54 protein-coding genes and 2 tRNA genes (2 of these 56 only partly in view) are annotated in these 56,165 nt (G+C 66.4%); 34 read left to right on the forward strand and 22 right to left on the reverse strand.

What is annotated here, in order from left to right; translation table 11 throughout:
• A protein-coding gene (locus ACMGDH_RS16370; protein ID WP_436829046.1) for a protein-L-isoaspartate(D-aspartate) O-methyltransferase crosses the window boundary here: on the forward strand, positions 1-1,580 show its 3' portion. Its footprint begins 394 nt before the window's first position; only the last 1,580 of its 1,974 coding nucleotides appear in the window; its start codon lies beyond the left edge, outside the window; it ends in the stop codon at positions 1,578-1,580.
• A gap of 16 nt (positions 1,581-1,596) precedes the next feature.
• The gene (locus ACMGDH_RS16375; protein ID WP_436829047.1) at positions 1,597-1,998 is read left to right on the forward strand and encodes a PRC-barrel domain-containing protein; all 402 of its coding nucleotides are present in this window, start codon (positions 1,597-1,599) and stop codon (positions 1,996-1,998) included.
• Positions 1,999-2,001: 3 nt separating this feature from the next.
• Here ACMGDH_RS16375 and ACMGDH_RS16380 read toward each other — a convergent pair whose 3' ends face one another.
• From ACMGDH_RS16380 to ACMGDH_RS16420, 9 genes are all read right to left on the reverse strand, one after another.
• Positions 2,002-2,748, reverse strand: a complete 747-nt coding sequence (locus ACMGDH_RS16380; RefSeq protein WP_436829048.1) for a FadR/GntR family transcriptional regulator — start codon at positions 2,746-2,748, stop codon at positions 2,002-2,004.
• A 103-nt stretch (positions 2,749-2,851) separates the two neighbouring features.
• A complete protein-coding gene (locus tag ACMGDH_RS16385) occupies positions 2,852-5,698 on the reverse strand; it encodes a TonB-dependent receptor (RefSeq protein WP_436829049.1) in 2,847 nt (948 codons plus the stop codon).
• 132 nt (positions 5,699-5,830) lie between these two features.
• A complete protein-coding gene (locus ACMGDH_RS16390; RefSeq protein ID WP_436829050.1) occupies positions 5,831-6,691 on the reverse strand; it encodes a rhamnogalacturonan acetylesterase in 861 nt (286 codons plus the stop codon).
• The gene (locus ACMGDH_RS16395) at positions 6,688-7,428 is read right to left on the reverse strand and encodes an SDR family NAD(P)-dependent oxidoreductase (protein ID WP_436829051.1); all 741 of its coding nucleotides are present in this window, start codon (positions 7,426-7,428) and stop codon (positions 6,688-6,690) included. Before ACMGDH_RS16395 ends, ACMGDH_RS16390 begins: the two co-directional genes overlap by 4 nt.
• A 3-nt stretch (positions 7,429-7,431) precedes the next feature.
• Entirely contained in the window at positions 7,432-8,709 is a 1,278-nt protein-coding gene (locus ACMGDH_RS16400; RefSeq protein WP_436829052.1) for an MFS transporter, read from the reverse strand.
• Complete coding sequence (locus ACMGDH_RS16405; RefSeq protein ID WP_436829053.1) at positions 8,706-10,889, reverse strand: alginate lyase family protein; 2,184 nt, start codon at positions 10,887-10,889, stop codon at positions 8,706-8,708. The genes ACMGDH_RS16400 and ACMGDH_RS16405 overlap by 4 nt, the downstream gene beginning before the upstream one ends.
• Entirely contained in the window at positions 10,889-13,036 is a 2,148-nt protein-coding gene (locus tag ACMGDH_RS16410; protein WP_436829054.1) for a polysaccharide lyase 6 family protein, read from the reverse strand. The genes ACMGDH_RS16405 and ACMGDH_RS16410 overlap by 1 nt, the downstream gene beginning before the upstream one ends.
• A gap of 415 nt (positions 13,037-13,451) precedes the next feature.
• A tRNA-Gln gene (locus ACMGDH_RS16415) sits at positions 13,452-13,526 on the reverse strand.
• 23 nt (positions 13,527-13,549) lie between these two features.
• Positions 13,550-14,647, reverse strand: a complete 1,098-nt coding sequence (locus ACMGDH_RS16420) for a branched-chain amino acid aminotransferase (RefSeq protein ID WP_436829055.1) — start codon at positions 14,645-14,647, stop codon at positions 13,550-13,552.
• Positions 14,648-14,726: 79 nt separating this feature from the next.
• Here ACMGDH_RS16420 and ACMGDH_RS16425 point away from each other — a divergent pair, with 79 nt between their 5' ends.
• On the forward strand, positions 14,727-15,212 hold the full coding sequence (locus ACMGDH_RS16425) for a MarR family transcriptional regulator (RefSeq protein WP_436829056.1): 486 nt from the start codon (positions 14,727-14,729) through the stop codon (positions 15,210-15,212).
• Between the two features lie 209 nt (positions 15,213-15,421).
• On the opposite strand, the gene ACMGDH_RS16430 is transcribed toward ACMGDH_RS16425, so the two are convergent.
• The 5 genes from ACMGDH_RS16430 to ACMGDH_RS16450 form a co-directional block, all read right to left on the reverse strand.
• Positions 15,422-16,036 carry a hemerythrin domain-containing protein gene (locus ACMGDH_RS16430; protein ID WP_436829057.1) on the reverse strand — a complete coding sequence of 205 codons (615 nt, stop codon included), beginning with the start codon at positions 16,034-16,036 and terminating at the stop codon, positions 15,422-15,424.
• Between the two features lie 91 nt (positions 16,037-16,127).
• Entirely contained in the window at positions 16,128-16,922 is a 795-nt protein-coding gene (locus ACMGDH_RS16435; RefSeq protein WP_436829058.1) for a pyrroline-5-carboxylate reductase family protein, read from the reverse strand.
• On the reverse strand, positions 16,919-17,422 hold the full coding sequence (locus ACMGDH_RS16440) for a type III secretion system chaperone family protein (RefSeq protein WP_436829059.1): 504 nt from the start codon (positions 17,420-17,422) through the stop codon (positions 16,919-16,921). The genes ACMGDH_RS16435 and ACMGDH_RS16440 overlap by 4 nt, the downstream gene beginning before the upstream one ends.
• Positions 17,423-17,542: 120 nt before the next feature.
• Positions 17,543-17,833 (reverse strand): accessory factor UbiK family protein, encoded by a 291-nt coding sequence (locus ACMGDH_RS16445; protein WP_436829060.1) that lies wholly within the window; start codon positions 17,831-17,833, stop codon positions 17,543-17,545.
• A gap of 72 nt (positions 17,834-17,905) precedes the next feature.
• Positions 17,906-18,640 (reverse strand): TlyA family RNA methyltransferase, encoded by a 735-nt coding sequence (locus ACMGDH_RS16450; RefSeq protein ID WP_436829061.1) that lies wholly within the window; start codon positions 18,638-18,640, stop codon positions 17,906-17,908.
• A 126-nt stretch (positions 18,641-18,766) separates the two neighbouring features.
• Here ACMGDH_RS16450 and ACMGDH_RS16455 point away from each other — a divergent pair, with 126 nt between their 5' ends.
• The 13 genes from ACMGDH_RS16455 (at position 18,767) to ACMGDH_RS16515 (ending at position 28,064) form a co-directional block, all read left to right on the forward strand.
• Positions 18,767-19,444 (forward strand): RBBP9/YdeN family alpha/beta hydrolase, encoded by a 678-nt coding sequence (locus tag ACMGDH_RS16455; protein ID WP_436829062.1) that lies wholly within the window; start codon positions 18,767-18,769, stop codon positions 19,442-19,444.
• A 253-nt stretch (positions 19,445-19,697) separates the two neighbouring features.
• On the forward strand, positions 19,698-20,084 hold the full coding sequence (locus ACMGDH_RS16460) for a MerC domain-containing protein (protein ID WP_436829063.1): 387 nt from the start codon (positions 19,698-19,700) through the stop codon (positions 20,082-20,084).
• A 71-nt stretch (positions 20,085-20,155) separates the two neighbouring features.
• Positions 20,156-20,617: a Fur family transcriptional regulator gene (locus tag ACMGDH_RS16465; protein WP_436829064.1), complete on the forward strand. Its 462-nt coding sequence runs from the start codon at positions 20,156-20,158 to the stop codon at positions 20,615-20,617.
• 112 nt (positions 20,618-20,729) lie between these two features.
• Positions 20,730-22,658, forward strand: coding sequence for a 1-deoxy-D-xylulose-5-phosphate synthase (gene dxs, locus ACMGDH_RS16470; RefSeq protein ID WP_436829065.1), 1,929 nt, complete (start codon positions 20,730-20,732; stop codon positions 22,656-22,658).
• A gap of 58 nt (positions 22,659-22,716) precedes the next feature.
• Positions 22,717-22,968, forward strand: a complete 252-nt coding sequence (locus ACMGDH_RS16475; RefSeq protein ID WP_436829066.1) for an AbrB/MazE/SpoVT family DNA-binding domain-containing protein — start codon at positions 22,717-22,719, stop codon at positions 22,966-22,968.
• 6 nt (positions 22,969-22,974) lie between these two features.
• A complete protein-coding gene (locus ACMGDH_RS16480; protein WP_436829067.1) occupies positions 22,975-23,373 on the forward strand; it encodes a PIN domain-containing protein in 399 nt (132 codons plus the stop codon).
• Between the two features lie 32 nt (positions 23,374-23,405).
• Complete coding sequence (locus tag ACMGDH_RS16485; protein ID WP_436829068.1) at positions 23,406-24,437, forward strand: COX15/CtaA family protein; 1,032 nt, start codon at positions 23,406-23,408, stop codon at positions 24,435-24,437.
• The gene (gene cutA / locus ACMGDH_RS16490) at positions 24,434-24,748 is read left to right on the forward strand and encodes a divalent-cation tolerance protein CutA (protein WP_436829069.1); all 315 of its coding nucleotides are present in this window, start codon (positions 24,434-24,436) and stop codon (positions 24,746-24,748) included. The genes ACMGDH_RS16485 and cutA overlap by 4 nt, the downstream gene beginning before the upstream one ends.
• Positions 24,748-25,581, forward strand: coding sequence for a hypothetical protein (locus ACMGDH_RS16495; protein ID WP_436829070.1), 834 nt, complete (start codon positions 24,748-24,750; stop codon positions 25,579-25,581). Before cutA ends, ACMGDH_RS16495 begins: the two co-directional genes overlap by 1 nt.
• 130 nt (positions 25,582-25,711) lie before the next feature.
• Positions 25,712-26,191, forward strand: coding sequence for a 50S ribosomal protein L13 (gene rplM / locus ACMGDH_RS16500; RefSeq protein WP_436829071.1), 480 nt, complete (start codon positions 25,712-25,714; stop codon positions 26,189-26,191).
• The gene (gene rpsI, locus ACMGDH_RS16505; RefSeq protein ID WP_436829072.1) at positions 26,191-26,724 is read left to right on the forward strand and encodes a 30S ribosomal protein S9; all 534 of its coding nucleotides are present in this window, start codon (positions 26,191-26,193) and stop codon (positions 26,722-26,724) included. Before rplM ends, rpsI begins: the two co-directional genes overlap by 1 nt.
• Before the next feature lie 138 nt (positions 26,725-26,862).
• Positions 26,863-27,249: a bleomycin resistance protein gene (locus ACMGDH_RS16510; protein ID WP_436829073.1), complete on the forward strand. Its 387-nt coding sequence runs from the start codon at positions 26,863-26,865 to the stop codon at positions 27,247-27,249.
• 65 nt (positions 27,250-27,314) lie between these two features.
• Entirely contained in the window at positions 27,315-28,064 is a 750-nt protein-coding gene (locus ACMGDH_RS16515) for a class I SAM-dependent methyltransferase (protein ID WP_436829074.1), read from the forward strand.
• A gap of 16 nt (positions 28,065-28,080) precedes the next feature.
• Here the strand turns inward: ACMGDH_RS16515 and ACMGDH_RS16520 are convergent, their stop codons facing one another.
• Together ACMGDH_RS16520 and ACMGDH_RS16525 are read right to left on the reverse strand one after the other, a co-directional pair.
• Positions 28,081-28,827 (reverse strand): metallophosphoesterase family protein, encoded by a 747-nt coding sequence (locus tag ACMGDH_RS16520; RefSeq protein ID WP_436829075.1) that lies wholly within the window; start codon positions 28,825-28,827, stop codon positions 28,081-28,083.
• Positions 28,824-29,663 (reverse strand): diacylglycerol/lipid kinase family protein, encoded by an 840-nt coding sequence (locus ACMGDH_RS16525; RefSeq protein ID WP_436829076.1) that lies wholly within the window; start codon positions 29,661-29,663, stop codon positions 28,824-28,826. The genes ACMGDH_RS16520 and ACMGDH_RS16525 overlap by 4 nt, the downstream gene beginning before the upstream one ends.
• A gap of 172 nt (positions 29,664-29,835) precedes the next feature.
• On the opposite strand from ACMGDH_RS16525, the gene ACMGDH_RS16530 reads away from it, so the two are divergent.
• Genes ACMGDH_RS16530 through ACMGDH_RS16545 form a run of 4 tightly spaced genes read left to right on the forward strand, consistent with a single transcriptional unit; the run spans position 29,836 to position 35,571 of the window.
• Positions 29,836-31,365 (forward strand): MFS transporter, encoded by a 1,530-nt coding sequence (locus tag ACMGDH_RS16530; protein ID WP_436829077.1) that lies wholly within the window; start codon positions 29,836-29,838, stop codon positions 31,363-31,365.
• A gap of 15 nt (positions 31,366-31,380) precedes the next feature.
• Positions 31,381-33,618 carry a hypothetical protein gene (locus ACMGDH_RS16535; RefSeq protein ID WP_436829078.1) on the forward strand — a complete coding sequence of 746 codons (2,238 nt, stop codon included), beginning with the start codon at positions 31,381-31,383 and terminating at the stop codon, positions 33,616-33,618.
• A gap of 58 nt (positions 33,619-33,676) precedes the next feature.
• Positions 33,677-34,453 (forward strand): SDR family oxidoreductase, encoded by a 777-nt coding sequence (locus ACMGDH_RS16540; protein WP_436829079.1) that lies wholly within the window; start codon positions 33,677-33,679, stop codon positions 34,451-34,453.
• Positions 34,450-35,571, forward strand: coding sequence for a glycoside hydrolase family 130 protein (locus tag ACMGDH_RS16545; protein WP_436829080.1), 1,122 nt, complete (start codon positions 34,450-34,452; stop codon positions 35,569-35,571). The genes ACMGDH_RS16540 and ACMGDH_RS16545 overlap by 4 nt, the downstream gene beginning before the upstream one ends.
• Here ACMGDH_RS16545 and ACMGDH_RS16550 read toward each other — a convergent pair.
• Genes ACMGDH_RS16550 through ACMGDH_RS16560 form a run of 3 tightly spaced genes read right to left on the reverse strand, consistent with a single transcriptional unit; the run spans position 35,561 to position 41,885 of the window.
• Positions 35,561-37,177 carry an alpha-amylase family glycosyl hydrolase gene (locus ACMGDH_RS16550; protein WP_436829081.1) on the reverse strand — a complete coding sequence of 539 codons (1,617 nt, stop codon included), beginning with the start codon at positions 37,175-37,177 and terminating at the stop codon, positions 35,561-35,563. The two genes, ACMGDH_RS16545 and ACMGDH_RS16550, sit on opposite strands and share 11 nt — an antisense overlap.
• The gene (locus tag ACMGDH_RS16555; RefSeq protein WP_436829082.1) at positions 37,174-38,964 is read right to left on the reverse strand and encodes an alpha-amylase family glycosyl hydrolase; all 1,791 of its coding nucleotides are present in this window, start codon (positions 38,962-38,964) and stop codon (positions 37,174-37,176) included. The genes ACMGDH_RS16550 and ACMGDH_RS16555 overlap by 4 nt, the downstream gene beginning before the upstream one ends.
• A 56-nt stretch (positions 38,965-39,020) precedes the next feature.
• Positions 39,021-41,885 carry a TonB-dependent receptor gene (locus ACMGDH_RS16560; RefSeq protein WP_436829083.1) on the reverse strand — a complete coding sequence of 955 codons (2,865 nt, stop codon included), beginning with the start codon at positions 41,883-41,885 and terminating at the stop codon, positions 39,021-39,023.
• Between the two features lie 267 nt (positions 41,886-42,152).
• Between ACMGDH_RS16560 and ACMGDH_RS16565 the strand changes: the two genes are divergently transcribed.
• From ACMGDH_RS16565 to ACMGDH_RS16585, 5 genes are all read left to right on the forward strand, one after another.
• Complete coding sequence (locus tag ACMGDH_RS16565; protein ID WP_436829084.1) at positions 42,153-43,184, forward strand: LacI family DNA-binding transcriptional regulator; 1,032 nt, start codon at positions 42,153-42,155, stop codon at positions 43,182-43,184.
• A gap of 19 nt (positions 43,185-43,203) precedes the next feature.
• Positions 43,204-44,697, forward strand: coding sequence for an MFS transporter (locus tag ACMGDH_RS16570; protein WP_436829085.1), 1,494 nt, complete (start codon positions 43,204-43,206; stop codon positions 44,695-44,697).
• A 35-nt stretch (positions 44,698-44,732) separates the two neighbouring features.
• Positions 44,733-44,806: transfer RNA gene (locus ACMGDH_RS16575), tRNA-Gly, on the forward strand.
• A gap of 29 nt (positions 44,807-44,835) precedes the next feature.
• Positions 44,836-46,227, forward strand: coding sequence for a M20/M25/M40 family metallo-hydrolase (locus ACMGDH_RS16580; protein WP_436829086.1), 1,392 nt, complete (start codon positions 44,836-44,838; stop codon positions 46,225-46,227).
• A gap of 3 nt (positions 46,228-46,230) precedes the next feature.
• Positions 46,231-47,853, forward strand: a complete 1,623-nt coding sequence (locus tag ACMGDH_RS16585) for a phytoene desaturase family protein (RefSeq protein WP_436829087.1) — start codon at positions 46,231-46,233, stop codon at positions 47,851-47,853.
• Positions 47,854-48,297: 444 nt separating this feature from the next.
• Here ACMGDH_RS16585 and ACMGDH_RS16590 read toward each other — a convergent pair whose 3' ends face one another.
• Both ACMGDH_RS16590 and ACMGDH_RS16595 read right to left on the reverse strand, forming a co-directional pair.
• Positions 48,298-49,053: a competence/damage-inducible protein A gene (locus ACMGDH_RS16590; protein ID WP_436829088.1), complete on the reverse strand. Its 756-nt coding sequence runs from the start codon at positions 49,051-49,053 to the stop codon at positions 48,298-48,300.
• Positions 49,050-49,556, reverse strand: a complete 507-nt coding sequence (locus ACMGDH_RS16595) for a GFA family protein (protein ID WP_436829089.1) — start codon at positions 49,554-49,556, stop codon at positions 49,050-49,052. The genes ACMGDH_RS16590 and ACMGDH_RS16595 overlap by 4 nt, the downstream gene beginning before the upstream one ends.
• A gap of 72 nt (positions 49,557-49,628) precedes the next feature.
• On the opposite strand from ACMGDH_RS16595, the gene map reads away from it, so the two are divergent.
• The 9 genes from map (at position 49,629) to ACMGDH_RS16640 (ending at position 55,766) form a co-directional block, all read left to right on the forward strand.
• A complete protein-coding gene (gene map / locus ACMGDH_RS16600; RefSeq protein WP_436829090.1) occupies positions 49,629-50,453 on the forward strand; it encodes a type I methionyl aminopeptidase in 825 nt (274 codons plus the stop codon).
• A gap of 176 nt (positions 50,454-50,629) precedes the next feature.
• A complete protein-coding gene (locus tag ACMGDH_RS16605) occupies positions 50,630-50,968 on the forward strand; it encodes a P-II family nitrogen regulator (protein WP_436829091.1) in 339 nt (112 codons plus the stop codon).
• Between the two features lie 93 nt (positions 50,969-51,061).
• Positions 51,062-52,474, forward strand: a complete 1,413-nt coding sequence (glnA, locus tag ACMGDH_RS16610; protein WP_436829092.1) for a type I glutamate--ammonia ligase — start codon at positions 51,062-51,064, stop codon at positions 52,472-52,474.
• 191 nt (positions 52,475-52,665) lie between these two features.
• On the forward strand, positions 52,666-52,935 hold the full coding sequence (locus ACMGDH_RS16615) for a RebB family R body protein (RefSeq protein WP_436829093.1): 270 nt from the start codon (positions 52,666-52,668) through the stop codon (positions 52,933-52,935).
• 70 nt (positions 52,936-53,005) lie between these two features.
• On the forward strand, positions 53,006-53,287 hold the full coding sequence (locus ACMGDH_RS16620; RefSeq protein ID WP_436829094.1) for a RebB family R body protein: 282 nt from the start codon (positions 53,006-53,008) through the stop codon (positions 53,285-53,287).
• A gap of 20 nt (positions 53,288-53,307) precedes the next feature.
• Positions 53,308-53,817 (forward strand): RebB family R body protein, encoded by a 510-nt coding sequence (locus ACMGDH_RS16625; RefSeq protein ID WP_436829095.1) that lies wholly within the window; start codon positions 53,308-53,310, stop codon positions 53,815-53,817.
• Entirely contained in the window at positions 53,814-54,164 is a 351-nt protein-coding gene (locus tag ACMGDH_RS16630) for a hypothetical protein (protein ID WP_436829096.1), read from the forward strand. The genes ACMGDH_RS16625 and ACMGDH_RS16630 overlap by 4 nt, the downstream gene beginning before the upstream one ends.
• A gap of 26 nt (positions 54,165-54,190) precedes the next feature.
• The gene (locus ACMGDH_RS16635) at positions 54,191-54,415 is read left to right on the forward strand and encodes a hypothetical protein (RefSeq protein ID WP_436829097.1); all 225 of its coding nucleotides are present in this window, start codon (positions 54,191-54,193) and stop codon (positions 54,413-54,415) included.
• 55 nt (positions 54,416-54,470) lie between these two features.
• Entirely contained in the window at positions 54,471-55,766 is a 1,296-nt protein-coding gene (locus tag ACMGDH_RS16640; RefSeq protein WP_436829098.1) for a M20/M25/M40 family metallo-hydrolase, read from the forward strand.
• Positions 55,767-55,939: 173 nt separating this feature from the next.
• On the opposite strand, the gene ACMGDH_RS16645 is transcribed toward ACMGDH_RS16640, so the two are convergent.
• Positions 55,940-56,165 carry the final stretch of a TonB-dependent receptor gene (locus ACMGDH_RS16645; RefSeq protein ID WP_436829099.1) on the reverse strand. It continues 2,309 nt past the right edge of the window, so the window shows 226 of its 2,535 coding nt (coding positions 2,310-2,535); the start codon falls outside the window, past its right edge; the stop codon is at positions 55,940-55,942.

Genomic DNA, 56,165 nt, shown 5'->3' on the forward strand with positions numbered 1-56,165 from the left:
CCGGCGACGGCACGCAGGGCTGGCCCGAAGCTGCACCGTTCGACGCGATCCTGATCGCCGCCGGCGGCCCCTCGGTTCCGAAGCCGCTTTGCCGCCAGCTCGCAGTGGGCGGGCGGCTGGTGATGCCCGTCGGCGATCCCGATCAGCAGCGGCTGCTGCGCATCGTGCGCGAGAGCGAGGACCGGTTCGATGAGCAGGATCTGGGCGCGGTCCGCTTCGTGCCGCTGATCGGCGCGCACGGCTGGGCCCAGGACGCGGCGAGCGATGCGCTGGCCCAGCCGCGGCCGCTGGCAGCGCTGATCCGCGACGCTGCCGAGCCGCTGCCCGACATCGACGATCCGGCGTTCGGCCGCATGTTCGACCGTTTCGCCGATGCGCGCGTAGTGCTGCTCGGCGAAGCAAGCCACGGCACGTCCGAATTCTATCGCGCCCGGGCCGCGATCACGCGCAGGCTGATCGAGGAGCACGGCTTCTCCATCGTCGCCGTCGAGGCAGATTGGCCGGATGCCGCGGCGATCGACCGCCACGTCCGCCTGAAGCCGCCGCGTGCCGATGCCGAAGCTGCCTTCCAGCGCTTCCCGACCTGGATGTGGCGCAACACTGACGTGGGCGCGTTCGTCGCCTGGCTGCGGCAGCACAACGCCGATCGCGCGCCGGAGCGCCGCGCGGGCTTCTATGGCCTCGATCTCTACAATCTGAACGATTCGATCCGCGCCGTGATCGACTATCTCGACCGCGTCGATCCGCAAGCCGCCGCAGTGGCGCGCGAGCGCTACGGCTGCCTCACCCCGTGGCGCAGCGATCCGGCGCGTTACGGCCGTATGGCGCTGAACGAAGGCTTTGCGCGGTGCGAGGCCGGGGTGGTCGCGATGCTGCGCGATCTCTTCGCCAAACGGCTCGACTATGCCGCAGCCGATGGCGAGGAATTCCTGGACGCAGCCCAGAACGCACGGCTGATCGCGAGCGCGGAAAGCTATTATCGGGTGATGTATTACGGCGCTGCCGAGAGCTGGAACCTGCGCGACACGCATATGTTCGACACGCTCGAACTGCTGCTCTCGGCCAAGGGTAACGACGCCAAGGCGATCGTCTGGGCGCATAATTCGCATATCGGCGACGCACGCTTCACCGAAATGGGCCAGGCGCGCGGCGAACTCAACATCGGCCAGCTCTGCCGCGAGCAATATGGCAGCGAGGCACGGCTGATCGGCTTCGGCACGCACAGCGGAACCGTGGCCGCGGCAACCGACTGGGACGCACCGATGGAGGTCAAGCGCGTCAATCCCTCACGCCCCGACAGCTACGAACGCCAATGCCATGACAGCGGGATCGAGCGTTTCCTGCTCGACCTGCGCGAAGGCGAGAACGCGGAATTGCGCCCCCGGCTCGACGAAGCACGGCTCGAGCGCTTCATCGGCGTGATCTACCGGCCCGACAGCGAGCGCTGGAGCCACTATTCGGCAGCGATCCTGCCGCGGCAGTTCGATGCCTGGGTGTGGTTCGATGAGACCCGCGCGGTGGAGCCGCTCCCGGCCGCGACCCGCGAAGGCGCGGAGGAGACCTATCCCTTCGGCCTATAGAACAGGAGCAACGACGATGGACCAGATGACGACTGGAGCAACGCTCGAGACATCCGACAATCCGCTCATTCTCTCGAGCCGCGTGATCAAGACCCCGGTGTTCAACCGCGAAGGCACGCGGCTCGGCCATGTCGATGATCTCTCGATCGAGAAGACCAGCGGCCGCACGATATACGCGATCATGTCGTTCGGCGGCTTCCTGGGCATTGGCGAGAAATTCAATCCAGTGCCCTGGTCGCTGCTCGACTATGACATCGAGCGCGGAGGCTTCGTCGTCCCGCTCGACGAGGCCGAGCTGCGCGACGCGCCGAACTATGATGCCGAGGAGCTGCGCAAGCTGGGCGGCGAGGACTATCGCCAATACCGCGATACGATCTTCGGCTATTACGGACCTTATGGCGCCATGCCGTATTGGTGAGAGTCAGGCCAGACGCGTGCTGAGCAGGAAGCGCGCGCGGCTCTCGGCGGATCTGCGGCGGAGCTCCTGGAGCTCCAGCTCCTCCGTCGCGACCAGCATCGATTCCAGCAATCGGTTGAAATGGCGGCGCATCGCCAGACGGGCGCCGTTGGAATCGTGACTGCGCAGCGCGTCGAGTATTTCCCGGTGCTCGGCGTCGCGCGCCGCGCCGTCCTGGCGGCAGACAGCGGCGTGGCTGGCGCGCACCGCTGGCAGCTCGGTCCGCAGCCGCCAGAGCGATTGGATCATATAGATGATCGCCTGATTGCCGGAGGCGCTCGCGATGGTCATGTGGAACTCGCGGTCCGCCTTGTTGATCTGCTCCTCGTCGGCCTGGTCGCTTCCCATCACCGCGAGAAGCTCTTCCAGCTTCGCAAGCTCGGTGTCGGTGATCGTCGTCGCTGCCAGCGCGGCGGCCTCGCCCTCGAACAGCGAGCGCGCCTCCGTGAGCTCAAGCGCGCTGACCTTCGGAAGATCGCCGCCGACTCCGTCAGGGCCGCCGAGCACATAGACGCCCGCTCCGGTCTTGATCTTGATCCAGCCCGCCGCCTGCAGGGCGATCTCGGCCTCGCGGATCGTCACCCGGCTCACGCCGAAACGTTCGGAAAGCTCGCGCTCGCCGGGCAGGCGCGATCCGGGTGGGAAAGCGCCCTCGCGGATCAAGGCGACGATGCGATCGGCGATTTCCTGGAACAGTCGACGATCGGCCATTGAGCGGTGCTTTCTCCTCTGCAAGTTCCAGTTGTCATACCGCTTGGCCGTGGGAGTGCAAGCCAGTGGGCTGGGCCGCTCGGCGAGCCGCCCAGCCCGGGCATCACAGCCGGACGCGGAGGCCCAGGAAATAGCGCGCACCGTAGAAGTGATACTGACGCGTGCTTCCCTGTACCGGCATGTAGGTGACCTTCGGCTCGTCGAAGATGTTGATCGCCTCGAAGCGCAGCGACGCATTCTCCATCAGGTTCAGCGTCGCGCGGAAATCGACCGTGTCGTTGTCCTCGACGTAGCGCAGCTGCGTGTTGCCGCCGACGAAGTCCTGATAATAGTTCGAGCGATAATTGTAGATGCCCTGGAGCGAGAGCGGCCCCACTTCATAATAGGCCTGGGCCGAGAGCACGTGCTTCGAATAGCCGTTGATGTTCGCGGGCGGAAGGATGCCGGGCGTGACTGCGCCGGAGACCGGATCGAGCACGTCGCCCAGCCGGATGTCGTGAGTCTCGAAATCCGAGTCCGCATAATTGTAGCTGACCTTGAAGCCCAGCCCGTCGAGCGGCTTCGGCAGCCAGCTCAGGCGGTGCGCGGCTGTGACCTCGATGCCCCAGATCCGGCTCTTGTCGCTGCTGTTCTGCGTCTGCGTGACGGGGATCGTGACATCGGAACCCCCGATCGTGAACTGCTCGTCGATCACCACCGGGATGAAACCGCCGGTGAACTGCTTGTAGTAGAGCGTGGTCGAAAGCAGCGAATCGCGGTTTGGATACCATTCGAGCGCCACGTCACCGTTCCATGACATCAGCGGCTCGAGCCGGGGGCTGCCATTGGCGGTAATGTTCGAGATCGCGTCCTCGATCGACGTGAAGGACGTGCCGCTTTCGAGCACGATCGAGCGCCCCGAACCGAGGCTGCTGGGCGCAGGCCGCGACATCGCGCGATAAGCCGCGGCGCGAAGGATCAGATCGTCGCGCAAGTCGAAGATCGCGTTGATGCTCGGCAGGAAGCGCGTCGTATCCGTCCGCGTCGTCACCGAAGCAAAATCACCGCTCTCGACCAGACGAATACTGCCGTCGGGATTGGTGATCACGTCGAGGTCGCTGCGCAGCCCGACGGAGGTGACCTCGGTCTTCACGACGCGCACGCCGAAATTGCCGCGCACCGGCAGGCTGCCCAGATCGCCGCGATACTCGCCCATCACATAGCCGGCATAGGTACGCTCGGTGATGTCGCGATTGGCGACCGAGCGGACGTCGTCATTGCGGCCCGGATCGACGCTGCCGACATAATTCTCGAACAGGCAATCCGGATCGAACGTCGCCCAGCGCGTGATCGTGTTCCCGTCCGCCGCTTCGAGGAAATTGGTCTGCGGGAAGGCAGTGCGGCAGAGCTGGTTGATCCGAAGGTCCTCGGTCCTCGCCGGATTGAGGTTGAACTCCTTGCGGTCGTCATAGTCGTTGAAGACCAGCTCGGAGATACGGCCCCCTGCCGAGATGGCGCTCAGGAAGCCGTCGAACTCATATTTGGCGTCGAGCCGCCCGGCGACGATCCGGTTGTAGCGTCGGCTCTCATCGCGGCGCATGCGCGCATCGTCCCAGAACAGCGCGTGATTGGTCACGTCGAACCGAGGGTCGATCGTGACCGTCGGCGCGAAATTCCCCGGCAGCCGCTCATAGACGTAGGGGATGCGCATGTTGTTGAAGGGGGTGCGCGTGCCGAAAGCGTCCATCGGATCGGTGCGTAGCCGCGCATTGCGCTCGATCTCAGTGCGGATCGTGCGCGAATAGGAGGCGTCGGCCTTGATCGAGAGCCGGTCGGTGGCGTCCCACTCGATCGAAAGCCCGCCGCCCAGATATTCCTCGTCGCGCGAAAGCTCGGCTGCCGTGGATTCGATCGAGCTGATGCCGTTCAGCCGCGTGACGACATGATCCGGACCGAACTCGACGTTGGTGAGCCCGTAACGCATCTCGGACAGGTTCAGGTCACGGCGGTTTTCGACGAAGACGCGATCCGAATATTGCAGGTCGAGGTTGATATCGAGCGTCTCGCTCGGCTGCCATTGCAGCGCGCCGAAGAAGGCGTCGCGCTTGTCCTCCTCGCTGATCTGGCGCCAGGCGATCGAATTGGGAGCGAGATAGAAGGGGGTGCCCGCCGCGCCCTGCTCGCGCGTCACCTCGGTGCAGTTGCCGTTGGCGACGACGATGTTCGCGTTGCAGGCCGTCCAGGTCGAGCTGCCGGCCACTGTCTCCTCGGGATTGCTGCCCTGGTTGCGCTGGACGCCGAGCGAGATGCCGAAGCGGCCGAGCGAGCCCAGATCGAACTGGTCGACATAGCTGGCAGTGCCTCGCCATCCCATGCCGCCGCTGCCGGCCACGCGATCGCCATAGGGGCTGAAGCTGCCCTTGACCTCCAGCTGGATGCGGCGGCCCTTGATATCCAGCGGTCGCAGCGTGCCGAGTTCGATCGTGCCGGCGACGCCGCCTTCGACCAGATCCGCCTGCTGCGTCTTGTAGATCTTGATCTCGTTGATCAGCTCGGACGGGAACTGGTTGAAGTTCACCGAGCGATCGCCGCTGCCGTTGGTGGCTTCGCGGCCGTTGAACGTGGCGTTGCTGAGGAACGGGCCGAGGCCGCGCAGCGCGATCTCGGAAGCGTCGCCCTTCTCGCGATGCGTGGTTGCGCCGGTGATCGTCTGGATCGCCTGGCCGATAGATAGCGCCGGCAGATCGCCGATGTCGTCGGAGGAGAGCGCGTCGACGATCGCGGTCTCGGTGCGCTTGGTCGCGATCGAAGTCTGGATGGTCTCGCGGAAACCGGAAACGACGATCTCCTCGTCGCTCGCTTCGGCCGCGGGCGTTTCGGTTGTCGCGGGCGCATTCGTGTCCTGCGCGAACGCGGGTGCGGCGATGCCGAGCGCGACCAGCCCGGCTCCGGCAAGGAACGCGGAACGCATGCCCCGCATGGATGAAGTCTGCGCAACGCGCATGAATGCTCTCCTCTCCTGGATTCTTTTTCTATCGCTCACGCTGGTATGGTTAGGCCAATCTGTCAAGGCGATTGGTATGCACTTATGACAGTCCAATCTTTATGGCACCAATTGGCTTCGCAGCTCGGGCACCGCTGCGGCAAGATCGCGAGTCACGAACCGGGCGAACAGTTCGGCGCCGACCGCGCCGACATGGGTGTAATCGAACTTGCGCGTGACGGTGCCGCGCGGCCCGTTCTGATCGGCGGCCGGCGCGGGTTGCGGTTCGGGCGCGGGTTTGGCAGGGAGCGTGGTTCCCGCCTCCGCTGCACGAAGTTCTTCCGGCGTCGGAGGCACCTGAGCGAGCTGAGTCGCGGTCGCCGCTCCCATCTTCGCGACGGCGGCGGCGCTGCGCGCGTTGAGGTCGACGAGCGGCACCTTCATCTCGGCCGCGACCTTGCGGACCTCGTCTGCCCAGGGCGCCAGGCTATTGTCGAGCTTGCCCGCCTCGAACGCGCGCCGCGTAAGCGGAGTCACCAGCACCGGCACTGCACCCGCGGCGCGCACCTCCTCGACATAGCGACGCAGGTTCGCAGGAAATTCGCGCGTGCGATCGGTCCAGCGTTCGGGCTTCCCCGACTGATCGTTGTGCCCGAACTGGATCAGTACGTAGCGGCCGCGATACCCAGGCACCTTCGCCTCCGCGAGCGCGATGTCCCACGAGCCCTCCGCACGATAGCTGCGCGTGCTGCGCCCGCCGCGGCCCAGGTTCAGGCATGCCACCGACGATTTCACATGGTTGGCGCAGAAGGCCGAGGCCCAGCCGCTGTGCGGCGCCATGGTCGAATCGCCGACGAGCACGATCTTGTACGGCTCGATCGGTGGCGCATCGGTGCGCTCGCGCTGCTGCGCCGCGGCGGGAAGCGCGATCGCCAGCACCCCCGCGATCCCGCCGAGCCTCACGATCGCGCCGATGCTCACGAGAACGCCAGCCCGCCGTTCACGTCCATGTTCACGCCGGTGAGGAAACGGGCCTCATCCGATGCGAGGAAGGCGATGCAGTCGGCGACTTCGTCGGGATGCCCCTCGCGGCGGAGCGGCGTGTTGTTGGCGGTCGCGGCGCGGCCCTCGGGCTTGGAGAAGGTGTCGTGGAAGCTGGTGCCGATCAGCCCGGGGCACACTGCGTTGACGCGAATGTCCTGCGGGCCGAGCTCCTTGGCCCAGGCACGGGTGAGCGTCATCAGCGCGCCCTTTGCGGTGGCATATACCGACGCGCCCGGACCACCGCCGTCGCGCCCGGCGAGCGAGGACACGTTGACGATCGCCGATCCCGCGCCGAGCCGGGGCAGCGCCGCCTTGGTCACGAGGAACGCCGATTTGAGGTTGAGGTCCATCACCGTGTCGAAGAAGCCCTCGTCCATCTCGGCGAGGGTCTTGCGGGCGACCATGCCTCCGGCGAGGTTCACCAGAATGTCGATGCGCTCGCCTGCGGCCTCGATCAGCGCGGCGACTTCGTCGGCATTGGTGACGTCGGCGCGATGGAGCCGGGCTTCGCCGCCCGCGGCGACGATCTCGTCCACGGTCGCGCGTGCCGAAGCCTCGTCGCTGCGATAGTTGACGATCACCCAGGCGCCGCCGGCCGCCAGCCGCTTCGAGACCGAGCGGCCGATGTCGCGGCCGCCGCCGGTGACCAGCGCGACCTTGCCTGCAAACTTCATCTACTACTCCTGTCTTTGTTGAACGGGCGCGGTGCGGCCGCCGAGCAGCCAGACCGCGAGCACTGCGACGGGCACGAGCCCCGCCGCGATGGCGAAGATCGGCGCGAAGCTGACCTTGGTGAGAGCGGGAACCAGCCAGGTGGTGAGCAGCGTGCCGGCGACGGCGGCGGTGCCGCTGATCCCGGCCAGCGAGCCCACGGTCCCGCCGCCGTAATAGTCCGACGGCAGCGTCTGGATGTTGTTGATGGCAACCTGGAAGCCGAACAGGATCACCGCGATCAGCAGCACGGCGTAGAGCGGATCGGCCGCGCCCATCGTCAGCAGCAGCGGCGGCAGCATGATCGCGCCGCCCAGCGTGATCGCGACACGCCGGGCACTGAGCGCGCTCCAGCCGCGCGCGATCAGCGCACCCGAGAACCAGCCGCCGCCCAGGCTGCCCAACATCGCGCCGACGAACGGCACCCAGGCGAAATAGCCGATCTGCTTGACGTCGAAGCCGAAGGTCTCGGCAAGGTAGATCGGCAGCCAGGAGACGAACAACCACCACACCGGATCGAGGAAGAAACGGCTGACGATCACCGCCCAGCTTTGCTTGTGCCGCAGCATCTGCGCGAAGCCGGGGGTATAGCCGGTGACCGCGGGCGTCGCGGCGATATCGTCGGCGCCGCTGCCGCTCAGGATATGCGCCCGCTCCCGCTCGCTGAGCCAGGGGTGCGTATCCGGATCCGCGCGGTACAGCCACAACCAGGGCAGCAGCCAGAGCAGCCCGAACAGTGCGATGATCACGAAGGTGCCCTGCCAGCCGAAGCCGGCGAAGAGCAGCGCGACGAACGGCGCAGAGACAATGCCGCCAAGCGAGGCGCCTGCGTTGAAGATGCCCTGGGCGAAGGCCCGCTCGCGCGCCGGGAACCAGAGCGCGTTGGCCTTGGCCGCGCCGGGCCAGTTGCCCGCCTCGCCGATGCCGAGCGTCACCCGCAGGATCGCGAAGATGCCCAGCGTGCGCGCGACCGAGTGCAGCCCGATCGACAGTGACCAGATGACGATCGCGATCGCGAACCCCATGCGGGTCCCGACCACGTCGAAGATCCGCCCGAACAGCGCCTGGCCGAAGGCATAGGCAAGCATGAACACGGTGACGAGCAGCGCATAGTCCGCCTTGTCGGCGCCGATATCCTGCGAGACCGCGGGCCACATCACGGCGAGCGCGTTGCGATCGATGTAATTGATCACGGTTGCAAGCGCGATAAGCGTGATGACCGCCCAGCGGAGGTTAGCCTTCATTTTTTCTCGTCCTGTCCGCCGAACCGGCCGACGGGGCCGGTCCAGCGCTGCACCTTGCCGTCGATCGTTACGCTGTGGGCGGTGCCCGCGGCGGGATCGTCGGCAATGGCGATATGGATGGTGCGGCCGCCCGCGAGGGCGACCGTCACCAGCTCGGCCCCGTCGGTGCGACGGTGGCCGAGCTTTGCGACCCGGGAGGTGCCTCCCGCGGTGGTTTCGGCGGACGGGTCGTACGCGCCGTGCGGCTCGAGCAGGCTCACGAACACTGCGTCCTTCTTGGCGTCGACCCGCTGGATCAGCATCGGCTCGCGGCGCAGGTTGAAGCGCGGATCGTTGGCGCCACTCTCGGCCAGGATCAGCTGCGCGCCTTCCGGCGGCAGCATCCGATAGCTGTAGAAGCGATTGCCGGTCATCCAGGTGAGACGGGCGTCGTCCGCGCCGAGCCCCCCCACCGCATCGACCCAGATGTGCTGATAGCCGAAATCCTTGCCCAGCACCGGCCGCGCGGCGGGGTTCGAGCGGAGCGGAAATCCCGCGTCGATGATATGACCATTGAAGTGCAGCGGCAGATCATAGCGGTGCGACGCGCCTGCCCGCACGCGCAGCAGGTCGAGCACCAGCGGCGAGGACGATCCTTCGAGTTCGATGGTCACCAGCGCACGGCGAAATGCGACGTCGGGATAGGCGCCCTTCACCTCGCCGATCGACCACCGGGTGGCGCCTTCGCCGTGGAAGGCCAGCTGCACGGGAGCGATCTTCTCCCCAGCCTTCTCCTTCGCCTGAAAATGACTGGCTTCGTCGACGACGAGCGTGTTGTGCGCGATCGTCTGCTGCGCCCAGCTGTCGTTTTCCTTGAGGTAGCGGCCGCCGTCCTTCGCCTCGATGTTGAGGAATCGCGCCGATCCATAGTCGGTCACGACGGCGTTGCCGTTGTCGTAGAGCAGCCAGTTGAGCTTGTCGAAATGACCGTGACCCATGCCCTGGGCAGTGTTCTTGGCCACGAGCACCTGGGCGCCCGTCTCCGGGCCGGAGCGCAGCACCGCCAGCGCGCCCTGATCCCCTTGCGGACCGTCGCGGAACAGCGCGGACGCGAAAGCGAACGGCCGCGCCTTGCCCGCGGCAAGATCGCGCGCGACGAGCAGCCCGCCGGGGCTCAGCACGGTGCGCCCCTGCCATTCGGCGATCGAGAGAAGGCCTGGATCGCGCGTCTGAGCATAGGCGATGGCGACGCCCTGATAGAGCTCCTCGGTTCGAAGGCTCTTGTCCGGCAAGGCATCGTTGATCGGAAAGAAATAGCCCTGATAGGTGAGCTGGATCGCGGCGCGGACCGCCTTCAGCACCACAGCGTCACGATACTCGAAGATCCTGCGCTCCGGATCGTTCGCCTGGATCGCGGCTGCGAACAGCACGAAGGGCTGGAGCGCGTAGCGCTGATAATAGGGGCCCTCGGCATAATAGCCGTCGGGCGAGAAGAGCAGGTCGAGCTGGCGCAGGAATCCCGCCTTGCCGCTTTTGTCGAGCCCGAGGAGTGCCTTTTCCACCATGTCGCGATCGCCGAGCACATAGCCGGTCATGCCTACTGCGGCATTGGCCCAGGTGGCGTGATTGTGGATGCGGTTGAAAACCTCTGGCGAGCCTTCGGAAAGGAAGCGCGCCATCGGCCGGAGCGCACCCTCCTCGATGCGCTGGCGATCGGCGGCGCTGAACGCCGCGCGCGCCGCGTCATAGCCCTGGATGGCATGGACCAGGAACACGCTGTCGTTGAGGCTCTGCCAGAACAGCCGACCGGCAGTCTGGTTGGCCTTGGCCGGGTGTGGACCGAGCGTTGGATAGAGCTTCGCATATTCGAGCAGAAGCGCCCGAACATGCTCGGCGTAGCGCTTGTCGTCCGTCAGCCGGTAGAGCAAGCCCGCGCCATAGATGGTGCGATAGTTGTGTTTGTGCTGCTCATGGGTGAAGCCGCCGCCGGGATCCTTGGGCATGGGCACCCTGATCCCCGCGCGGATCGCACTGTCGATGTCCTCGCGCATTCGCTGCAGCTCCGCGGCGAAGAGCGGATAGCGGCCCCCTTCGCGGGCAAGCGTGTCGAACTGCTCCGACTTGACCAGCGTGGGGGCGCCGCCTTGTGCAAGCGCGGGTGTCGCCAGTGCCAACGCGGCGATGAAGACGAGCCCGCGCATCACGAGCCGACCCGGTTGCCGGCGACCACCGCGCGCTGCGGCCCCCGGTAACTGAGCTCGCGGATCACCGGTGCGGGTGTCGCAGCGAAAGCATTGCCGGTGATCACCGTCGACGGCGTACCGACGCTGTGCGTCACTTCGATCGGCGCGCTGGCGGCGAAGTTGTTGTCCTTGATCGTCGTCCACTGGGCGCCCGAGATGCGGACCGAAGCGCCTTGCCGCTTGCCGCTTCCGGCAACGTTCGACTTCTCCAGCGTGAAATAGGGGCCGAACGTGCTCTCGTCGGTGCCGCGGCGGAGCAGGTCTGCGACCAAGCCGACGCCAGCGAAATCGCTCTCCGCGATCACGAGATTCTCGACTGGATACCAGCCCTTGCTACCCTGTTCGGCTGCCGCGGCGACCACCGCACCGGAGACCCCGGCGAAGCTGCTCCGCCGGATTTCGATGCGATCGGCGAAGGTACCCGGCGCGGTGGCGATCACTTCGAGCCCCGTGCGGGCATGCGTGCCGTCGACTGCCATGTCGGTCAGCAGCAGCGAGTAGTTGCCCAGTGCCGCCGGATCGATCCGCACCACCGCACCCGCACCGGCGGATCGGGCCTCCACCGCCAGTCCCTCCAGCGTGATGCCGGACCCGCCGGTTATGCTGAACAGGGCGGGTCCGGTGAAGACGATCCGCGTCCTGTCCTTGCCCGCGCCGCGGATGACGAGTCGGTGGCCGACTGCGATCTCGCCCGGGGCATCGTACCGCACCCCGTCCAGCGCGATCGTGTCGCCCTCGCCAGAGCCCGCGATGGCGTCGGCGAGGCTCCGGCCGGGCGCAACGGCGATGGTTCGCGGCCTGTGCGCCGCCGCGACCGGCCGATACCAGGCGACGCCGACCTCGCCCCGCGTGACCGGCGCCAGATCGCGCGGCGCTCCGGCCGCCGAGCCCTCGGGGTAGAGCAGTCCATTGGACGCCCTGGCGAGTTTCGCGGCCATAACGTTGCCCGTTAGTGCTATACCCGAGGCGTCGCCGACTGCTGTGATGGGGTTTTTGCCCTTCGCGCCGAGCACGAGATTGTCCGCGAACCGGCTCGCGACGGGCGACGCGCTCCGCTCGGCATCGGCGCCTGCCGCGAACGTCACGCGCGCGACATTCACGAAGCTGTTCCGCTCGATCACGGCGTTGGCGACCTGATGATAGCGGTTGATCACCGAATTCGGGACGCCATTCATCACTGCCAGCGCACTCTTCAGGTCCTTGCCGGCGAGGTCCTGGAAATAGTTGAACCGCACCACCTGATCGCGATTGATCACGCGGACGCCGCCAGTGTCGGGCTTGTTGCCGCCCAGGAAGACGTTTCGTTCAACCAGATTGCCATTGCCGTGCCGGAGCACGAAGGCTCCCTGCGACTGGAGCACCAAATTCTCCCGCAGGATGTTGCCGCCCGATTTGACCGAGACGATCTCGACCTCGCCGTCGCAGCGATCGAAGATGTTACGCTCGACGATGCTCCTGGAATCGGAAAGCGATTCGTCGCTGGTGCCGATCCGGATCGTTTCGCCGCCGTTCGAGCCCAGCGGAGGCCGCGGTCCGAAGTAATTGTGGTCGATCCGGGCGCGGTTTTCCTCCGGATGGCCCTTGTCGCGGATCACTGCCAGCGTCACGCCCGCGTTCGCCTTGCCCTCGAGATGCGCGTGGTCGATGCGGTTGTCCTGCCCATAGATGGCGATCCAGATGTCATCGGCGCGGCGATCGGGCTTGTTGAATCGGTCGATCACGATTTCGGTCACACGCGAATGGTGCGCGTAGGTCTTCGAATCCTTGCGAAAGGCGATGACGTGGTCCGTGGGCGACCAGCCATTACGGAAAACCAGTCCCGAGACCTCCAGATATTCACCGCCGATCCGAAGGTTGGACTGGCCGGTGAGGATCACTTGGCCCTTGGTCTGCGCAGTAAGCCGGATCGGCTTGTCCGCGGCTCCCTTGCCGGTGAAAAGGATCTGAAAGTCACGCCATTCGCCATTGCCCAGCACGATCGTGTCGCCGGCCTGCGCCCGGTCCGCCGCGGCAGCATATTCGCTCGGCGTGCGGACCAGGAATTCGGCGGCATGTGCCGGAAGAGCAAGCGAGAACAGCACAGCCCCAAACGCCAATCGCAGCATCGCCAATTCCCCACCGCCGGATTCGCCCGGTCTCCTGCAACTCGCTACCGGCTTATCAGCGGTCATGCAAGGTGGACTAGTAATTTGGTCTAGAACTTTGCGGCGAGGCCAGCGACGGCGGGAGTATGCTCCCGCTCCAGGCGTGCATCCGTGCGATGGAGGATAATCGCTCAGGGAGAATCGGCCGTCAGCTCACGCTCGGCCCAAGTGTCCTGTCAGTCTTATGCAAACCAGGCTCGTGCGCGGGCAACGGCTTGGCCCATGCGCACTACCACTTCAGTGCGCGGTTTATATCGCTGCTTATACGTTTCTCGCTCGACGAAGCGGCGCTTCAGGCGGAAGCGTCAGCGCGCCTATCTTCCGCCTCACCGGGTGCGCTTGATTCGATCTATCTGCCAGCAGCAACCCGGCTGCTTGGCTGGGGCGGCAGGATTCGAACCTGCGAATGCCGGTACCAAAAACCGGTGCCTTACCACTTGGCGACGCCCCAACGGAGCCGCGGCTTATACGGGCTTAGAACAGACGTTCAACCCAGCCGTGCGGGTCCGGCGCGGTTCCGCGCTGGATCGACACCAGCTTCTCGCGAAGCTTGCCGGTGAGCATGCCCGGGCCGCCGTTGCCGATCGAGAAATCGAAGCCGGTGCCGCGCACCCGACCGATCGGGGTGACCACCGCGGCGGTGCCGCAGGCAAAGGCCTCGCGCAGCTTGCCCGAAGCGGCATCGGCCTTCCACTGATCGATGCTGTAGCGCTCCTCGCGGATGTCGATCCCTTCATCGGCCGCCAGCGCGAGCAGCGATTCGCGCGTGATGCCGGGCAGGATCGTGCCGCCCAGCGGCGGCGTGATCACGGAGCCATCTTCGAACACGAAGAACACGTTCATGCCGCCCAGTTCCTCGACATAGCGGTTCTCGACCGCGTCGAGGAAAACGACCTGGTCGCAATCCTTCTCGATCGCCTCGGCCTGGGCGACGAGGCTGGCGGCATAATTGCCGCCGCACTTGGCCGCACCGGTGCCGCCTGGCGCCGCGCGCGTGTAATGCTCGGATACCCACAGCGTCACCGAGGGCGCGCCGCCCTTGAAATAGGCGCCCGCGGGCGAGGCGATCACCATGTAGAGATATTCCTTCGCCGGGCGCACGCCCAGGAAGGTCTCGCTCGCGAACATGAAGGGCCGCAGATAGAGCGATGCGCCCTCGCCTTCCGGAATCCAGGCGCGGTCGGTACGCACCAGCTCGCGGATCGAGCCCAGGAACATCTCCTCGGGCAGCGGCGGCATCGCTAGCCGTTCGGCGGATTCGCGGAAGCGGCGCGCATTGGCTTCAGCGCGGAACAGCGCGGCGCCGCCATCCGGCGTGCGATAGGCCTTGAGCCCCTCGAAGATCTCCTGCGCATAGTGGAGCACGGCGCAGGCCGGGTCGATCTGGATCGGGCCGCGCGGCTGGATCCGCGCGTCGTGCCAGCCCTTCTCTTCGGTATAGCGGATCACCGCCATGTGATCGGTGAAAATCTTGCCGAAGCCGGGATTGGCGAGGAGCGCGGCCCTGTCGATTTCAGGCACCGGGTTGCGGTGCGCTTCGAACTCGAAATCCAGGATCGTCGTATCTTCCATTTCACCTTCCCGAGAGCGTCGGCCGACTCTGGCCGGATCGGCTTGCGGACGACTAGGCCGCGGGGGTAGAATGGTCAACATGGCTGCCACAATTCCCGCATCGCCCCTGTTCCTGCGCGAGCCCGAAATCCGCCGCGGCGTCGAGCTGCTCTATTTCGGTTATGCCAATCTCACGCGCTCGATCGATGCGGGGCTCGCCCGGCAGGGGCTGGGGCGCGCGCATCACCGTGCGCTTTACTTCATCGCGCGCAAGCCCGACCTGACGGTGAGCGAGCTGCTCTCCATCCTGGCCATTACGAAACAGTCGCTGGGCCGGGTGTTGGGCGATCTCGCCGAGCGCGAGCTGGTCGAGACTCGCACGGGCGAGCGCGACCGTCGGCAGAGGCTGCTGCGGCTCACCCCCGCAGGCGCCGCGCTGGAGGCCGAGCTGTTCGATGCGCTTCGCGAGAAGATGTCGGCGGCTTATTCGAGCGCAGGCCAAGGTGCCGTTGGCGGCTTCTGGGCTGTGCTCGAGGGGCTGGTCCCGGAAAGCGAAAAGGCACGCGTGTCCGGATCGAATCGGTAAAGACGCGACAGACACAATAATTTGGGTTTTGACTCTTTTGGCGGAAACGCGATTCATCACGTAATATTATTTCGTGATGCTCGCCTCTCTATCGATATGTCAAAGAGCGCGTGGCGCAAGGCCACCGGTCGAGCCAAGCAAATGAAGTCCTACATTGCAAGCCGGACAGGCCCTACACCTCTTCTGAGGGGCAGGGCCTTCGCTGGAAATCAGGCGACCTTGAATCCTTCCTTGTTCATCGCGGTCGTGAGCAGCTTGTTCTTTTCGTCGCTCAGCTGAGCACGCAGCATCGGGAAGAGGCGCTCCTCTTCCTCCTGCATGTGCTTCTCGATGTCCGCGCGGAACTGGCGGACCTTGGCGATCCAGTCGGGCGAGGCCGTGGGAGTGGTTTCCAGTTCGTAGAGATATTGTTTCACATAGCCGTGCTCTTTGGTGAGCGCGTCGGCCGCGTCGCGCTGGCCGATCTCGCGGAGCGCGGGATAGATGACGTTCTCTTCCTCCACTGCATGCTTGAGCAGCGCGTGCTTGAGGTGCGAGAGCAGCATGCTGCGCTTGACGGTATTGTGCTCGTCGGTCGCCTCGATCGCGTCGAACACCTTGAGCGTCGCCTGATGCTCGGCAGCGAGCGCATCATCCCAGTTGCCCGCCAGCGCCGTCGGCGCCTGCACCGCAGCCTTGCGGCCCAGCATGGCGAGAATGCCCAGCGCAGCACCGCCGGCAACTGCGCCCGCGACCACGCCCAGACCGCCGCCGTTCCTGCCGCTGCTGCCCTTGGAAGGCTTGAATCGTCCCTTGCTGTCGCGCGTCGCCGTAGTGGTTGCCATGTCCGCCTCCGTCGGATGTGAGTGAAAGCCGTGTCGCTTCCAAAACCATCCGCGCGGACGGGCGTTCCGCCGGCGCAAAAAGACGACGGTCCTACCGCCGCGCGGCGGCCGCCATCTCCGCGTCGCGCCGGGCCGATGCGGCAAGCGTCTCGCGCAACAGCGACACCAGAGCTCCATCGTGGTCGAGCACGTTCAGCCCCGCCCGCGTCGAGCCGCCCGGGCTTGCGACCTTGTCCGCGAGCGCGGCGGGTGAATCCTCCGCTTGCGCGGCTAGGAGCCCGGAACCCTCGACGGTCGCCACTGCAAGCCGCTGCGCCTGCTCGACGGGCACGCCAAGCGAAGCGCCGGCCGCAGCGAGCGCATCTATGAAGCGATAGACAAATCCCGGTCCGCAGCCGCTGAGCGCAGTCACCGCGCCGAACAGCGCTTCGTCGTCGATCCACTCGACCAGCCCGAGCGGCGCCATCAGCGCATCGATTTCCCGCGTCCGAACGCCGTGCATCGTCACCACACCCTTGCCCAGCGCCACGGGCAGATTGGGCATGGCCCGGACGATCGCATGTTCGGGAAAGCGCTCTGCGAGCGCGGCGATCTCTACGCCGGCTAGGATCGAGACCAGCGTCGTTCCCTTGCCGGGAGCAGCCGGGATCGCCGGAATTTCGTCGATCTGCTGCGGCTTGACCCCCAGCATCACGAACTCGGGCAGCGGCGCATCGGGAAAGGCCCTGCCCTGCCGGACACCTGCCGGCAGCTCGCGATCGTGACGATTGACGACGAACACGCGTTCCGCCGCCACCGTTCCGCTCTCGATCCAGCGGCGGAGCATCGCCCCGGCCATGTTGCCGCAACCGACCAGCCAGAGCCCGTCCGGCCCGGCGGCGCTCACGCTTCGCCCTGCGTCTCGATCAGCGCGGCGGCGATCGCGTCGGCGGGGCTCTTGCCGCCCCAGAGCACGAACTGGAACACCGGATAGAAGCGCTCGCACTCGTCGATCGCACTCTCGACCAGCAGCTCGGCCTGGTTGAGCGTCAGCGTCGCCTCACCCGCGCTGTCGATCATCGCCGCGTGGCGGAAGAGCAGGATGCCGCTCGCCGACCAGAGCTCGAAATGGCCGATCCAGAGCTGCTCGTTGACCAGCCCCACCGTCTCGTAAAAGGCGGCGCGACGCTCATCCGGAACCTTGACGTCGGGGAAGGCGAGGAATTGCAGCACGCCATCGTCCTCGCGCCAGATCGCGCGAAGCTCATATTCGGTCCAGCTGCCCTTGACCTTAGCGACGATCTCTTCGTCTTCGCGCTCATAGCTCCAGCCATGCGCGGCGAAGTAACTCTCCAGCATGTCGATGGGGGCGGCGTCGTCGCGGTCGAACTCCGCTTCGTCGAGCATCAATACCTCCACACGGCCGGACAGGATGAATGGAGTCCTGCCAACCGCGTTCCCGCGGCACAAGCGCGCGGTTTACAAGCCTGTCGAAAAGCTGTGGACAAGAAGTGGGTCAATCCGCGCTCAGGCGTCGCCCTGCGGCTTCTTGGCGCGAGGCGCAGCGGGCTTGGCCGCCAGCTGCGCCTCGAGCGCCGCGATACGCGCCTTGAGCGCATCGTTCTCGTCGCGCGCGGCCACGGCCATCGCCTTGACCGCTTCGAACTCGTCGCGGCTCACGAAATCGAGCCCGCCGATCCACTCGCGGGCGCGCTCACGCGCGGCGCTCTCGGTCTCGCGCGCCATTCCGGCGACGGTGCCCGCCGCGCCGTTCACGAACTTCACGAAATCGTCGAACAGGCGGTTGTCGGTCTGCATTTCCAGTTCCAATCGGCGTTTACTGACTTGTTGAATCTGCATTTGGTCGTCCGGGCGCGCCGGCGCAAGGGATCAGCCGCGGCGAGCGCCAATCAGGAACTCGACATTTCCTTCGGGGCCGGTGATCGGGCTGCGCGTGATGCCGGCTACTTCCCAGCCCTGCACGGTAACCCACTCGGCGACTTCGCGGCAGACGCGCTCGTGTACCTCTGGGTCGCGCACGACGCCGCCCTTTCCCACTTCGTCGCGCCCAGCCTCGAACTGCGGTTTGATGAGCGCGAGCAGCCGCGCGCCCAGTCCGGCGAAGCCCAGTGGGACCTCCAGCACCTTGGCGAGGCCGATGAAGCTCGCATCGCACACGATCAGGTCGACGGGTTCGGGAATGTGCGCGGGCGTGAGCACGCGCGCGCTGGTCTGCTCATGTACGGTGACGCGCGGATCCTGCCGCAGCTTCCAGGCGAGCTGGTTCGTGCCGCTGTCCACCGCATAGACGCGCGCCGCGCCGCGACTGAGGAGCACGTCGGTGAAGCCGCCGGTGGAGGAACCCACGTCGATCGCGACGGCCCCGGTCACGTCCCAGCCGAAATGATCGAGCCCATGGGCGAGCTTGATCCCGCCGCGCGACACCCAGGGATGGTCACGCCCGCGAACGTCGAGCGCGGCGTCTTCGGCGAGCGTCTGCCCGGGCTTCTCCACCTTGCGGTCGCCCGCGAAGACGAGGCCCGCCATGATCAGCGCCTGCGCGCGCGTTCGGCTCTCGGCGAGGCCGCGGTCGACGAGCATCTGATCGGCGCGGATCTTGGCCATGCGCGCCCTTTAGGCGTGCTTTTCGCCCCGACGCAACGGGGCCTCGATCCGGCGCAGCAGTATTGCATACTAAAATAGTAGGAATTAAATGAGCGTTCCGGCCATCCTCTCTGTTGGAGCGGATATATGTCCATCTTCTCACCCCTGGACGATCACTCGCCCATTGTTCTCACCGTTCCGGGCCTCGGCGGCTCGGGGCCCTCGCACTGGCAGACGCTCTGGGAGCAGTCGCGTCCCGACACGCACCGCGTCGAGCTGGGCATGTGGGATTCCCCCCATCGCAACGCCTGGGTCACCAAGCTCGACCAGGCGATCCGCACGGCGCAGGCGCCGGTGGTGCTCGCTGCGCACAGCCTGGGCTGCCTCGCCGTCGCCTGGTGGGCCGAGCTCGCCAGCCAGCCGTTCGGCTGGCCCGTGGCCGGTGCGCTGCTCGTGGCACCTGCCGATGTGGATCGAGCAGGCGTGCGCCGGGAACTCGCGGGCTTCGGCCCGACGCCCTCGCGGCCACTCCCCTTCCCTTCGATCGTAGTCGCGAGCAGCGACGATCCCTGGGTGACGATCGACAAGGCGCGTGCGCTTGCCGGCGGCTGGGGAAGCCTTTTCGTCGATGCCGGGCCGCAGGGCCACCTCAACGCCGCATCCGGTATCGGCTGGTGGGAGGAAGGCCAGGCGCTGCTCGACCGGGTGCTCGACGCTGCGTCCGACCGCAACGGCAAGGTCCGCTCCGCCGCCGAGGCGCGTTCGCTGCTGGCGGTGAGCGCCACGGACGCGGCCCAGGCCCATTATCTCGGATCGCCCGCATGACCCCGGCACGAGCCGCCGCGCTGCGCCTTCGCACTGGCGCATCGTCGATGGCAAGCTGCCGGAATGACTCCTATATGGAGCAATAGCGGGCGTGGCCGGATGACGTGCCCCTAGAGCGTCATCCGGCCTACCCGTCCCCGCAAATCTGCCCGAAACTGCATCGCCCAACGGTGGACGCCCCATCGAGTGATCCCGCATAAAATCGCGCGGATGATATGTTGTACCCTGACTTGTTCGGGTCTATATGGCCGCCATGCAGGTGAGTCTCCCGCTAACCCGATTCTGGGGTGGCATCGATGCGCGCTTCGATCGCATTGCGATCGGGCTCAGCGGGCTGTGCCTCGTCCACTGCATGGCGACCACGATCCTGCTGACCCTTCTCTCGTCGGCGGGAGCCTTCGTGCACCCGCTCATCCACGAGATCGGGCTGGTGCTCGCGATCGGCTTCGGCGTGCTTGCGCTGGGCAAGGGCGTCTACTCGCATGGCTATATGATGCCGGCTGCGGTCGGCGCGTTCGGCATCGGCATCATGGCCGGCGCGCTCAGCCTCCCGCACGGCGGGTTAGAGACCATCTGGACGCTTCTGGGCGTGAGCATCGTCGCGCTCGGCCACGACCTCAATCGCCGCGCCACCTACTGACTACGGGTGCCGATTACTGGTGCCAATTACTGGTGCTTGTCCGGGGGGGCCTGCGCGCCTAAATCTGCATCATGCACGCGCACGATCATAACGAGCATCATGGCACCGATCTCACGCGCGTCGCCCAGGTGACGCTGGAGAAGGCCGGCGAACAATGGACGGCGATGCGCGAGCGCGTGTTCGAGGCACTCGCCGGCTTCAGCAAGCCGGCATCGGCCTATGACATCGCCGAAGCGGTCTCCAAGGCCGAGGGCCGCCGCGTCGCCGCCAACAGCGTGTACCGCATCCTCGACCTGTTCGTGGGCGCCAATCTCGCACGGCGCGTGGAGAGCGCGAACGCCTATGTCGCCAACGCGCATCCCGATTGCCTGCACGACTGCATCTTCCTGGTCTGCGACAGCTGCGGCCAGACCACCCACATCGACGACGATTCGATCACCCGCACCGTGCGCGCTGCGGCCAAGGGCGCGGGCTTCTCGCCCGAGCGGCCGGTGATCGAAGTGCGGGGCAAATGCGCCGACTGCGAAGACTGAACGGCCGGCCGCCTCACCAAAATCTCAGATATAGCTCATGATCCGCCGGGCCGATGCTGCCAGGCAACGGCCCCAATCGACACCAGGAAGTCACTGGAGTAAGGGCGGTTAAATGGCTGATCTTCCGAACACGCCGCTGCTCGACACCGTCGGCACGCCCGAGGACCTTCGCAAGCTCGATCCCAAGCAGCTCCGCCAGCTGGCCGATGAGCTGCGCACGGAGACGATCTCGGCCGTCGGCACGACGGGCGGCCACCTGGGCTCGGGACTCGGCGTCGTCGAGCTCACCGTCGCGATCCATTATGTGTTCGATACGCCCGCCGACAAGCTGATCTGGGACGTCGGCCACCAATGCTATCCGCACAAGATCCTCACCGGCCGGCGCGACCGCATCCGCACGCTGCGCCAGGGGGGCGGACTCTCGGGCTTCACCAAGCGCAGCGAGAGCGAATATGATCCGTTCGGCGCCGCGCACAGCTCGACGTCGATCTCGGCTGCGCTCGGCTTCGCAGTCGCCAACCAGCTCGCCGACCAGCCAGGCAAGGCGATCGCAGTGATCGGCGACGGCGCGATGAGCGCGGGCATGGCCTATGAGGCGATGAACAACGCCCAGGCGGCAGGCAACCGGCTGATCGTGATCCTCAACGACAACGACATGTCGATCGCGCCGCCGGTGGGGGGGCTTTCCGCCTATCTCGCCCGGGTGGTCTCCTCGTCCGAATATCTGGGACTGCGCAACCTCGCCAAGCGCGCGATCCGCAAGATCTCGCAGCGCGTGCACAACGCCGCCGAAAAGGCCGAGGAATTCGCGCGCGGCATGGCGACCGGCGGCACGCTCTTCGAAGAGCTGGGCTTCTATTATGTCGGCCCGATCGACGGCCACAACATCGACCATCTCATCCCCGTGCTCGAGAATGTCCGCGACAGCGAGCAGGGTCCGATCCTGGTCCATGTCGTCACCAAGAAGGGCAAAGGCTACGCCCCTGCCGAGGCTGCGGCGGACAAGTACCACGGCGTCCAGAAGTTCGACGTGATCACCGGCGCGCAGGCCAAGGCGCCGCCGGGGCCGCCCTCCTACCAGAACGTGTTCGGCGAGACGCTGGCGAAGCTGGCGGAGATCGATCCGCGGATCGTAGCGATCACTGCGGCGATGCCGTCGGGCACCGGTGTCGACAAGTTCGCGCAGGCGCATCCCGACCGCGCCTTCGATGTCGGCATCGCCGAGCAGCACGCAGTGACCTTCGCGGCGGGCCTAGCCGCCCAGGGCATGCGCCCCTTCTGCGCGATCTATTCGACCTTCCTCCAGCGCGCCTACGACCAGGTTGTCCACGACGTTGCCATCCAGAACCTCCCGGTGCGCTTCGCGATCGACCGCGCCGGGTTGGTAGGTGCCGACGGCGCGACCCACGCCGGCAGCTTCGACGTCACTTATCTCGCGACACTGCCCAATTTCGTGGTGATGGCCGCGGCCGACGAGGCCGAGCTGGTCCATATGACCTACACCGCCGCGCTCCACGACAGCAGCCCGATCGCAGTCCGCTATCCGCGCGGCAGCGGCGTCGGCGTGCCGCTCCCCGCCACTCCCGAACGACTCGAGATCGGCAAGGGCCGCGTGGTGCGTGAGGGCAAGAAAGTGGCGATCCTCTCGCTCGGCACGCGCCTCGCCGAAGCGCTCAAGGCAGCCGAAGCGCTCGACGCGCGGGGGCTTTCGACGACCGTCGCCGACCTGCGCTTCGCCAAGCCGCTCGACGAGGAGCTCATCCGCCGCCTGCTCACCAGCCACGAAGTGGCGGTGACGATCGAGGAAGGCTCGATCGGCGGGCTCGGCGCGCATGTGCTGACGCTGGCGAGCGATCACGGCCTGATCGATGCAGGTCTCAAGTTGCGCACGATGCGCCTGCCCGACACCTTCCAGGACCAGGACAAGCCCGAGAAGCAATATGACGAAGCCGGCCTCAACGCCGAGCACATCGTCGATACCGTGCTGAAGGCGCTGCGCTACAATGAAGCCGCGGTGGCGGACGGGAGCGCCCGGGCCTGACTTGCCACGCGCGCTCTGCGGATATACATTCGGTAAACGTATATCCATGGAGGGCCATATGCAGGTTGCGAAATGGGGCAATAGCCTCGCCGTGCGCATTCCCGCGGACGTGGCGCGGGAGCTGGGGCTCAAGGAGGGCGACGAGATCGAGCTGCGCGCGCTGGACGACGGCGAACTGGCGCTGATTACCGAGCGGCAACGGCGTGAAGCTGCCATCGCGCGACTTCGGGCGATGGCCGACAAACAGGGCCGGCTTCCCGCCGATTTCAAGTTCAACCGCGAATGGGCAAACGCGCGCGGGGAAGACTGACCGGCCGTGCCATGCTTTTTCGACACCAATGCGCTAATCTATGCAGTGTCGGCCGATATGACCAAGGCGCGCCGCGCGACGGACCTTATGCTGCAGGGCGGCTGGATCAGCGTCCAGGTGTTGAATGAAACGGCGCGCGTGCTTCGCGGCAAGCTTCGGTACGAATGGGCAGCGATCGAATCTACCTTGGCGGAGATTCGGACGCTGCTCGAAGTCGTGCCGCTGACCGTTGAAATTCACGAACATGGGCTCGCCCTTGCCGAACGCCACGGGTTCGCGATCTTCGATTCCATGATCGTCGCCGCCGCACTCCGCTCCAGTTGCGAGACGCTCTATTCCGAGGACATGCACCACGGCCTCCTCGTCGAGGATAGCCTGCGCATAGTGAACCCGTTTCGCGAATAGCTTTCGCGCGGACGAGACGCTAAACCGCCGCCGTGCTCCAGACCCCGACTTCCTCTTCCACCGCACGCCCTCGCGCGCTCGCCAATTGGCTGCTCTTAGTTGCCGCGCTGATCGTGGTGATGGTGGTGGTGGGCGGCATCACGCGGCTCACCGAATCCGGGCTGTCGATCACGCAGTGGAAGCCGATCTCCGGAACCATTCCGCCGCTCAACGATGCGCAGTGGCAGGCGGAGTTCGAGAACTACAAGCGCATCCCCGAATACCAGCAACTAAACCAGGGGATGACGCTCGCCGGCTTCAAGGCGATCTTCTTCTGGGAATATCTCCACCGGCTGCTCGGTCGGCTGATCGGCCTGGCCTTCGCGCTCCCGCTGATCTGGTTCGCCATCCGGCGGCAGATTCCGAAGGGCTATGGCTGGCGGCTGGTCGCGCTGCTCGCGCTCGGCGCGTTCCAGGGCGCGGTCGGCTGGTGGATGGTCACCTCGGGACTCAGCGAGCGCACCGACGTGAGCCACATCCGCCTGGCCGCGCATCTGCTCGTCGCGCTGTTCACGCTCGCCGCGATCGTCTGGACCGCGCTCGACCTGCGCGCGCTTGCCCGGAATCCGGACGAGCGACCGGCACGGCTCTCGCGTCTCGGCGCGGTGACCGGCCTGATCCTGTTCGTGCAGCTCCTCTACGGCGCCTTCGTGGCGGGGCTCAACGCCGGGTTGGTCACCGACGAATGGCCGCTGATGAACGGCCGCTTCTTCCCCGGCGCCACGATCGAGGGCCGCCCGCTGCTCGACGCACTGATCAACGACCCCGCAATCGTCCACTTCGTCCACCGCTGGTGGGCGTGGGTGACGGTCGCCGCGCTGGTCGTGCTCGCGCGCGCCGCCCGCGGGATCGACCGGCGCGCATCGATCGCGATCCACAGCGCCTTCGGCATCCAGATTCTGCTCGGCATCGCAACGGTGATGTCGGGCATGAACATCGCCCTCGCTGCGCTTCACCAACTCGTCGGCGCGCTGCTGGTGATCGCAACTGCCTGGGGGGCGCACGTCATCGGACAACGGCAATGAGCGACCTGGCGCTTCTCTATACGACCTTTCCTGCGGCCGCCGACGCGGAGCGCGTCGCTCAGACCGTCATCGCGGAGCGCCTCGCTGCCTGCGTCAACATCCTGGCGCCGGGCGTGTCGATCTATCGCTGGGAAGGCGTGATCGAGCGCGCCGAAGAAGTGCCCGTGCTCTTCAAGACCACGCCCGAACTGGCCGAGCATCTACGCGGGCGGATCGAAGCATTGCACCCCTATGATCTTCCTGTCGTCGAGGCCTGGCCCGTCGCGGCGACGAACGCCGTGTCGCGCTGGGTGAGCACGGAAACCGCCTGATGTTCGCTGCGACGGCAGCATTGCTCCAGGCGGCCGCGCCGGTATCGGCTTTCGCCCCGCCGATCGAAGCGCCACTTCTCGTGACGACCGAGCATCATTCCACGATCGGCGAAACCGAACGTCGCTACAAGTTGGAGCGCCTGGTCCGGTTCCAGCGCGCGGCCGGCGGCTATCGCGCCGAGGTGCGGGTTCTTCCCCCGAGCAGCGATGCGTCCCCCGCGGTCGGCGGAATGGTCGAGGCCGGCTTTGCCGCGCTGGCGGACCGGACGCTCGTCTTCCACCTCGACACCGGAGGCAAGGTGACCGGTATCGAAGACATGGCCGCGCTGTGGGAGCGGTTGTGCGAAGGGATCGGCGCGATGGTGGCCGACAGCGGATCGCCCGATCCGGCGGCGCGCAAGACACTCGCCCAGCGCATCGCCACCCCGCTTCGGGCGCTGCCCGACGAGCGCCGCCGCGCGATGCTGAGCTCGCTCGTAACGGCGGTGATCGTGGACGAGGCTCCCGATCCCATCGGCGCGCTCACGCCCGTCCGCCTGCCCGGCGTCTCTCCGCTGGGGCAGAAGCTCGTGCTCGAAGGGATGCGGACCACCACGGCGGTCGGCGGCAACGAGATCCAGTCAGTCACGCGCGCGTCCAGCAGCGCGCTGGAGAGCGGAGGCCAGGTCGATCTCGAGCGGACGCGCCGTTCCGATCCACGCACCGGGCTCCTGAGCTATAGCAGCGACACCACCCGGACCGTGGTGGGTTCGGCTCCCGATGCCCGCGAATCGGTCCGCACGACCGTCGTTCGGCTGGTTCCGGCGCGTGCGGAAGCATGGCGCAGTCCATGAGGGTATCATAATACCTGTCAGCAAAGCCGCCGATTTGCTTGACTTTCACCATCCTCTCCGCCAAATGGCCGCCGTCCGCGCTGCCCCTCAGGGTGGCGCGATTGCGTTTCAAACGAAAGGTCCCGGCCCCATGAAGGAGCTGATGAAGACCACCAAGTCGGTCAAGCCGCACGAGGTGGAGAAGAAGTGGCATATCGTCGATGCCGACGGCCTGGTGGTCGGTCGCGCGGCGACGATCATCGCCAACGTGCTGCGCGGCAAGCACAAGACCAGCTTCACCCCCCACGTGGATTGCGGCGACAACGTCATCGTGATCAATGCGGACAAGATCCGTTTCACGGGCAAGAAGCTGCAGGACAAGATCTACTACAAGCACACCGGCTATGCCGGCGGCATCAAGGAGATCACCGCGGGCAAGGTCCTCGAGGGCCGCTTTCCCGAGCGCGTTCTCGAAAAGGCCGTCGAGCGCATGATCCCGCGCGGGCCGCTTGGCCGCCAGCAGATGCGCAACCTGCGCATCTATGCGGGCACCGAGCATCCGCATGAGGCGCAGAACCCCGAAGTCCTCGACATCGCGTCGATGAACCGCAAGAACAAGGTGGGCGCATAATGTCCGACAACCGCCAGTCCCTCGCCGACCTCGGCAACATCACCCAGGGTGCGGCCCCGGCCGACGCCCCCGAAGCCGCTGCCACTGCCGCTGCTCCCGTCGTCCAGACGCCGACCACGCCGCTGCGTGCGCAGGAGCTCGACAAGTTCGGCCGCGCCTATGCGACCGGCCGCCGCAAGGACGCCGTCGCCCGCGTCTGGATCAAGCCGGGCACCGGCAAGATCACGATCAACGGCCGCGATCAGGAAATCTATTTCGCGCGTCCGACGCTGCGCCTCGTCATCAACCAGCCGTTCGGCGTCGCCGAGCGCGAAGGTCAGTATGACGTCGTCTGCACCGTCAAGGGTGGCGGGCTTTCGGGCCAGGCCGGCGCGGTCAAGCATGGCATCGCCCAGGCGCTGACTCGTTTCGAGCCGGTGCTGCGCAGCCCGGTGAAGGCTGCAGGCTTCCTGACCCGCGACAGCCGCACCGTCGAGCGCAAGAAGTACGGCAAGGCGAAGGCCCGCCGCAGCTTCCAGTTCTCGAAGCGCTAATCGCGCTTCCCGTTTGGGAACATCGAAAGGGCGATCCGGCAACGGGTCGCCCTTTTGTTATGCCGGCGTTGACCATGATAAGCGCTTGCCCGATCGTTGCCGGGAGGCAATGAACCGGATTTTCGAAGAGATCGAACCATGGCCAATCTCTTTCGTATCACGCCGTTCATGCACGTGCCCGACATCGATGCGGCGCTGCATTTCTTCACGGCGATCCTGGGCTTCGAATGCCGCTTCCGCCAGGGCACCTACGCCTATGTCCAGCGTGAAGGCGCGGCGTTCCGCCTGCTTCAGAACCAGGGCGACGACGGTGCGCCGCCCGGGAACCGGCGCTGCTGCTATTACATCGACGTCGAAGACGTGGACGCGATCCACGAAGAGCTCCGGCCCAAGGCCGGGTCGCTCAACGACGGCGACATCCATGGACCGGTCGACCAGCTCTACGGCCAGCGCGAACTGGCGGTCGTCGCACCGGACGGGAACCTCATCGTTTTCGGCCAAGACATAGCGTTGCCGCGCGGTTAGGCATTTTCGGGAAACCGATCGTCGGCCCGGCGTTTCGTACCCGGCGACAAAGGAGAGGAAGCTGAATGACCTCGCGCAACGTGACGCCTTACCTCCCATTGGCCGATGACGGCGTCTGGCCCGAGGATGCGCGGCGTTCCGCTTCCGATATCGCGCATATCGCGCTGTTCGGCGCCGTGAACTGGCCCTGGCTGCTACGCAGCCTCTCCGGCGGATCGAAGAAGGCCAAGGCGGCGCTGCTCGAACGGCTCGACCTCGCTCCCGATGCGCTTCCCCATCTCGGCAGCTGGAAGGCCGATACCGGCTTCCTCACGCTGATCGTCGACCAGATCGAGCGGCAGCGGCCGCAGACCGTGCTCGAGCTGGGGGCGGGCGCCTCCAGCCTGATCGCCGCGCGAGCGCTGCAGAAATTCGGCGGCGGACGGCTGATCAGCTGCGACCAACATGCAGGCTTTGTCGAGGCGACCCGGGCCTGGCTGCGCGAGAACGGTGTCGAGGCCGATCTGCGCGCCACCCCCTTCCTCCCCTCCCCCGGCGGCTGGCCCGGCATATGGTACGATCACGGCCCCCTGCCGGCTGAGATCGATCTGCTGCTGATCGACGGACCACCCTGGACGATCCACCCCTTCGTGCGCGGCGCCGCCGACAGCCTGTTCGATCGGCTGCCGGTGGGCGGAACGGTGATGCTCGACGACGCGGCGCGCCCCGGCGAGCGCGTGGTCGCGCGCAAATGGCGCCGCAAATGGCCGAATTTCGAGTTCCGCCTCGTCAACGCAGGCACCAAGGGCACGCTGATCGGTACGCGCCTGCGCTGAGGTCCTGCGCCGCCGCTTACAGCAACACCGCACCTTCTCCCTTGAACCGAGCGACCGTCTCGAAGCTCGCGCCTTCCACACGAATCTCGTTGAAGGAGGGCGGCTTGTCGCGAATCCGCTCCGAAAGCGTGCCGGCACCGATCAGCCGAACGGTGCGATCGCCGATCCGGTGCTCGATGTCGAACGGATCGTGGACGTGGCCGGTCAGCACTGCGTGCGCGCCGGCGATCCCCAGCGCCTCGAGCGCGGTGCGGCCGCGCCGGGTGAACGAAGTTCCGCGCGTACCCGCTTCGATCAGCGGGTGATGCGCGGCGACGAAGATCAAGTCGCCAGCGGGCACCGCCTCCACGAGCGCGAGCGACTGCTGTAGGGCATGCGTGCTCACATAACCCTTCGACCAGTCGAGCCGGAACTGAAAGCGCGCCGTAGTCTTGAGCGGCACCACCGCGACGCCTCTGACATCAAGCGGCTTTTCGATCATCCGTTCGAGGGCGCGGTAACGCTTGTACGGCGTGACGAAGCGCGCCCACAGATTGAAATAAGGCAAGTCGTGGTTGCCGACCTCTACCGTCACCGGCCGACCCAGGCTTTCGAGCCATTTCGACGCCGCGGTGAACTCGCGCGAGCGGGCGCGCATCGTGAGGTCGCCGGTGACCACAATCGCATCCGGCTGCTCCTCGGCCACCTTGCGGCCGAACCAGTCGATCGCTTCCCTGTCCTCGCGGCCGAAATGGACGTCGCTCACATGGAACAGCCGGATCATGGCTCGGGCGCATCCTCCTTGGTGGCGATGAACGTCTTGAGGCTCTTGCCCACGCGGATCGGAATCGAAGGCGCGAGCCTCACCGGCTCCCCATCGAAAAGCGCGAGCGCGGGGCTGTTGCCGCGGACGCGCAGTTCGTCCGTATAGGACTCGCTCACTGCACGCGCCGCGACCCAGTCGCCGGTCAGCCAGTCCCAGCCGAGTTGAACGATCGAGCCCCAGTCGCGCGCATCCACGCCCGCCACCTGCAGCCGATCGAGCAACGGAGTGACGAACACCGCCTGGTACCGATCGTGCAGCCCTGCTCCCGAGATGCGGATGCCGCGCTCGCCGAAGGTCCTTCGCCAAGCTCCGCGCACGGCCCCGACAAAGCGGCCCAGGCGCCCCTTGCGTACTGCCTCGCGCGCACGGAACCAGGCTGCGGCCGGGCCCAGGATCAGCCCGACGAAGGCGCGATGCTCGCCCGCGATCACATAGGGAAGCGCAACCCGCCGGTCGCACTGGCGCGCGGCGTGGACGATCTTGTGCGGATCGGTCTCGTCGTGCAGCCCCTTGGCGAGCAGGTTCATCGTCCCGCCCGGCAGAATGAGGAAGGCGCCTTCCCATTTCTCGAGCGCGCAGAGCGCCGCGTTGATCGTGCCGTCGCCCGCGAAAAGCACCACCGTGTCCGCTCTGGCTGCGTTCAGCTGTTCCCCGGTCGGGAGCTCCTGGTCGGGAAATTCCGTGCGCCCGGCCAGCGTGAGCCCGCCTTCCTCGAACACGGCTTCGAGCGCCTCGCATTTGGCGCGCGTCGCGGTGCCGGAATTCGGATTGGTGATGAACCAGAGCCTGTCCATTGCCCGCGCCAACGCATGAGACGGCAATTGGTCGCCAGGCTGTGCAGCCTGGCCAGCGCCCCGCCGTCGCTCCGCCAAACTCTCGATCGGCGCGGTACGTCCCTCCATTCCCCCTCCATTGGAACCAGTCGCGCGCCGGAGCCATTCCCCCGCTCACAACAAGAGTGAGGCAATGACGCTCCAGCCGCAACATAGCGTGAGCGATTCCGAGCGAGACCAGGCGCTTCGCCAGGTCGTCACCGAGGGCGCCTTTGCCAGCGCCGCCACGGCGCTCACCAGCGGCGTGATCCTGACTGCGCTGGCAATGCACCTCGGCGCATCGAACCTGGTGATCGGCGTGCTGGCGAGCGCGCCCTTTCTCGGCCAGCTGCTCCAGGCGCCGGCGATCCTGCTCGTAGAACGCCTGCGCAAGCGCAAGCTCATATCGGTTGCGGGCGGCCTCGCCGGCCGGGTGATGATGGCTTTGATGGCGCTCGCGCCGTTCCTCCCGGCCGAGATGGGAATCGCCGCCCTCGTGCTCGCCCAGCTCGTGCTTTGCAGCATGAGCGCCGTGGGAAGCTGCGCCTGGAATGCCTGGATGCGCGATCTGGCGCCCGAGGACCGGCTCGGATGGGTCTTCGCCCGCCGCACTGCCTATGCCGCTGCGATCAGCCTCGTCGCCGGTATCGCCGCGGCGGTCGTGCTCGATCGCACCGAGGAAGGTTCGAACTGGCGCAGCGTGATCTTCGGCGTGCTCTACGGTCTGGGATTCCTCGCGGGGCTGGTGAGCGCCTGGCTCACCTCGCGCGTCCCGGAGCCTGCGATGCCGCCGCGGCCGGAAACGCAGCTCGGGCTGGTCGAGCTACTGCGCGAACCTTTCGCCGACCGCAACTTCCGCCGCCTCACCATCTTCCTCGCGAGCTGGCAGTTCTCGATCAACCTCGCGACGCCTTTCTTCACCGTGTTCATCGTCCGCCAGCTCGGCTTCGACATGACCTTCGTCATGGTTCTGAGCGTGGTGAGCCAGCTCGCGAACCTGGTAGCGCTTCGCAACTGGGGGGCACTGGCCGACCGGTTCGCGAACAAGTCGGTGCTGCTCGTCGCCGCTCCCACCTACATCGCCTGCATCGTCGCGATGATCGGCGCCTCGCAGATGGAGCATGGGCCATGGTTGGTCGCTTACCTGGTGGTGCTGCACCTGTTCATGGGCTCGGCGATCGCAGGCGCGACGCTCGCGACCACCAGCATCGCGCTCAAGCTCTCGCCCAAGGGCCAGTCGACTGCCTATGTCGCGACCGCGGGTCTGGCGACCGCGGTCGCGGCGGGGATCGCGCCGATCCTCGGGGGCGCCTTCGCCGACTTCTTCGCGGCGCGGCAGTTCGAGCTGCTACTGCGCTGGACGAGCCCGGAGGGGGTGGCGATCGTCTCGCCGCTCCGCCTCTCGCAATGGGACTTCTATTTCCTGATTGCCGGCGCGCTCGGCCTCTACGCCATCCACCGTCTCACGCTGGTGCGTGAGAAGGGCGAGATCAAGCGGAGCGAGATGATCCAGCAGGTGATCCACCAGACGCGGCGGACCGCGCGCAACGTCTCCACCGTCGCGGGGCTGCGCACCCTCACCTATCTCCCCGCGACGCTGCTGCGGGACGCCGAAGTCCGCGCGCGCTTCCTTCGGCTCCAGCGCCGGCGAATTCGGGCGGAGCTCGAAACGATTCCCGTCTAGCACGGTTGTGCCCTCATGGCCGACATCGAACCGCTTCCCACGCGCACCGGAGCCGGCAAGCTCCCCGGTGTCAGCTTTCACGTCCTCCTGCTCCGCGAAGAGCTGCGCTCCGGCACGATGGCCGAAGTGGCCGAGCTCGAACTCGGCGACCTCCGCATCGAAGTGCGCGCGGGGGGCGATGCGCTCTGGGCCCTCATCCGGCGGCCCGGGCACGGCGGGCTGGCGCTGCGTGCCGCTCACGCCATCGGCGGCTGCTCCGGCGTTCGGATCCGTCCAGCCGGGGAAGGCGAAGCGCTGCGCGTCGAATTCACCTCGACGATGGGCCGCCATGTCGTCGTGTTCCGTCTTCACGAGGGCGATGTTCCGGTCCTGCGCGTCACCGCGCGCCTGACGCCGGCAACGCCGCTGCTCATCCCGTTCCTCGCGCGCGATCTCTACCCGCTCGACGGTCACGACGATCCCGCTGGCGCCATCGGCACGGTGGAAGCGGCGCAGCGCGGAATGAACGCGGGCATCAGCTATTTCCGGCTCGCCAAGCCCCAGTTCGGCAGCGTTCTCTATTTCCAGAACTTCACCACCCTGAACCCCTATTTCGCTGCAACCGGCACGAAGCCCGACGGCGCGGTGGGCGGCGAGTGGCCCGAGATCGGCTATCTGCCGCCCACCGCCTCTCAGAAGGGCAAGCCGCCGCTCGATCCGCTTCCCGAAGGCGAGGAGATCGTCGTCGCCGATGCCTGTCTTGCTTTCCACCGCGACGCAGACGGCGACGAACCCGAAATGGCGCGACGCTATCTATCGCTGCTCGGCGCGATCTACCGCCGCATCGACCAGCCACCCACCGACTATCGCGAATGGGTGGCGCGCGCCGAACGCACGCTGCACGATCTAGACAAGGCCCCCGAGGCGACGATCCGCCACTATGGCTTCCGCTACATCCACCCCTACACCGCCACCGAATATCCGGATTCGATGGTCCAGCTCTCGGTACTCGCCGCGATCCGCGACTATGAAGCCTGGACCGGGAAGAACATCCCGCTGTTCGCCGAGTTCAAGCGCGGCCTGCGCAAATTCTATGATCCCAAGCTCCGCACGATCCGGCGCTACCTCCCCAATGTCGGCAAGGACAAGGACAAGGACGCAGTCGACAGCTGGTATCTCTACCACCCGATGCTCAACCTCGGCCGCCTGGCGATCGACGGCGACAAGCAGGCCGCCCGGCTGTTCATGGATTCGATCGACTTCGGCATCGAGGCCGCGCATCACTTCGATTACGTCTGGCCGATCCAATACAAGATCACCGATTTCTCGGTGATCACCGCTTCGCGCGACGAACAGGGGCTCGGCCAGACCGACGTGGGCGGCATCTATGCCTATGTGATGCTCCAGGCCTTCGAGCTCACCGACGACAAGCGCTTCCTCGACGAGGCGCGCGCGGCGATCGACGCGACGCAGGGCATGCGCTTCAATCTGAACTATCAGGCGAACCTGACCGCCTGGGGCGCTGCGGCGTGCCTCCGGCTGTGGCGGATCACCAACGAAGAGTCGTATCTGCGCCAGAGTTACGTCTATGTCGCGAGCTTCTTCCACAATGTCGCGCTGTGGGAATCCGACATCGGCCTGGCGAAGCACTATCGCAACTTCCTGGGCGTGACCGCACTGCACGACGCGCCCTACATGGCGATGTACGAGTGTTTCGACAGCTTCGCCGCCTTCGAGCGCTTCCTGAAGGACAGCGGCCCGGACCTGGATCCCGGCGTGCGGATGCTCCTCTCCGAATATTGCCGCTACGCACTCGATCGTGCGTGGTTCTACTATCCCGATGCGCTCCCCCCCGAAGCCATCGCCGATAAATCGCGCAACAGCTATGTGGACCGCAATCTCTGCTTCCCCGTCGAGGATCTGTATGTCGACGGGCAGCAGGCGGGGCAGGTCGGCCAAGAGATCTATGGTGCCGGCGCGGCGTTCATTTTCGCCAGCCGCGCCTTCCACACGGTCCGCGACGCGCCGTTCCGCATCTTCTGCGATCATTTCCTAGTCGCGAGCGAACGCCCGGCCGACCGGGCGCTGAGCTTCCAGCTGAGCGGTGGCGAAGGTTGCCTGGCCCGGCTCAGCCTGATCCGCACCGGCCGTGCGAAGCTCCCGGCATTCACCGTCACCACGGCAAAGGACGAGCAGATCGAACCCTATTCCGAGGAGGCGGAGCGCGTGGAATATTTCGTCCCGGCAGATGGGCGCATCGGCCTTGCTTGGTGAAGGGAACCTAAGCGCCTTCCGATCCTTGGAGTCGGCGACATCCAACGGAGAGAAACCCATGACCGATCTGGCAGAACCGCCCGTCCGCGACCTCGCCGACGCACATACCGAGCAGCCGAGCCTCGCCGGGCGACGCGTGATCGTGAGCGGCGGAACCACCGGCATCGGGCGGGCGATCGCCGTGCTGCTCGCATCCGAGGGCGCCAAGGTCTTCGTCTGCGGGCGCACCCCGGAGCATCTGGAGGATGCGCTCGAACGCATCCGCGAAGTCGGCGACGGCGGCGGAGTGAACGTCGACCTGGCCACGCAGGAAGGCGTCGAGCGCTTCGTCTCCGAAGGCGAGCGCTTCCTGGGCGGCATCGACATCGCCGTGATCAATGCCGGCCTGCCCGCCGAGGGCCTCGCCGATACCGACGCCAAGGACATCCGCTACACCGTCGACACCAACCTCACTTCGCACATGACCGTGGCCAAGGCCGCGCTCGACCGTATGGGCCCGGGTGGCGATATCGTCTTCATCGGCTCGATGTCGGCCAACTCGCGCGAGGCTACGTCGACTGTCTATACCGCCACCAAGACCGGCGTGCAGGCTTTTGCCGAGGCGCTGCGCAAGGAACTGGCGGAGAAGGATATCAAGGTCGGCAATATCGAGCCGGGCCTGACCGGCTCGGACATGCAGCTACCCGACATTCCGGTCGAAAAGCAGCGCGAGATGATCGACAAGGCCGAGATGCTCCGCGCCGAGGACATAGCCGCGGCCGCGCACTTCATGCTCACTCAGCCGCGCCGCACGGTCGTATCGCTGATGCGCGTCGAGCCACGCATCGCCGAATGAGTCCCTTTCCTGTCGACCGGCTTGTCTTCGGGCCCGATGACGTCGATCTCTCGCGCTCGCCGCTAGCGGGGCACCTCGACGTCGAAACCTATGTGCTCGGCGCCTTCAATCCGGGTCTGACGCGGCTGCCGGGCGGCAATCTGCTGATGATGGTTCGCATCGCCGAGGCGCTGCGGCAGCCGATCTTCGACGGCCATGTCCATGCGATCCGATGGCAGGAGGGCGGCTATGTGCTCGATGCCTGGCCGCTCGAGCTGGTCGACACCGCGGATCCGCGCAAGTTCCTGATCCGCGGCGGGCGGTGGAAGGTGATGGCGCTCACTTCGCTTTCCTGGATACTGCCGGTCGAGCTCTCGCCGGACGGGCTCGAGCTGGTGGCGATCCACTACGACCGCGCCGTTGCGCCGCACGCGAGCTTCCAATGCTACGGCGTCGAGGATGCGCGCGTTTCAAAGATCGGGGATCGCTGGTTGATGACCAGCTGTTCGGTGAGCCCGGAGCGGCATTCGACTACGCTCTACAGCTCGGACAACGGGCTCGACTGGCGGTTCGAGGACATCGTCCTCGATCACCAGAACAAGGACATGCTGATCTTCGAAGGGCGGATCGAGGGGCGCTACTGGGCCCAGACTCGTCCGCTCGGCGATTTGTATTTCACCTATCCCCCTGGCAGCGAATGGCGCGCAGGCCCTTCGATCAACCTCGCCACTTCGCCCGATGCGCGCCACTGGAAGCCGCATCCCGGACCGGGCATCCGCCCGCATGCCGACACGATCGCCACCGCGCGCATGGGCGGCGGCACACCCCCGATCCTCACCGATCAGGGCTGGCTGACGCTGTGGCACGGCGTGGAGCCCAAGGAGATCGTTGGCATCTATCGCACCTATTGGTCGATCCTCGATCGCGACGATCCGGCGCGCATGATCCGCACCGAGCATACGCCCCTGCTCGAGGCCAATCCGGAGCTGACGCGCCCGCTCGAGGACAGGATGTACGTCCGCGACGTGGTCTTCACCACCGGCATCGTCGATGCTGGCGATCACTATATCGTGGCGAGCGGGGAAGCGGATCTCGCCTGCCGGATTACCCACATTCCCAAGCGCGTATTCACGGAGTGATCACCACCGCGCCGAACGCCGGGAGCTGTTCCGCCGTCGCGCCGTTCACTGCCTCGATCACGCTCCCCTCCCGCATCGCAGGCGGCAGCACCACGGGCTCGGCGCCGAAATTGAACGCGCACGATAGCGCCTGATCCTCGCTCTCGCGTCGGAACACGAGCAGCTGCTCGTCGGCATGGAGGATCGCGATATCTCCGGCCATCAGCGCCGGATTGGCATGGCGAAAGGCGATCAATCGCCGCGTGAGATTGAGCAGCGAATCCGGGTCACCGGCCTGCCGGTCGACCGCCAGCGTCCGATGGTCAGGCCCCACGGGAAGCCACGGCCTGCCGCTGGTGAACCCCAGTTGCGGTGCGTCGGAACGCCAAGGCATCGGCGTGCGCGCGCCGTCGCGGCTCAGCGTCAGCGGCCAATTGGCGATCGCTTCGGGGTCCTGCAGGTGCTCGAAGCCGATATCGACCTGGGTCAACCCGAGCTCCTCGCCGTAGTAAAGGAATGCGTTGCCCCTCAGCGTCAGGAGCAGCAGCATCTTTATCCGGGCGAAGGCGTCGCGCTGCTCGGGTGTCACCCAGCGCGAGATCGCGCGCGGCGCGTCGTGGTTCTCGAACGCCCAGCTCGGCCATCCGACCCCCTGCACGCACGGCCAGCCGGCCACCGCGTCGCGGACCAGCGCGGGCGTCAGCCGATCGGCGTAGAGGAAGTTGAAGCCATAGGCGCTGTTGAGCCGCGTCTCGCCTGCGGTGAACAGGTGCATCTCGGGCTCGGGGGCGGGGCCGCCGACCTCGGCCACGAGGAAGCGCTCGCCATAGCCGTCGGCGAGCGCGCGCAGCTTCTCCAGGAAGCGCGGGATGTCCGTGTGGCTCTGGTTGTAGATGTGCTGCTGGAAGTCGAACGGCCGGGTGCGCGGCGCCCCCGTATCCGGCGCGGGCGGGTTATCGCGCAGCTCGGGATCGTGCATCGTGAAGTTGATCGCATCGAGCCGGAATCCATCCACCCCACGATCGAGCCAGAAGCGTGCCGCCGCCAGCGCCGCGTCCTGCACCTCCGGGTTGTGGAAATTGAGATCGGGCTGCTCGCGCAGGAAATTGTGCAGATAATATTGCCCCCGCCGCGCGTCCCAGGTCCAGGCGGGGCCGCCGAACACTGATTGCCAGTTGTTGGGCGGCGAACCGTCGGGCTTCGCATCGGCCCAGACATACCAGTCGGCCTTGGGATTGGTCCGGTCGGTACGGCTCTCCTGAAACCAGGGGTGCTGGTCCGAGCTGTGCGAATAGACCTGATCGATGATGACCCTGAGGCCGAGCGCGTGCGCGCGCACCACCAGTGCGTCGAAATCCGCGACTGTGCCGAAGATCGGGTCGACTCCGCAGAAATCGGCCACGTCGTAGCCGAAGTCGCGCATCGGCGAGGTGAAGAAGGGCGAAAGCCAGACGCAATCGACTCCGAGCGAGGCGACATAGTCCAGCTTCGCCGTGATCCCGGCTAGGTCGCCGATCCCGTCGCCGTTCGAATCCGCGAAGCTGCGGGGGTAGATCTGGTAGGTGACGGCGCCGCGCCACCATTCGCGGGCGCGGGTACGCCGGGCACTGGCAAGCAACTCGTTCATTTGGCGGCTCCGGCGCCGCAGACGGCATAGCCGAAGGCGGTAAGCGAAAGCTGGAGGCTGCCCGGCGCGGCAGCCGCGGCGGGACATTGCCCCGCGAGCGAAGTGAATGCGGAGGCCCCTGCCTCCACCTCGATGTGGCCGCTCCACGGCGTGGGCGCGCTGTTGAAGGCGATCAGATATTCAGCGCCGGTCGCGGGATCGAAGCGCGAGACGGCGAACAGCCCCGGCTTGTCGCTCGCGAAGCGGACGACCTGCCGCCCGCGCGTGAGCGCCGGATGCGCGCGCCGCAGCCGAGCGAGCGTGGCGATCTCACGGAACAGGGGGTGCGCGATATCGAAGTTGGACTCCGCGGTGGTCCGCGTCGTCCCCAGCAGCTTGTTGTCGTTGTAGATCGCGACGCGACTGGGGAACATGTCCTCGCGTGCGTCCTGATCGTTGCCGTCGCCGACGAAACCCTGCTCGTCGCCCGAATAGATCGTCGGCACGCCGCGCAACAGCAGGAGCATCGCGTGCCCCAGCATGTCGCGATCGAGCAGTTCGTCGGCGCTCGCATTGGGGTTGGCGGCGCGGATGAAGGTGGCTGTTCGGCCCTGATCGTGGTTGCCGATGAAGGTCGGATTGCGCCGTGCGGTCGCCTCGCCGCCTTCGTAGAGCGCGTCCGCCGCGAAGAGCTTCGCCAGCGCGTCAGTCCCTGCCTTGCCCGAGACGACATCGTTCACGGCCTTGGCGAAGCCGAAGTCGAGCACCGTCGGCAGCTTGTCGACGCGCGTGTGCCGCGCGAGCGCGGACGTATTTGGGTCCGCCACTTCGCCGAAGATGTGGAAATTGGGCACGCCGCTCGCTCGCGCACGTTCGAGCATCGCGGGCACGAATGCCTGCCAGAACTCGGACTCGACGTGACGCGCGGTGTCGATCCGGAAGCCGTCGACCTTGTAGCGCGCGATCCAGTCGCCGAAGATTTCGATCATTCCCGCCACCACGCGCGGATTCTCGGTCATCACGTCGTCGAGCCCGACAAAATCGCCCATCGTCGAGCTCTCGCCCGCGAAGCTCGAGTTGCCGCGGTTGTGGTAATAGATCGGATCGTTGAGCCAGGCGGGGACCTTCACCTCCTTCTCTGCCTCGGGCACGAAGGGCGTGTAGGCGGCGTCGGGGCGCGTCAGCCGCGCGAAATTCTCCGTGGTGCGAACGCCGTCGCCCAGGAAGCCCGGGTTGATCGGCTCGCCCTTCACGCCTCCCTTGCGGCTGTACGGATATTCCGCGCGCGAGCGATAGCTGCAGTCGCCACACTCGCGATACTGAATCACGTCCGCCGTATGGTTGACGATGATGTCCATATAGACCTTGATGCCCTTGGCGTGCGCGGCATCGACGAGCGCCTTGAAGTCCGCATTGGTGCCGAAATGCGGATCGACTTGCGTGAAATCGGTGATCCAATAGCCGTGATAGCCCGCCGATTCCTGCCCGGCAGGGCCCTGCACCGGCTTGTTCTTGAAGATCGGACCTACCCAGATCGCAGTCGCACCGAGCGCCTGGATATAGTCGAGCCGCCCGATCAGCCCCTTGAGATCGCCGCCGTGGTAGAAACCCTTGGCGGTGGGGTCATAGCCGGTCTTGAGCCTATCGCCGGTCAGCCCGCCGCGATCGTTCGCGGGATCGCCGTTCTCGAACCGGTCGGGCAGCAGAAAATAGAGAACCTCGTCCTCGGGCAGACGATCGCGGAACGACTGCGCGGCGGCAGGCGTGGCGATCAGTGTCGCGGCCAGCAGGACCCCGAGCTTCTTCATGCGCGCAAACTCCTGGGGGCGTCCCCGCCGCTCCCGGCGGCGGGGACGCATGGTGGTTACCAGAGGCGGTAGCTCAGGCCGAGCAGATAGCGGACGCCGTAACGCTGATAGTCGATCGTCAGCGCGTCATTGGCGGCATCGTGCGTGCTGAACGGCTCGTCGGTGAGGTTCTGCGCCTGGAGCAGCACCCCCAGCCCCTTGAGCGGTCCGCCCTGGAACTCGTAACCGACCTGCGCATCGACGATCGTCTCGCCACGCGCCAGCCGCTGGATGCGTTCGGTGCCGACGCCGCTGAGTTCGGCAAGGAAACTGGAGCGATAGCGCACGCTTCCGCGGGCCGAGAAACCGTTCTTCTCGAAATAGGCCGTGCCGCTCGCCACCCAGTCCGACAACCCCGGTAGCGGCTGCGCCGGGTTGGCCGGATCGGGGGTGATGCTGCTCTGGGTGTAGGAAGCGCTGCCGAGCAGGCCGAAGCCGTCTAGCGCATTCGCGACATTGGCGAACGAGAAGGCGAACGAAGCTTCCGCGCCATAGAGGCGTCCGCCACTCCCGTTCGCGAAGATGCTCACGATGCCTTCACGCATTGCCGGTTCGGGGCCGCTGGTGACCGGGAAGCCGGTGAAGTCGTACACCAGGCTCTGCGAATAGATGTAGGTTTCGAGATATTTGTAATAGCCGGCCAGCGCGACATAGCTGTCCCGGCCGAAATATTTCTCGATCGAGACGTCGACCGAGTCAGCCAGCCACGGCCGCAGGCGCGGGTTGCCGCCCGTTCCGCTCCACGGCGAGAAGTTGATGTTGGTGTTGCCGGCGCGGGCTGCGTCGTAGCTGAAATTGATCGACGCCCGCATCTGGTCCATCCGCGGCCGCGCCATCTGCCGCGCCGCGCCGAAGCGCACCGTGAAGCCGTCGCCGAGCCGCGCGACGAGGTTCATGCTCGGCAGCAGATGGGTGTAGCTGACTCCATCCGAAACGTCGGTAATCACCGCGACTGGCGACCCGCTGGCCGCGAGCCCGTTGGACCACTGGTCCACCTTCACAACCTGGACGCCCACATTGCCGCTCAGCGAGCCGCCGTTGGCCATCTCATAGTCGATGTCGTAGCGCGCATAGCCGGTGAGCACGTCTTCGCTCACCGTCCAGCCGAAGGCGTAGAGGTTGGCGTCGGTGGCGGGATTGAAGTTGTAGATACCGCTATAGGCGAGTCCGAGCGGATCGTAGCTGACCATCCCCGGGATGCCGAGGAAATCGAGCCCGGTCGGATCGAGCAGCTGGTCGCCCGGGATCGGCACGCTCGTCGCGTGGGCGGGATCCTCGGCGTTCGCCTTGAGCCCCAGATACCAGCGGTTGAGGTCGAGCCCCTTGTCGCGCGTGGTGTAATTGGCACCGAACTCTACGCGGCCTCCGTTCTCGCCGAAATCGCGGGTCACCCGGCCGCGGAAGGCGAGCAGCTCGTCGGTGATCCTCGGGTTATTGAGGAAGCCGTCCTGCCCGCCCGGAGTGTTGTCCCCGCCCCAGCTCTGCGGGCTGGTCAGCAGGATGGTGAGCGGATCGGCATAGTCGAGGGTCGGATCGAACCGATAGGTGCCTTCCTCGGTGGTGCTGAAGCCGAGCGTATCATAGGGCCCGTTCCCCGGTCCGCGCGAAGTGCCCGAATAGGTTTCGAGCACCTTGTCCTCGCGGTCGACGCGCGAGTAGCTGACGTCGCCGTCGAAGGTCCAGCCGCCGGTCTCGTAGTTGATGTTGGCGCCGGCGGAATAGAGGTCGGCTTCGCGCAGATTGGCGTCATTGCGCACCACGCCCTTCACATTGGTCCAGGTGCCCTCGGTGATGACCCCGTCCGTCACGGTCGCTCCGGGCGCGAGGATCGCATTGCCCCAGTAAAGAGGGAACTCGATCCCGCGCAGCGTCTGCTCGTCGCGGAACTTGGAATAATAGCCGTCGAGCGTGATCTTGAGGCCCGGATCGGGGCGGAACTCGAGCGTGCCCATCACGCCGGTGCGCTCGAGCTCGGTCGACTGGACATAGGGCTTGGCGCCGCCGATCACCAGCGCGCCCTGGGCCTGTTCATAGCCGGGGCGCGGCGTGAACGTGTCGTCGCCGGTATCCGGCGTCCCCTGGGTGTTGCGAATGCCATAGGTGTCGTTGTTGGTGTCGAACGCCGGATAGCCCCAGCTGTTGAAGCGCTCGAACTGGGTCGGCGAATCCAGGTGCGCGACACCCAGTGTGACGCCGATCGTGTCGTTCGCGAACTGGTCGACATAGGTCGCGGCGACGCGCCAGCCCTTGTCGCCGGTCCCCGAATTGAGCTTGCCCGGTGAGACGATCTCGCCCCGCACGTTCGCCGAAAGCACGCGCTTGCCGTAATCCAGCGGGCGGATCGTGCGAAGGTTGATCGTGCCCGACAGACCCTGGCCGATCAGCCCGGCGAACGGCGTCTTGTAGACGTCGACCGCGCCCATCAGCTCGGAAGGATATTGATCGAACTCGACACCGCGGTTGTCGCCGGTCGTCACCTGCTCGCGGCCGTTGAGCAGTGTCGCAGCGAAGTCGGGCGAAAGTCCGCGCACCGAGATCACCTGCGCACGCCCATCGAGGCGCTGCGCGGTCAGACCCGGCAGGCGCGCAATCGCCTCGGCGATCGAGTTGTCGGGCAGCTTGCCGATATCCTCGGCCGAAACCGATTCAACGATCTGGTTGGAATTGCGCTTGGTCGCGACCGAGGTGGCGAGCGAGGCCCGGAAACCGGTGATGACGATGTCCTGTTCCTGCGGGGAAACGCCGTCCTGCTGTTCGGCGGCCGGCGCGTCCTGCGCTTGCGCCGGTGCGGCAGCGACGAGCGCAAGCGCTGCGACCAGGGCCGGTCCGCCCACGCCGAGTTTCAGGCGGACGGCGGTGCGGCGACGCGAAATGCTGATCAAGTTCCTTCTCCCTCATTTCGCGCCCTTTCCGCTCTGGTGGCGGTTCGTATCGCTGGCGCGACATTGTTGCGCATCGATGCCCCCGGTGCGCTTGGTCGCCTATTCGTGCGAAACCCCGTCCGCTCGCCAGCGGGCCACATACGTATTCAATGCCGTTAGGCTGCCGGAGTGGCCCATTTGCACCACAAGCGGCGTTGACCGGAGGAGCGATCTGCGCTGTCCTGCATAATATGCGATGCCGCGAAGACAGCGGCACGTACGGGAGGAATGGGGCGCATGCAGCGCAGGCCGACATCTTTCGACATTGCGCATCTGGCGGGGGTCTCGCAGCCCACGGTCTCTCGCGCGCTGCGCGGAATGACCGGCGTCAAACCGGCGACGCGGCTGCGCATCGAATCGATCGCCAAGCAGCTCAACTACCAAGTCGACAAGGCAGCCTCGAACCTGCGGACGCGCCATTCGCAGACGCTCGCGCTGCTCTTCTTCGAGGACCCCACCTCGGACGATTCGCTGATCAACCCCTTCTTCCTGTCGATGCTGGGATCGATCATCCGCACCAGCGCCGAACTGGAGCACGACGTGCTGATCAGCTTCCAGCAGCTCTCGAGCGACTGGCACAGCCAATATGAGGACGCGCATCGTGCCGATGGCATCATCCTGCTCGGCTATGGCGATTATGAGCTGTATCGCACACGGCTTCAGGCGCTGAAGGATGCGGGCACCCATTTCGTCCGCTGGGGATCGGTGCAGGCGGAAGCCGCCGGGCTCACCGTGGGCTGCGACAATCACGGCGGCGCGAAGGAAGCCACGCGGCATCTGCTGCGGCTCGGGCGGCGCAACATCGCCTTCCTCGGCACCGCCTCCAGCCACTATCCCGAGTTCCACGACCGCTACCGGGGGCATATCGCCGCGCTCAAGGAAGCGGGGGTGATCCCCCGACCCGGCCTCCAGTTCGACGCGATCACCACCGAGGATTCGGGCGCCGCCGCCGCCGAGGCACTGATGGCGAGCGGCGAGCGCTTCGATGCAGTCGCGGCTGCGAGCGACCTGATCGCGATCGGCGCGATGCGAGCGCTCCAGGCTGCCGGGCTTCGCGTGCCGGAGGATATCGCGGTGGTCGGTTTCGACGACATCCCCGCCGCCAGCATCGCCAATCCGCCGCTCACCACGGTGATGCAGGACCCGCGGCTCGCCGGGCGCAAGCTCGTGGAGACGCTGATCGGCCGCATCCGCGAGGAGCCGGTGTCCAGCACCCTTCTACCCACCAGGCTCGTCGTCCGCAGGTCCTGCGGGTCCTGACAGTAACTTGGAGCATTTCATGACCGAGAAGCCGCGCCAGTCCTTCGCGGGGCTGTGGAACATCTCGTTCGGGTTCTTCGGCATCCAGATCGGGTTCGCGCTCCAGAACGCGAACATGAGCCGCATCTTCCAGACCTTCGGCGCTAAGATCGACGACCTTTCCTGGCTGTGGATCGCGGCGCCGCTCACCGGGCTGCTGGTCCAGCCGGTGATCGGGCATATGAGCGACCGCACCTGGCTCGGCCGTCTCGGCCGCCGCCGTCCCTATTTCGTCGCGGGCGCACTGCTCGCCGCGCTTTCGCTGTTCGCAATGCCACTCGCCCCCGCGCTGCTCTTTGCCGCGACGCTGTTGTGGGTGCTCGACGCCTCGCTCAACGTCTCGATGGAGCCGTTCCGCGCCTTCGTCGGCGACATGCTGCGGAAAGACCAGCACGCCACGGGTTACGCGGTGCAGACTGCCTTCATCGGCGCAGGCGCAGTCGTAGGCTCGATCTTTCCCTGGGTGCTCGAACACCTGGGCGTCTCCAATGCCGCGGAAGCCGGCGCCATTCCCGACACGGTGCGCTACGCCTTCTGGTTCGGAGGCGCAGCGCTGTTCCTCGCGGTGATGTGGACCGTATTCACGACGCGCGAATACAGCCCCGACGAGATGGCGGCGTTCGATAATATCACCGCCGCCGAGGATGAAGCGGCTCACGCGCTCGCGGCACGCAGCTACCGCTCCAGCATCGCCTGGATCGCCGTGGGCGCGCTGGTGATCCTCGCCGTCCACCCGCTCGCGCTCGAGAAGGAAGTCTATCTGCTCGGGGCGCTGCTTGCCGGCTATGGTGCGGCGAGCGCGGCGGGCATCGCCCTCGCCCGCGCAGGTTCGGGCACCAACATGCTGAGCAGCATCGTCGGCGATTTCTCCGGCATGCCGCTGCTCATGAAGCGTCTTGCGGTCGTCCAGTTCTTCAGCTGGTCGGCGCTGTTCATCATGTGGATCAATACGACGCCGATCGTCGCCCAGCACTTCTACGGCGCTCCCGATGCGGCGAGCCCGGCCTATCAGCGGGGTGCCAACTGGGTCGACGTGCTCTTCGCCACCTACAACGGCGTCGCCGCGCTCGCAGCGCTCACGCTGCTCCCCTTCCTCGCCGCGCGCATCGGCCAGGCGCGGACGCACATCATCGGGCTGCTGTGCGGCGCAGCGGGCTATGCCAGCTTCTTCGTAATGCCCGACGCGCGCTGGCTGCTGCTGAGCGAGATCGGCATAGGAATCGCCTGGGCCTCGATCCTCGCGATGCCCTATGCCATCCTCGCCTCCTCGCTCCCGCAGAGGAAGTTCGGCATTTACATGGGGCTGTTCAACATCTTCGTCGTAGTGCCTCAGCTGCTCGTCGCGACGGTGATGGGGTCGATCATGAAGCGGTTCTTTCCGGGCGAGCCGATCTGGACGATGGCCTTCGCCGCGGGAACGCTGGTGATCGCGGCGCTGGCGATGCGCCGGGTCGAGCGCATCGCTAGCGCTTGACAGCGCCTCCAAAACCGAGGATTTCCGCGGCCTGCGCGGGCGTAGCTCAATGGTAGAGCAGAAGCTTCCCAAGCTTACGACGAGGGTTCGATTCCCTTCGCCCGCTCCATTCTCCCCCTGATCAGCGGAGCAGATTCGATGCGCCACCTTGCGGCAATCCTCGCAGTGGCGCTCGCCGCCGGGTCCGCGCAGGCCCAGACCAATGCGCAGGCCGAGGCGCAGGCGCTCGAGCTGCTCAAGCGCGGCGTCGCTTTCCGCACCGTAGCCGGGACGGGCAACCAGACCCCGGAATATGCCGCCTATCTCAAATCGGCGCTGGTCGCAGGCGGCTTCGCCGACGCAGATGTCCGGATCGAGCGGATCGGCGACACCGCCTATCTGGTTGCGCGCTACCGCGGCACCGGCAAAGCCAAGAGCGGCGCAAAGCCCATTCTCATCTCCGGCCATATGGACGTGGTCGAGGCCAAGCCGGCCGACTGGGAGCGCGATCCTTTCACTCCGGTGGTCGAGAACGGCTATCTGTTCGGCCGCGGCGCGAGCGACAACAAGTTCGACCTCTCTACCTTCGTCGCGTCGGTGATCCAGTTGAAGCGCGAAGGCTTCAAGCCGGCGCGCGACATCCTCCTGCTCTTCTCGGGCGACGAAGAGACGGGGATGAAGACCACTGCCGCGCTTTCCGATCAGTTCCACGATGCCGAGCTGCTGCTCAACATCGACGGCGGCGGCGGCGATCTCGACGAGTCCGGCCGCCCGATGATGTTCGGCGTTCAGGGCGCCGAGAAGACCTATGCCGATTTCGAGCTGAGCGTCACCAATCCTGGCGGCCATTCCAGCGCGCCGCGCAAGGCCAACGCGATCTACCAGCTCGCGGCGGCGCTGGAGAAGGTCGCCGCGCATGAGTTTCCCGGGCAGGTGAACGAGATCACCAAGGCGAGCTGGGCCGCGGCCGCTGCCAAATCCGCTGATCCCAGGCTGGCCGATGCGATGCGCCGCTTCGCCGCCAATCCGGACGATTCGGAGGCGCGCGCGATCCTGCGCGCCGATCCCAATTATATCGGCCAGACCGGCACGACCTGCGTCGCGACGATGGTGAACGCCGGCCATGCGACGAACGCGCTTCCGCAGCGCGCGACCGCCAACGTCAACTGCCGCATCTTCCCGGGCACGCCGATCGAAGCGGTGCGCGCCAAGCTCGCCGAAGTTGTCGGCGATGCTGCGGTCAAGATCACCAAGGTCGAGAGCGGATCGGTGCCGAGCGACGCTTCGCCGCTTCGGCCCGAACTGATGAAGGTCATCACCAGGGCAGTGCACGCGCGCTTCCCGGACGTGCCAGTGGTGCCGGTGATGTCCTCGGGCGCAACCGACTCGATGTGGTTCCGGGGCAAGGGCGTGCCGAGCTATGGCGTGAGCCCGTTGTTCATGAAGGCATCGGACAGCTTCGCGCACGGGCTCAACGAGCGGATCCCGGTGGGCGAGATCGGCCCTGCGATCACCTTCTACAAGGCGATCCTCACCGACCTGGCCAAATAGGCGATGGCCCGCCGCTACGACGCCCTGATCGTCGGCGGCGGCCACAACGGGCTGGTCTGCGCCTTTTACCTGGCAAGGGCAGGCCTCAAGGTACGGGTGCTCGAGCGGCGGCATATCGTCGGGGGCGCGGCAGTGACCGAGGAGTTCCACCCCGGCTTCCGCAACTCGATCGCCAGCTACACCGTCAGCCTGCTCCGCCCCAAGGTGATCGCCGACATGCGGCTCGCCGAGCGCGGCTTCCGCGTGATCGAGCGTCCGATCTCCAACTTCTTTCCCTTCGAGAGTGATTATCTGAAGCTCGGCGGCGGCACCGCGCGGACGCAAGCGGAGTTCGCGCGCTTCTCGGCACGGGATGCCGAGGCGTTTCCGGCCTATGAAGCCGCGCTCGAACGCGTCGCCGAGGTGCTGCGCGGGCTTGCGCTCGAAACCCCTCCCAATGCAGGCGGAGGTCTCCGCAGCCTGCTCGCCGCCGCGGCGCAGGGCCGGCGGCTGGCGCGGCTCGACCTCGGCACTCAGCAGGAAATGCTCGCGCTCTTCGCCCGATCAGCACGCGAGTTCCTCGACGGCTGGTTCGAGAGCGACGCAGTCAAGACCGCCTTCGCCTTCGATGCGGTGGTCGGCAATTATGCCGGGGTGAGCACGCCGGGATCGGCCTATGTGCTGCTCCACCATGTGTTCGGCGAAGTGAACGGCAAGAAGGGCGCGTGGGGCCATGCGGTGGGCGGCATGGGCGCGATCACTCAGGCGATGACGGCGGCGTGCATCGACGCAGGCGTGGAGATCAGCCTGGAAGCGCCGGTCGCGCAGGTGCTGGTCGACGGCGGCAAGGCGACGGGCGTGCGGCTCGAGAGCGGCGAGGAGATCGCCGCGCCGATCGTCGCGGCGAATGTCGGGCCGCTGCTGCTCTATCGGAAGCTGGTCGCCGAAGCCGACCTCGACGCCGGTTTCCGCCGCCGCATAGGCCAGTTCAAGGCGGGATCGGGCACCTTCCGGATGAACGTCGCGCTTTCCGAGCTGCCCGACTTCACCGTGCTGCCGGGCAAGGACGGCGAGCATCACCGCGCCGGGATCGTCATCGCGCCGGGCCTCGACTATATGGACCGCGCGTTCGACGATGCCCGCGCGCTCGGCATGTCGCGCGAGCCGATCGTCGAGATGACGATCCCCTCGACCGTCGACGACAGCCTTGCCCCGCCCGGCGCGCACGTCGCGAGCCTGTTCTGCCAGCAGTTCGCGCCCGAGCTGCCCCCGAATCCCGACGGAAGCCCGCGGAACTGGGACGACGAACGCGAGGCGGCGGCCGACCGGATCATCGACACGGTGACGCGGCACGCACCCAATTTCCGCGCATCGGTGATCGCGCGCCAGATCCACTCGCCGCTCGACCTCGAACGCAAGTTCGGGCTGGTGGACGGCGACATATTCCACGGCCGCATGTCGCTCGACCAGCTCTGGGCAGCGCGCCCGATTCTCGGCTTCGGCGACTATCGCGGGCCGATCCGCGGGCTCTACATGTGCGGATCGGGAACGCACCCGGGCGGTGGCGTGACCGGGGCGCCGGGGCACAATGCGGCGCGCGAGATATTGCGCGACCGTGGATTGATGGGGCGATTGCTCGGGCGCTGACCGCGGCGCCCCGCCGCCGACCGCTCGGAAGTTGACACTCGGTTGACACTCTAACGCCTTTTCGGCCGAAGCGACAGCGACGCGTCACTGAAGCGCCGCCGAAGCGACAGTGACGCTACCGCCACGCGCCACCCACGCGACGCCCTGCGATCGAAGAGGTTTCCGCTGCCTGCCCACGAGCAGAACAAAAGCAGATCAAATCCTATTTTGCCAGCGGATTTGTGGTGTGGCTTTCGCCCTGCTGGCAACCGCAAAAGCCCTCTCCCGCTTGCGGGAGAGGGTTGGGTGAGGGTGCGGCGTAGAAGTGAGCCACAGCGGCTACCACGCACCCTCACCCTTCCGCCGGCTGCGCCGGCTCCCTCCCTCTCCCGCAAGCGGGAGAGGGACAACAGAACGGCGACCAACCACCGTTTGCGAACGCCAATTCGCGAGCAGCGAGAGAGCCTAGATCCCGCCCGCCACCGGCTCCAGCCCGTTCTCGCGCAACCCTGCCGCGAGCGCATCCGAGCATTGCTCGACCAGCGCCGGGTCGGTCGCGCGGACGACGAAGTTTGCGCCAGTGCGTCCTTCGCGGAAAAAGGGGTAGCTGCCGATCGCGACGCCGGGGTGCACGCGCTCGGTTTCGCGGAGCAGCTCGGCGATTTCGCTCTCGGCCGCCCAGGCGCCGATCGTGCGCGAGACCAACGGCTGCCCGCCTTCGAGCGTGCCGGTGAGCGCATCGAGCATGCCCGCGGCGATGTGCGGCACGCCCGCCAGGATAAAGAGATTGCCGACGCGGATACCCGGCGCGCCCGACATGCGATTAGGGATCAGCTCGGCGCCCTCGGGCACGCGCGCCATGCGGAGCCGCGCATCGGTGAGCCCGCCGCGCGTCTCGTAATGGCGTTCGAGCACCGCGCGCGCCTGCGGATGGATCACCACCGGTACGCCGAGCGCCGCGGCAATCGCGTCCACGGTGATGTCGTCATGCGTGGGGCCGATCCCGCCGGTGGTGAAGCAATAGTCGTTGCGCGCCCGCAGCGCGTTCACTGCCTCGACGATCGCCGGCTCGACATCGGGGACGATCCGCACTTCGGCCAGCCTTATCCCCTGGACGTTGAGCCAGCTCGCGATCTGCGCGACGTTCCTGTCCTGGGTGCGTCCCGACAGGATCTCGTCGCCGATTACGACCAGTGCCGCGGTCCAGATGCGCTCGCTCACGCGGCGGCGCTCCGCTGCGCCGCGCGCCGCTCGATCAGCGCGCCGAGCCGGGCCATCCGCTCAGGCGGGAGCAGCTCGGCTGGATTATAGACAGTGTCGAAATGCGGAATCCCTTCGGGCAGCGTCACCCACGGCATCCGGCTGGCGACGAAGATCGCCGCATCGGGCCGCACCGCAGCGGGATCGTCGAGCGTCCCCACACGCACCCCCGCGCCGAGCTCGCCCAGCCGCGGATAGTGGCTCCACAGCGCGATGCCGCAGGTTGCGCATCGCACGATCACATGATCGCCGCCGCTGCCGGTCTTGACGACATGGCGCACCGTCTCACCCGAAAGCTGCGTGATCGCATCGGTTTCGAAGAATGCATTCACGACCGAAGTCGAGCCGGTCTGATGCTGGCACAGCCTGCAATGGCAATTGTTCACGAAGATCGGTTCGCCCTCGATCCGGTAGCGCACCGTCCCGCACGCGCAGCCGCCGTGCAACTGAGTCGCGCCGCTCATTCCGCCAACTCCCCAGGGTCCAGACCCATATGCCCCTCGTCACTTGGACTCGGACGCCCTATATCGCAAGCCATGACCGAATATGTCACCGTCACCGAAGACATGCCGCAGGCGCGCGACGGCGCGATCAAGCTCCACGGACCCGCAGGCTTCGAAGGCATGCGCAAGGCGGGCCGGCTGGCCGCCGAGATTCTCGATGCGCTGGTGCCGCATGTCGTGCCGGGAGTGGCCACCGCGGAGCTCGACGACATCGTTCGCACGATGACGATCGACGGCGGCGGCGTGCCCGCGACGCTGGGCTATCGCGGCTACACGCACAGCTGCTGTATCTCGATCAACCATGTCGTCTGCCACGGCATCCCCTCCGAGCGGACGCTCAAGGACGGCGACATCGTCAACATCGACGTGACGCCAATGCTCGGCGGCTGGCACGGGGACACCAGCCGCATGTATCTGGTCGGCGACGTGCCGATCAAGGCGCGCCGGCTGGTCGACGTCACCTATGAATGCCTGATGCTCGGGCTCGAGCAGGCGAAGCCGGGCAACCATCTGGGCGACATCAGCCACGCGATCCAGCACCATGCCGAGAAGCACCGCTACGGCGTCGTCCGCGATTTCTGCGGGCATGGCCTCGGCCAGGTCTTCCACGACGCGCCCGAGGTGGTCCATGTCGGCCGTCCCGGCACCGGCCCCGAGCTGAGGCCCGGCATGTTCTTCACCGTCGAGCCGATGATCAACATCGGCCGGCCGGACGTGAAGCTGCTCGACGACGGCTGGACCGCCGTGACGCGTGACCGCTCGCTTTCGGCGCAGTTCGAGCATTCGATCGGCATCACCGAGACTGGCTGCGAGATCTTCACCAAAAGCCCCAAGGGCCTCGACCACCCGCCCTATTGAAGCCTGGCCCCCGGCTGCACTTGAATGAGGCAGCGCATCCGCCGTTGCCCATTTGCTAGGCACTTGTGCAGCGCGGCGCGGCATGCGACCGCAGGCAATCCCTGGAGACTCGCTCTGGCACGGTTGTTGCCAGACGCGCGGTAGCGGGGAGTGCCTCTGTCCTGTTGGGGGAAGACGTGAAGAAGATCGAAGCCATCATCAAGCCGTTCAAGCTCGATGAAGTGAAGGAAGCGCTGCACGAAGTGGGCGTGTCCGGCATCACCGTCACCGAAGCCAAGGGATTCGGGCGGCAGAAGGGCCATACCGAGCTCTATCGCGGCGCCGAATATGTCGTCGACTTCCTGCCCAAGGTGAAGCTCGAGGTGGTCGTCGAGGACGGCCTGGCCGACCGCGTGGTGGAGGCGATCGCCGCCGCCGCCCAGACCGGGCGCATCGGCGACGGCAAGATCTTCGTCATCCCCGTCGAGACGGCACTCCGCATCCGCACCGGCGAGCGCAACGAAAACGCTATTTGACGCGCCGCAACATTGTGCAAAGGCTCCCCGCGAGCACGCAATTTTATTGCCCGATTCGTCGGGCGCACGAAAGAGAGCGAAAGGGTTTGAGAAATGGCGAATTCGGCCAGTGACATCCTGAAGATGGTGAAGGACCAGGAGATCGAGTGGATCGACCTGCGCTTCACCGATCCCAAGGGCAAGTGGCAGCACCTCACGATGGTCGCCAGCGTGCTGGGTGAGGACGAACTCACCGACGGCCTGATGTTCGACGGCTCCTCGATCGAGGGCTGGAAGGCGATCAACGAGTCCGACATGATCCTGAAGCCGGACCTCGACGCGGTGTGGGTCGATCCGTTCTCGGCGACTCCGATGCTCATCCTGGTGTGCGATATCGTCGAGCCCTCGACCGGCGAGCTCTACAGCCGCGATCCGCGCTCGACCGCCAAGCGCTCGGAAGCGTACCTCAAGTCGCTCGGCATCGGCGACACGGTTTACGTCGGCCCCGAAGCCGAGTTCTTCATGTTCGACGACGTCCGCTTCGAGAACAGCTACGCGACCAGCTATTACGCGATCGACGACATCGAGCTGCCGGGCAATTCGGGCAAGGAATATGAGGGCGGCAACCTGGGCCACCGCCCGCGCGCCAAGGGCGGCTATTTCCCCGTCGCGCCGGTCGACTCGGCCGTCGACATCCGCGGCGAGATGGTCTCGACGATGCTCGAGATGGGCCTGCCATGCGACAAGCACCACCACGAAGTGGCCGCGGCGCAGCACGAGCTGGGCCTGACCTTCGGCACGCTCGTCCAGACCGCCGACCGCATGCAGATCTACAAGTACGTCGTGCACCAGGTCGCGCATGCCTATGGCAAGACCGCGACCTTCATGCCCAAGCCGATCAAGGAAGATAACGGCAGCGGCATGCACACCCACATGTCGATCTGGGACAAGGGCAACCCGCTGTTCGCCGGAAACGGCTATGCCGGGCTCAGCGACATGTGCCTCTATTTCATCGGCGGCGTGATCAAGCACGCCAAGGCGCTCAACGCCTTCACCAACCCGACCACCAACAGCTACAAGCGTCTGGTGCCGGGCTATGAGGCGCCGGTGCTGCTGGCCTATTCGTCGCGCAACCGCTCGGCCTCGTGCCGCATCCCCTATGGTGCGGGCACCAAGGCGAAGCGCGTCGAGTTCCGCTTCCCGGATGCGCTGGCGAATCCGTACCTCGCCTATGCTGCGCTGCTGATGGCGGGCCTCGACGGCATCCAGAACAAGATCCATCCGGGCGATCCGATGGACAAGAACCTGTACGACCTGCCCCCCGCCGAGCTGGCCGAGGTGCCGACGGTGTGCGGTTCGCTCCGCGAAGCGCTCGACAGCCTGGAAGCCGACATGGACTTCCTGCTCAAGGGCGACGTCTTCTCGAAGGACCAGATCGAGGCGTATATCGAGATCAAGCGCGGCGACGTCGCACGCTGGGAAATGACGCCGAGCCCGGTCGAGTACGACATGTATTACAGCGCGTAAACCATAGGTTTCGCGCCGGCGAAGGGGCGTTCCGGCATTGCCGGGACGCCCTTTTTTCTTGCAGCCGTCCAGAAAATGGGCGGCATTGCGTTGAATATTATGGAATTATTCCCGGATTCGACTCCTCATTCGAATTGGACTATTTTTCATCCGTTTCCGATCTATCGGGGACTTTGAGGGGGGATGGATAAATGGCCTTTCCGACTTCCACCAACGATCAGATCACTGATTCGGTAACCCAGGCGAACACGAAGGTGCTGGGCGACGCCCCTGCCGTCGCGATGGCCAACCTCTACCAGGCGACGGCGCAAGCGCTCGCCAATGCCGCACACAACGCCACCAATGCGCAGCAGCAGGCCAATATCACTGCGCAGGCCGCGACGACGATGGGCGTATCGATGCTGTTCTCGATCGACACGGCATCGCTGGGCATCGTTACCGAGGACGCCCCCGCCTCCTAATCCGCCGCGCCCGCAATCGCCGGGCAAAACCCACGGACCTGATTTCTCCGCCGGAGAGGAGCTTTGCGCTATGGCTTTCCCAACCTCGGTCAACAGCCAGATTACTGACGCCGTCACCCAGGCCAATGTTCAGGTGGTGGGCACTGCCCCGGCGATCGCGCTGGGCAACCTCTACCAGGCGACTGCGCAGGCGCTCGCAAATGCCGCGCTCAACGCCACCAATTCGCAGCAGCAATTGTGGATCACTGCGCAGGCCGCGACGAACGCTGGAATCGCACTCATCTATGCCCGCGCCGGCGTGGCTATCGCAACGACTCCGGCCGAAGCCGCGCCGGGCGCGAAGCAGGGCTGATGCCAGCCAAGGGGGAACAGATGTCGGACGAAAGCGCCGGCCCCGCAGCGGCAGCCGCACATGCCGGCGCCGGGGACACGCTGAACAGCCAGATCGTCGACGCCGTCGCCGCGGTGAACGCCATCCTTGCCGGCCAGGCGCCCGCTGACTCGATGGCGATGCTGGGGCTGGTCGGCGCCCAGACGATCGGGCTCGGCATGCACAACGCAGTCGCGCGGCAGCAAGCCGAAGCTGCAATCAACGCGTCCGCCACCGCAGCGCTCTGCGCGCGGATGATCGGGACCGGCGTGCCGCTCGCCGCCCAGGCCGGGCCGGCGCAGGCGCTGATCGCCATGGCCGAGGCCCAGGCGCAGGCGGCGGTCCTGCTGCTGAAGGCGCAGGCGCAGCCGAACGCCCCCGATGCGGCAGCCGCCGTCGACGCGCTGGCGCGGATCGCCGCCGCCGCAACGGCCAGGAATGCGGACACGCCACCACCGCAACCCTCCAGGGCAACCCGCAAGACGAGCGAAAAGGACGAGGAACAGGCATGAGCGACTCGGTTCGGGTCGATCCGCGCATCGTCGATGCGATCAACCAGTCGCAGCAGGCGACGATGGCTCCCCAGGTCGTTCTGACGAGCGCGCGGGGCACGGCCTATCACGCGGTCGCCCAATCGGCGGCGATCGCATTGCAGGATGCCGCCGATGCGCTGCGCAATGTGACCAGCATCGCCGCCGCAGCGAGCGGCACTGCGCTGTCGCAATATCTCGCGACGGGCGACGCGCGGTTCCTGGAAGTATTGCCGCAGGCACGGCAGATGGTCGGCCAGGCGATCGAGGATTTTTCTGCGGTGGGCGCGGCAGCATCGGCAATCGTGAAAGAGTTCCCCTCGGGCTGACGCTCCCACGGGCGACAGGAGAAGCGATGACAGCTCGAAAGAAGAATGCGGGGACGGCCGGCGCGGAGCATGACACCGCAAGCCCCACACCGCCCAAACCCCCTGTCGACGCCCATACGAAGGCGCTTGCGGCAGCGAGCGAGGCGCAGCGCGCGGTTTCGCAGGCGATCGATCGCGCCGCCGTCGAAGTGGCCGCCGCGCACAAAGTCGCTCAGAGCGCGGTCGCGGCTGCGGTACGGCGCCGGGGCTAACGCGTCCGGTCACAGAGCGTTGCGGCTGGACGTGTCGCGCCCTAGCGTGACGCGCATGAAGCATCTCCTCGCCATTTGCGCGCTCCTTGCCGCCTGCCCTGCCGCCGCCCAGCTTTCCCGCCCGGAAAGCGCCATGGCCGCCGCTGTCGATGCCGGCAGCGCCGACACGCTCGCGTTGCTCGAGCGGATGGTGAACCAGAACAGCGGCACGCTGAACCTGGCGGGCGTGCGCGCGGTGGGGGACATGCTGCGCCCCGAGTTCGAGGCGCTCGGGTTCAAGGTCGAATGGACCGAGCTGCCCGAGACCAAGCGGGCGGGGCATTTCGTCGCCACGCATAGGGGCAACGGCCGCGGCAAGCGGATGCTGCTGATCGCGCACCTCGACACGGTGTTCGAGCCGGGATCGCCCTTCCAGAAATTCCGGCGCGAAGGCGACAAGGCGATCGGCCCGGGCGTGGTCGACGACAAGGGCGGGATCGCAGTGATCGTCGCAGCGCTGCGCGCGATGAAGGCGGCGGGCACGCTGAAGAACGCGGATATCAAGGTGGTGCTCACTGGTGACGAGGAGAAGACCGGCGACCCGATCCCTGTGGCACGCGCCGGGCTGATCGAGGCGGGCAAATGGGCCGATGTCGCGCTAGAATTCGAGAATCTGGCGCGCGAGAACGGGCAGGATTTCGGCACGATTGCCCGGCGCAGCGCCAACAACTGGACGCTCACCGCAACGGGCAAGACCGGGCACGGCGGCAGCGTGTTCGGCCCCGAATATGGCTATGGCGCGATCTACGAGATCAGCCGCATCCTCACCGCCTGGCAATCGGAGCTTCGCGAAGAGAACCTCACCTTCAACGTCGGGGTGATCGGCGGCGGCACGCCCGCGACGATCGATACCGATGGGCTGAAGATCGAGGCATCGGGCAAGACCAACGTCATCCCCGCGCAGGCGATCGCGCGCGGCGACCTGCGCAGCCTCACCCCCGAGCAGGATGCCAGGGCCCGCGCCGCGATGCAGGCGATCGTCGCCAAGCATCTGCCGGGCACCGGAGCGACGCTGACCTTCCAGGACAACACCCCGCCGATGGCGCCGACCGAGGGCAACCGCGCGCTGCTCGCGCGGCTCAACAAGGCCAACCGCGATCTCGGCCTGCCGGAGATGGCCGAGTTCCCGCCCGCCAAGCGCGGTGCGGCGGATTCGAGCTTCGTCGCGGCCTATGCCGATACGATGGCGGGGATGGGCCCGGTGGGCGGCAGCCTGCACGCCGAGGGCGAATGGCTGGATGTGCCGAGCATATCCCTGCAAGCCAAACGCGCGGCGATCCTGATGAGCCGGCTGGCGGCCGAGCGGCGGTAGAGTGCTTAGAGCCCCTCCCCTTCAGGGGAGGGGTTTGGGGTGGGGCATGTGTCTCGCCGAGACCGAACCGCACCTGGACAGCCCCCACCCCAACCCCTCCCCTAAAGGGGAAGGGCTATAAAAAGGGCCCGGCGTTTCCGCCGGGCCCTCCCCCTTTTGACCCTTGCGGGTTTTCAGCGCTTGCCGATGCGCAAGCTCAGCGCGACGCCGTACATGCGCGGCTCGCCGGCGATGAACGTCGGCATGCCGATGCCGTCGCCGGTGTTGCCCGCGTCCTTGATGTACGATTGGTCGAGCAGGTTGGTGGCAAAGGCTTCGAGCCTCCAGCGGCCGTTTTCCGTCTCTACGCCGAGGCGCGCGTCGACCAGCGCATAGCCGTCCTGCAGCTCGTCCTGCACC

Source organism: Sphingomonas radicis (genome assembly GCF_051400635.1).
In the GTDB taxonomy this organism is placed as follows: Bacteria; Pseudomonadota; Alphaproteobacteria; order Sphingomonadales; family Sphingomonadaceae; genus Sphingomonas.

Coding starts and splice junctions, on each gene's coding strand:
- ACMGDH_RS16495 (WP_436829070.1), top strand. CDS start 24,748: ATGTTCGCTGCGACGGCAGCATTGCTCCAGGCGGCCGCGCCGGTATCG.
- ACMGDH_RS16565 (WP_436829084.1), top strand. CDS start 42,153: ATGGGGCGCATGCAGCGCAGGCCGACATCTTTCGACATTGCGCATCTG.
- ACMGDH_RS16615 (WP_436829093.1), top strand. CDS start 52,666: ATGGCCTTTCCGACTTCCACCAACGATCAGATCACTGATTCGGTAACC.
- map (WP_436829090.1), top strand. CDS start 49,629: ATGACCGAATATGTCACCGTCACCGAAGACATGCCGCAGGCGCGCGAC.
- ACMGDH_RS16530 (WP_436829077.1), top strand. CDS start 29,836: ATGACGCTCCAGCCGCAACATAGCGTGAGCGATTCCGAGCGAGACCAG.
- ACMGDH_RS16585 (WP_436829087.1), top strand. CDS start 46,231: ATGGCCCGCCGCTACGACGCCCTGATCGTCGGCGGCGGCCACAACGGG.
- rpsI (WP_436829072.1), top strand. CDS start 26,191: ATGTCCGACAACCGCCAGTCCCTCGCCGACCTCGGCAACATCACCCAG.
- ACMGDH_RS16525 (WP_436829076.1), bottom strand. CDS start 29,663: ATGGACAGGCTCTGGTTCATCACCAATCCGAATTCCGGCACCGCGACG.
- ACMGDH_RS16375 (WP_436829047.1), top strand. CDS start 1,597: ATGGACCAGATGACGACTGGAGCAACGCTCGAGACATCCGACAATCCG.
- ACMGDH_RS16620 (WP_436829094.1), top strand. CDS start 53,006: ATGGCTTTCCCAACCTCGGTCAACAGCCAGATTACTGACGCCGTCACC.
- dxs (WP_436829065.1), top strand. CDS start 20,730: ATGGCTGATCTTCCGAACACGCCGCTGCTCGACACCGTCGGCACGCCC.
- ACMGDH_RS16510 (WP_436829073.1), top strand. CDS start 26,863: ATGGCCAATCTCTTTCGTATCACGCCGTTCATGCACGTGCCCGACATC.
- ACMGDH_RS16515 (WP_436829074.1), top strand. CDS start 27,315: ATGACCTCGCGCAACGTGACGCCTTACCTCCCATTGGCCGATGACGGC.
- ACMGDH_RS16520 (WP_436829075.1), bottom strand. CDS start 28,827: ATGATCCGGCTGTTCCATGTGAGCGACGTCCATTTCGGCCGCGAGGAC.
- ACMGDH_RS16450 (WP_436829061.1), bottom strand. CDS start 18,640: ATGGCCAAGATCCGCGCCGATCAGATGCTCGTCGACCGCGGCCTCGCC.
- ACMGDH_RS16635 (WP_436829097.1), top strand. CDS start 54,191: ATGACAGCTCGAAAGAAGAATGCGGGGACGGCCGGCGCGGAGCATGAC.
- ACMGDH_RS16540 (WP_436829079.1), top strand. CDS start 33,677: ATGACCGATCTGGCAGAACCGCCCGTCCGCGACCTCGCCGACGCACAT.
- ACMGDH_RS16570 (WP_436829085.1), top strand. CDS start 43,204: ATGACCGAGAAGCCGCGCCAGTCCTTCGCGGGGCTGTGGAACATCTCG.
- ACMGDH_RS16440 (WP_436829059.1), bottom strand. CDS start 17,422: ATGCTCGACGAAGCGGAGTTCGACCGCGACGACGCCGCCCCCATCGAC.
- ACMGDH_RS16535 (WP_436829078.1), top strand. CDS start 31,381: ATGGCCGACATCGAACCGCTTCCCACGCGCACCGGAGCCGGCAAGCTC.
- ACMGDH_RS16460 (WP_436829063.1), top strand. CDS start 19,698: ATGCAGGTGAGTCTCCCGCTAACCCGATTCTGGGGTGGCATCGATGCG.
- ACMGDH_RS16430 (WP_436829057.1), bottom strand. CDS start 16,036: ATGGCAACCACTACGGCGACGCGCGACAGCAAGGGACGATTCAAGCCT.
- ACMGDH_RS16385 (WP_436829049.1), bottom strand. CDS start 5,698: ATGCGTTCCGCGTTCCTTGCCGGAGCCGGGCTGGTCGCGCTCGGCATC.
- ACMGDH_RS16580 (WP_436829086.1), top strand. CDS start 44,836: ATGCGCCACCTTGCGGCAATCCTCGCAGTGGCGCTCGCCGCCGGGTCC.
- ACMGDH_RS16545 (WP_436829080.1), top strand. CDS start 34,450: ATGAGTCCCTTTCCTGTCGACCGGCTTGTCTTCGGGCCCGATGACGTC.
- ACMGDH_RS16455 (WP_436829062.1), top strand. CDS start 18,767: ATGTCCATCTTCTCACCCCTGGACGATCACTCGCCCATTGTTCTCACC.
- ACMGDH_RS16405 (WP_436829053.1), bottom strand. CDS start 10,889: ATGCGCGGGCTCGTCTTCATCGCCGCGTTGGCACTGGCGACACCCGCG.
- ACMGDH_RS16630 (WP_436829096.1), top strand. CDS start 53,814: ATGAGCGACTCGGTTCGGGTCGATCCGCGCATCGTCGATGCGATCAAC.
- ACMGDH_RS16595 (WP_436829089.1), bottom strand. CDS start 49,556: ATGAGCGGCGCGACTCAGTTGCACGGCGGCTGCGCGTGCGGGACGGTG.
- cutA (WP_436829069.1), top strand. CDS start 24,434: ATGAGCGACCTGGCGCTTCTCTATACGACCTTTCCTGCGGCCGCCGAC.
- ACMGDH_RS16625 (WP_436829095.1), top strand. CDS start 53,308: ATGTCGGACGAAAGCGCCGGCCCCGCAGCGGCAGCCGCACATGCCGGC.
- ACMGDH_RS16445 (WP_436829060.1), bottom strand. CDS start 17,833: ATGCAGACCGACAACCGCCTGTTCGACGATTTCGTGAAGTTCGTGAAC.
- glnA (WP_436829092.1), top strand. CDS start 51,062: ATGGCGAATTCGGCCAGTGACATCCTGAAGATGGTGAAGGACCAGGAG.
- ACMGDH_RS16475 (WP_436829066.1), top strand. CDS start 22,717: ATGCAGGTTGCGAAATGGGGCAATAGCCTCGCCGTGCGCATTCCCGCG.
- ACMGDH_RS16465 (WP_436829064.1), top strand. CDS start 20,156: ATGCACGCGCACGATCATAACGAGCATCATGGCACCGATCTCACGCGC.
- ACMGDH_RS16640 (WP_436829098.1), top strand. CDS start 54,471: ATGAAGCATCTCCTCGCCATTTGCGCGCTCCTTGCCGCCTGCCCTGCC.
- ACMGDH_RS16550 (WP_436829081.1), bottom strand. CDS start 37,177: ATGAACGAGTTGCTTGCCAGTGCCCGGCGTACCCGCGCCCGCGAATGG.
- ACMGDH_RS16420 (WP_436829055.1), bottom strand. CDS start 14,647: ATGGAAGATACGACGATCCTGGATTTCGAGTTCGAAGCGCACCGCAAC.
- ACMGDH_RS16395 (WP_436829051.1), bottom strand. CDS start 7,428: ATGAAGTTTGCAGGCAAGGTCGCGCTGGTCACCGGCGGCGGCCGCGAC.
- ACMGDH_RS16425 (WP_436829056.1), top strand. CDS start 14,727: ATGGCTGCCACAATTCCCGCATCGCCCCTGTTCCTGCGCGAGCCCGAA.
- rplM (WP_436829071.1), top strand. CDS start 25,712: ATGAAGGAGCTGATGAAGACCACCAAGTCGGTCAAGCCGCACGAGGTG.
- ACMGDH_RS16400 (WP_436829052.1), bottom strand. CDS start 8,709: ATGAAGGCTAACCTCCGCTGGGCGGTCATCACGCTTATCGCGCTTGCA.
- ACMGDH_RS16380 (WP_436829048.1), bottom strand. CDS start 2,748: ATGGCCGATCGTCGACTGTTCCAGGAAATCGCCGATCGCATCGTCGCC.
- ACMGDH_RS16410 (WP_436829054.1), bottom strand. CDS start 13,036: ATGCTGCGATTGGCGTTTGGGGCTGTGCTGTTCTCGCTTGCTCTTCCG.
- ACMGDH_RS16555 (WP_436829082.1), bottom strand. CDS start 38,964: ATGAAGAAGCTCGGGGTCCTGCTGGCCGCGACACTGATCGCCACGCCT.